A 56541-nucleotide genomic window follows, 5' to 3' on the forward strand; every position below is an offset into this window, starting at 1 on the left:
GCTCATTGATTAGCGGCTTTAGTCATATGGTGTAGATTTATTTATTTCCCATTTACCCAATCATAAAGAAAACGAGCTGCATGTGTCATGCCATCAGACAACACCTTTCCTGCCTTGGAGAAGGCATTAAAGCTCTCTATTTCCTCAAGCTGCTTTTGTTTTTCGGCAAGATCCTTTTCTGTAACAGCCGTTCCTAAGATAGAGGCTTCTCGTTCTTCTTCGTCGTTCATTTGGATGGAGAAAGCGCCTTTTAATTGCGGGTCATGGTAACCCTTCATTTGCAGCATGCCATTATTTGCCTGCTGCATCCCTAAAAAGACGCCAAATAGCAAGACCAGTCCTAAAATAATGGTTTTTCCCATAAATGATCCCATGCACCGTCACCACCTTAAGAGCGTTTTTTCTCATCCTTTGCTTTGCCGTTTACTTTTTCCGCATCCCAGAAAATGTCGCTGAAGACATCAGCTGCTGCATTGGATGCATTTTTCAATTCTTCCATATTATTATCCACTCCGCCAAATTCTAAAAGAAGGGCTTTGTCGGATAAATCTTGATTATAAATTCCATTATCACCAATTTCGCCTTTGGCAAACACACCGACACTGAGTCCTTTATATTTTTTCTCCATCAAATGGTGGAACTCCGTCGCAAGCTTGAGGTTTTTCTCATAGCTTTGATTCTTCTTTCCCACAACAAACGCAATTCTCGCATATTTTTTCCCCTTGATCTCGGCAGTAGTGTCTTTCTTTCTTCTTGAGTCACGGTGGATATCGATTAAATATTCGAGATCATCATTTTTCGCTAAGGCTTCTTTTACGACCAGTCTTGATTCATTATAAGACTGGGGATACTTTAGTCCTTTTTGCAGAAGACGTTTTTCAACTTCTGTTTTGTCGACCGTATTCCCGATTCCTTGCTGATCAAGCGCCTTTCCGAACATGTCACCGACAAGGGTGACATTCACTTTTGAGTGCCGTGCATTGTTTGGATTCGTTTCTCCTTTTAAAAATGGTAAATATGATTCCGTATTATGTGTATGGTAAATGTACACAGCTTTTCGTTTTCCTGTCGACCGGTCCGGCTCTTTCGCAGGCTTTTTCGGCACATCTTTGTCGAGCTTGTCCAGCTCTGCTAAATTTGCTTCTTTTTCATCTTGAATGACTTCACTTGGCGGCGGCGATTCCATTGGCATGTTGGTATAGTCTGTTCCTTCACCTGCTAAGATGATTTTTGTATCAAAATGTTCAAAGCCTGGAAGTTCTCTACCTAGAAAACTACGCGGGTCTTCTAAATTGATACTGGTCGCAAGCTTGAGCGACAGTCCAGAGAAATGAAACCCTTTTTGATCTTTCGGGACGGCTGAGGCGAAATATTGGTTTTCCATGCCCATTAATGTGGCGAAAAACGCCCCGGAAAGCTCATCTGCTACACCATATAGCGAGGCTTGTGGCCTCAGCTCAGGTTTTAAAGATGTCAACGCCCCTGACATCACAAACACTACAACAAGCGAGGCTATAAATAAGAAAATGCTTTTGACTACTTTTGTTCCATTAATCGCAACGACCAACTGTCGAGGACGGCGGGGTCTTTTTTTCATGATTTACTCCCTCCAGCACGCTTTCTAGTAATTACACTATGAGCGAGCTAGAGAAAGTAGAACCGATTAATGATTATAAGAACCCATGTTATCTTGAGAGATTTTTTGATGAAGTGCTGTGTTTAATCCATTGGCGAGCACGTTTGCCATATCATCAATGAATGTATCCACTTCCTTAGGCGTGACCATGAGATTTTGCCCTAGCGGCGCAAGCACTTCATGGATCAGCTGCCGTTTCTCTTCTTCTGGAAGAGTTCCTACGATACCTAAGAATGATTGACGCGTTTCTTCATCTGGTAAGTCTTCTTCGTTTAGTACTTTTTTCTTCCCAAACGTCAAACCAGCCGGCACAAGAGAGCGGGACGGCCTGTCATCTTTCAGTTCTCTACCAAAATGCTTTAAGACATAATCAATTGTGTCACTTGCAATGGTGACTGCATCTACCACTGTCGGAACGCCAATCGCAATCACTGGAATTCCCAACGTTTCTTTGCTTAATTCTTTTCGCTTATTCCCTACACCTGAACCGGGATGGATACCTGTATCAGAGATTTGAATCGTCGTATTCACCCGTTCCACTGCACGAGCAGCAAGGGCATCGATTGCAATGACAAAATCGGGTTTGGACCTCTCGATCACGCCTTGTATAATGTCGCTTGTTTCAATACCAGTCAGTCCCATCACTCCCGGTGATAAAGAGGACACTGGGCGGTAGCCTTCCTGTACATTTTCCGGCTGCAATTCAAAAAGATGCCGGGTCACAAGCAGACTTTCAACCGTGAGCGGACCTAGCGCATCTGGCGTGACATTCCAGTTTCCTAGTCCTACTACAAGACAGCTCGCATCAGTCTGAATGCCTCGATCTTTTAAAAACTGAGCAAAATGATGGGCAAAGACTTCGACAACTTTTTCCTGCATCTCAGAATCTTTCTCCCGAATGCCCTGCGCCTCAAGTGTCAAGTATGTTCCTGCCTTTTTGCTGGTCAGCGCCTCCCCTTCTTTCGTAATCTCCACCGTGCGTATACGGATGCCATGCTCCTCTTTTTCCTTTTCGACAATCCCTTGAATTCCATCCTTTTTGACAACATTCGGATCGTTCTCTTGTTCTAGTATCTCTTTTGTTTCAACAGCCAAGTCTGTCCGAATTTGATAAGCACTTAAATCAAGTTTCTGTTTCTCCATAAAAAGACTCCTTCCACCAAGTAATTAACAGTAGTCTTTCCATCTCTTGAAAGAAACATTCGAGCGCTTCATCAATGAAAAATACTTTACATTTATATTGCATTCTAAAGGTGTGTTTGATAGAATACAACTTGTTCTATTGTGAAGATTTAACCTTAAGACAATTGTGTTTAGGTTGTATCTTAGGAGGTGAAACACATGCCAAATATTAAATCAGCGATCAAACGTACAAAAACGAATAACGAACGCCGTGCACACAACGTGACAATCAAGTCTGCGATGCGTACTGCGATTAAACAAGTTGAAGTTTCTGTAGCTAACAACGATGCTGAGCAAGCAAAAGCTGCTCTTTCTTCTGCTGCAAAACGCATTGACAAAGCCGTTAAAACTGGTCTTGTACACAAAAACGCAGCTGCGCGTTACAAGTCAAGACTTGCTAAACAAGTAAACGGACTTTCTGCATAATGCTTGCAACGCCTCAGTAATGAGGCAACTGTTTAACTGTACGTCCGTCCTGACCGGCTCAGCCATTAGGACAGACTGACAATTATACATCTAAACAAAAACGACCCTCTTTTTAGAAGGTCGTTTTTTTATGTTCAAGCGCCTAATAGGCGAAGCAGAAACAATTCTAGCAATAGCTGCTTGTCCTTTTTACCGGTTTTCATTTCATAATCGATCGTTGATAGCTCTTTGACAATCTGCTTCAGCTCTTCTTCTGAAAACAGCCTTGCCTGATCCATAGCAAGTTTGACGCGGAATGGGTGGACTTTTAGATTTGAAGCAATTTGTTTTTGCCCATATCCTTGCTGAGCGAAATACTTCGTCTGTAAAATCAAACGAAATTGAGTGGATATAAGTGCTAATATTTTAATGGGTTCCTCATTTTGTTTCAGCAAATCATAAAACATCTGCATGGCCTGAGAGCGGCGTCTGTTGACAATTTGGTTAATTAATTCGAAAATATTCTGCTCTAAGCTCCTTGCAACGAGCTGATTGACATCCGCTAATTCAATTTCTTCTCGCTCTCCAATATATGTACTCAGCTTCCTGACCTCTTGAAACAATGAGGATAGGCTTCCGGCGCACAGCATCACAAGCTGCTCAGCCGCTTCAGATGTCATCGCCTTTCCTTCTGTTTTCACCAGCGTAATGGTGAAATCCGTTGTTTCTTTTGGGTTTAACTCTTTTGCCTCAACCATAGCCGCTTTCTTTTTTAGCAATTTGGTGATTTTCTTCCGTTCATCCAGCTTTTCATATGGTGCCAATAAGACGAGAATGGTATAAGGCGCCGGCTTTTCTAAATAAGCTTCTAACAGAGAAAGCTCATGCTCAATCTTCTCTTTTTTCTTTTCCGCTGTAAGAAAATAAGGGTTCTTGATCACAACGAGACGCCTTTCTCCCATGAACGGAAAGGTTTCTGCATCTGTCACAGCCTGTTCAAGCGGCACCTCTTCCATATCAAAGACAGAGAAATTAAAATCCTTTGTCTCTTCGTCTACTACAGCTTGTCTTAATTTAGCTGCTGTTTCTTGCAGTAAATACGTTTCTTTTCCATATAAGCAATAAACGGGATGGATATCCCCTCTTTTTAAATTGTTCCAAACCTCAAAGACCATAAATTGAATCCCTCTCTTTCACTTCCTCCTCTATCCTAAAGTGTGCGAAGACATTAGTAAAGAGGAAGCTGAAAGTACCGCCTCCTCATTTATAGTAAACGTCTGGTGCAAGCTCCCGGGTCAGCTTGCTTCAGACGATATTCATAAAATGATCATGAAAATGGAAAACGGTTACTTTACCTTCTAGCAATTCCAAATGAGTTCAAGTATACTAAAATTAGCCAGGAGGGATGAAAATGAATGAATTTGAAAAAAATGTTCAAAGCAAGCGAAATGATGCGATCGACTCAGCTGTTGGTTTTATCGTCACATTCGGATTTTTCGCCTCAATGTTTATTTTGGCAACCATTATACACCTCGTTGGATCTTAACTTCATGATTGCTACATGACTGCCGTTTTGGCAGTTTTTTTATTGTTTTTGTAAGATATCATATGGAGGATGCGTGTAAAACGTTCCTTCCTTCTCAAGAAATCCATAGGTCACACTTCCGTCTTGATCTGTGCGGTACACCTTCGTTTGATGATCCTTTAGTTTTTTCAAGACTTCCTGATGAGGATGCTGATAACGATTGCGTTCACCAGCCGAAATGAGTGCGTGCGACGGCTCCAGATGCCGAAGCCACTCATCACTTGTTGACCCTTTGCTCCCATGATGCCCAACCTTTAAGACATCTGCTTGCAGGTGAGGATAGGCTTCTATAATATCTCGTTCCCCTTCATGTTCAAGATCTCCAGTGAACAGAAACCGTTTCCCGCCAAGATTAAAAGTTAGAACAAGTGAATCATTGTTCTTACTTGTCACCCGGTCTTGCGAAGGGTGAAGAACCTCAAATATGTGCTCTCCAACTTGGAGCTGATCTCCTCTTTCTAATTCATCAATCATAATCCCTTTTTCAGCTGCTTCTTTTAGCAGCTTTGCATCTTCTGGACTTCGGGCAAAACCTTTTGGTATGGCTAGCCGCTTTACTTTATTTCGCTTGATTAAACGAACTGCTTCTCCCATGTGGTCTTGATCTGCATGCGTGAGAATCAGCACATCAAGTTTTGCTATACCTTTAGAATGCAAAAACGGGATTAGTGTTTGTTCACCGATCGTAGACACTTTACGTCTTTTTTTCCATGGTTCATCATCAAAAGAAAGTCTGCCACCTGTGTCCACAAGTAGATGTCCCTTTCGGTAAGGGAGCTGAATAAACAAACTATCCCCTTGTCCGACATCCAGCATCGTGACCTCCCCTTTTTGGAGAAAATTCGGGGTGAAATAGTGTGCACTCAAGACACCGATGAGTAATATAATCGGCACGGCATAGGATTTCACGGACATTTTGCACTCCATCACAAACAGCAAAAAAACAATGGCGCTCACTTCAAGCAGAATATGCCACCAAGTCGATTTCATAAAAATCAGGTTGAACCCATCAAAAACTGCCATATGTGCTGACAACTGATGACTTAGCTGGATGACCGAATCAAGCAACTGGAACAACACTTGTCCAAGCGGAAGATAAATGATAGACAAAAGAAAAAAGAGTAAGGATAGAGGCAGGACAACTGTTGTATAAAAAGGGACAAATATCATATTCAATGGGATGCTCAGCAAAGAAAATTGCTGAAAATGATATAAAAGAACAGGAAGCGAGGCAAGCTGTGCAACAAATGAGATAAGGAACAACTGCATCACGGCGCTATTCGCTTGCGATAAGATTCTGGTCGATAACAAAATAAAAAACGTAACCACGAATGAAAGCTGAAATCCGATCTCGAATAGATATAGAGGATGAATCGCTAATAAGAATAAAAACGTTGCGCTTAATACGACAGCAGAAGGCTGTTTCATTTCTTTTGGCAGGCTTGTCATCACTAAATAGATTCCTGCCATAAGGCAAGCTCTTAAAACTGATGGTGCAGCACCTGTCAAACAAGCATAAACAGGAAGAAAGCATAATAGAAGAAGACGCGCTGTCTCTCTTGTCACACCGGCACGAAGCAGACACCAAAATAAACAGGCAAGAAGCGTTTGCACATGCAGTCCTGAGATCGCTAACAGATGAATAATACCGAGCATTTGATAGTCTCTTAGCGTGTCAGGATCAATCAAATCACGGTCTCCAAAAATAAGAGCCTGTACAATACCTACAGAGTTTTTCGGCACATGATCTTCTAAGAATTTTAAGCCCTTTTGCCTCATCTTTTGAAGATAATAGGAAGGACGATCATTTGTTGTACAGCCTTTGATTGACTGCGGTAAGAAAATAGCGCGAATGCCTTTTGATTGTAGAAATTGATCGTATTGAAACCCGTTAGGAATGGTTGCGTGTTTAGGCGGTCGAACATCACCTGTCATATGACAGCTCATACCTGGCTCTACGTCTTTTAACGTCTCTTTTTCACGCTCTGTTTGAATGGTATAGAAAGCGGCTAGCCGGTCATCTTCTGTTGACACAGTTGCCGAAAAACGATTGCCATCTATTTTCGGAATCGTTTCAATCACAACAGAGCCGGAAAAGAATTTTTCTTGAACAGGTTGATCCGTTTCAAAAAACTCATGAACCATAAAAATAAGAGTATAGACGGCTCCACATAGGCTGATCATGAGAAAGAGTTTGGGGATTTTTTTCAGTAGGCTGAGAAGGAAGATGATGAGAAGAAAGAGAAGGAAGTACAAATGAAGATGATATGCAGCCAGAGCAATTCCAACAGCTGCTGAAATTGCCCCAAACGGCAAATAATTAAACATAGGAAGTAAATAATTGATTCGCCTTCTCATGCATATTGCGAATTTCTGATTCACTAAGTCCTGATTCACTTAGTTTGCCAATTAGATCTGCAACAAAGGCTAATTTTTCTTGATTTTTTAAGTCGATGATCATTTCATCGAGTTCAACTTGTTCCGTTTGAACACCTGCCTGCTCAAATAAATCAATGGCATATGGGTGATTTTTATAATCCTTTGCATAGTAAACGGTTCGAATACCTGCTTGAATAATGGCTTTACAGCACTGCAAACAAGGAAAATGTGTGACATATATTTCAGCATCGGCTGTAGGTGCACCAAATTTGGCACATTGTAAAATAGCGTTCATTTCCGCATGGATGGTGCGAACGCAGTGATGATCAATGACATAGCATCCCACATCTGCACAATGGACATCACCAGCAATTGAGCCATTATATCCCCCTGCAATGATACGCTTGTCTCTGACGATGGTCGCCCCAACAGCTAACCGCTCACAGGTGCTTCGCAGAGCAAGCAAATGGCTTTGCGCCATAAAATATTGATTCCATGAAATTCTTTCCACGAGCTGATCCCTCCAGAATGATGGTTGGTATTAAGTGTACATGCCTTCCTTCTATATCGTCAATTCTACTTAACGGTCAATTCATTTTTCAGCCGTTCGATGGTCTTCTCCCCAAAACCTGAAATGTTCCGCAAATCTTCAATTTGTTGAAATTCTCCGTGCTCCTCTCTGTACGTAATGATAGCTTCTGCTTTAGCTGGCCCTATTCCATTAATGGTTTGCAATTCCGCTGCATCAGCCTGATTCACATTGACACCTTGACTCTTTTCATTACCCGATGGAGCGTCTGCACCTGCTGTTTGTGCCTCTCTCTCTGCTTCTCCCTGCTTCCGGACATAAATCATCATACTGTCTTCTAATTTTGCTGCTTGATTAATTTCAATCGTGTCTGCTTTACTAGTAAAACCTCCTGCTCTTCGAATGGCTTCTTCTACCCGTGCATCAGATTGAAACGTATAAACACCTGGCTTTTTTACAGCCCCTTTGACCTCCACAAAAATGGAGGATGATTCATTATCGGTCTTTTCTTGTTTGTCTTCTAATGTGACTTGTATGTCTTGATCGCCCTTCAATACACTTGGCTCTCTAGAGCTCTCCTTATTTCCTGCCAAAAGGAAGAAAGTGATGATGATCGTGCCCATGAGCCCAGCTCCGATATAAAGACTGTATTTTTTCAATGGAATGAGTCGCTTCACGTGCTCACGCTTCTTTCAATCATATTTTTCTATTGCTCAACATACTGTTTAGAAGATAACAGATCCTATGCGCCTAAGGAGGGAGAACGTTTGAATATCGGGATAATCGGTACAGGAAACATGGGTACCATACTTACTGAGGCATTTATTGAATCAAAGGCAGTCAATCCCTCATCCATCACCATTACAAACCGGACCATAGAAAAAGCGTTCAATATAAAAAAGAACCACCCAGAGCTTGAAGTAACAAAACAGCTTACAGGAGCTGTCATGGATAAAGATTTCATCTTTGTTTGTGTCAAGCCGCTTGATATTTATCCTCTTTTAAAAGAGCTGAGCCCTCTTTTAAAAGAGCACCAAACCATTGTCATCATTACAAGTCCGGTTCATCCTGAACAGCTTCAGGATATCGTTCCTTGTCAAACAGCCAGGCTGATTCCAAGCATTACGAACCGTGCTTTATCAGGTGCGTCACTTTTAACATTTGGATCGTCATGTAATGTCGCGACGAAAACAGCGTTAAGACAATTAGCTTCCTGCATTTCAACACCTATCGAAATTCATCATTCGATTACAAGAGCGGCGTCAGATATCGTCAGCTGCGGTCCTGCCTTTATCAGCTTCCTCGTTCAGAAAATGATTGAAGCAGCCGTTGAAGAAACAGATATTTCTAAAGAAGAAGCCACCACCTTATCAGAAGATATGCTTGTAGGGCTTGGCCGTTTGATTGAAAAAAGAGTCTATACCCTTCCGACACTACAAGACAAAGTGTGTGTAAAAGGCGGCGTTACGGGTGAAGGGATTAAAGCACTTGAAGCAGGTGTTCAAGATATGTTCCACCGCCTTTTTCAAAACACCCATGAAAAATTCGATGAAGATCTTGAAGCGGTTGCGCATCAATATCCGCCAAGTGTGTTTACTGATGATCGCAGAAATTAATCAACTCTGCAACAAGCGAAAAAAGGGTTTTAAAAAACCATCGTTCCATTAAACGATGGTTTTTGGCTTCTTAGCTGAAATGAAATATCTTTCGGCGAATTCCCTGGGCGCTTCATTTGTAAAATCAGCGGTCACTTCTATTTGTTCAAAGCCAGCGGACTCAAGGAACGCCGCATAGGTCTCAAATGGAAATGTACGCTGTTCATGTGTCTCATCATAACGCTGATACACGTCTCCGTCCTTTACAAAAAAGCTTAAATCGTGAATGACCGAATACATGTCATCCCCTTTATCACTCTGCCAAATATAGCTGATCTCTTCATCTTGATCGGCATAAGTCGAACCTGGGAATACCTCTTCCATTTTATAAGGAGTATGAACATCAAAGAGTAAAACCCCATCTGCCTCTAAAAGCTGAAACATGTTTTTAAAGGTTTTTTTGACGTCATTTTCGTTTTTTAAGTAATTCAAGGAATCACAGCATATAACCGCCGCTTGAAAGACTTGCTCAAAACCCGTCAGCTCTCTCATATCTTGATGTAAAAATTGAATGGACTGCTTTTTCGCCTGTGCTTTTTGCTGCGCGAAAGCCAGCATTTCTTCACTGAGGTCAATTCCTGTGACTGCGTGACCCTTTTCAGCTAACCGAAGAGAAATCTCTCCAGTTCCACAGCCAACATCAATAATGGCAGCATTCGGTTTGATATTCTGCTGGATCCACTGAACCCATTCATCATAAGGTGCATGTGTCATGAGCTCGTCATACACACCTGCAAACCCTTGATAAATCATGAGTTAATGCCAAGTGAAAGCGTTTCTCTCGGCGCATCTCCCCATAACTTCTCTAGGTTGTAGTATCCTCTTTCTTCTTTGTGGAACACATGAGCAATGACATCACCAAGATCAATCAATACCCATCTTGCTTCATCAAAGCCCTCCATCTTCTTCACTTCGATTCCACTTTCCTCTGCAAGATGTTTTACTTCTCTTGCAATGGCCTGCACTTGTTTATCAGAGTTCCCGTGACAAATGAGAAAATAATCGGCAACAAGTGAGATTCCTTGCATATTAAGGGCAATAATATCCTCAGCCCGTTTATCATCGCATGCTCCTGCCGCGACGTTTAAAATTGATGATGAATCCATCCAAATTCCTCCTTAATTGTTCTTATGCACAAGTGAGTTGTAAGTCGCAAGCGTATCTGGATAGACTGGCTGGTTCTTTTTCAATAAAAAGCTGATCGTGTTTTTTAGTGACTGAATCAGTGCGCTATCTAAATCTTGCTCTGCTAACTCTCTTACTTCTTCAACACCAGGGAAATGACGTCCTGGTTCGATATAATCAGCGACATAAATGACCTTTTCAAGTAATGTCATGTTTGGTCTGCCTGATGTATGAAATTCAATGGCCGTTAAAATATCTTGGTCGTTAATAGCTGCTTCCTTTTTAACCAAATAGGCACCAACCGGGGCATGCCAAAGCTCGGGCGAATATTCCAGCAATAGAGGGTTCATCTGTTCCTGCTGGATAATCCCCTTCATTTCATCCTTTGGTCTAAATTTCGCATAATCATGAAAAATAGCGGCGATCTCTGCTTTTTTCACATCTGCACCGAACCGTTCCGCTAAAGAAATAGCTGTCTCCATAACCCCGAGTGTATGTGTATATCTATGCTCTGTTAACTGCTCTTTGACACAGCTTAATGCTTCTTCACGATTCATATAAGTGATGCTCCTTTATATAACGCTCAACAGCTTTCGGTATCAAATAATCGACAGGTTTTTCCTGCATGATTCGCTGCCTAATCAATGTCGATGATACATCAAAAGCTGGAACATCTGCAAATAAAAGAGGATATGTCGTATTTCGGGTATAACCCGGTCTTTTCATCCCAATAAAAGTAATCATCTGAAGCAAATCATCTATCCGATGCCATTTTGGCAAATACTCGACCATGTCCGCTCCAATCATAAAAAAGAACTCATCTTCAGGATGATGCTTCTTTAAAAGCTCCACCGTATCTACTGTATAAGATGGACCCTCTCGCTCCATTTCAATGAGCTCCAATCGAAAATGTGGATTTGACTGGATCGCCGCATCCACCATTTTCACCCGGTGACGACTATCTGCTCGCTTCCGGTCTGTTTTATGAGGAGGCTTGTGATTTGGGATAAACCAAATTTCATCAAGCCCTACTTGAAAACGCACTTCATTTGCCATCAGCAAATGCCCATTATGAGGAGGATCAAACGTACCGCCAAACAACCCTATTTTTTTCATATCACATCCACCTTTACGGCAGCTTAATTTGTTTATTTTCCTTTGATTCTTTATAAAGGACAATCACATTTCCGATCGTTTGAACAAGTTCAGCTTTTGCACCTTTGACAAGTGCTTTCGCAACTTCCGTTTTGTCCTCGTCGCAGTTTTGTAATATGCTGACCTTTAACAATTCTCTTACTTCAAGCGCCTCGGAAATTTGCTTGATCATATTGTCATTTACCCCGCCTTTTCCTACTTGAAAAATAGGTGATAAATGATGTGCTTTTGCACGTAAAAAACGTTTTTGTTTCCCTTTTAACATGGTGTTCCTCCTAATTTCTGTATCACAATTGACTTCATTTTTCTTGCGTCAGGCGTGATGCCTGTCCACAGTTCAAAGGCTCTAGCTGCTTGTCCAACAAACATGCCGACACCATCTACTGTTTTCAAACCTAACCCGGCTGCTTCTCTGAGCAGTTTTGTTTCTATTGGATTATACACAATATCACAAACAACCGCTGTTTTTTTTTGCGTTTACTAAAGAAATCGGGGTTTCTTCAACATTCGGGTGCATACCAATTGAGGTTGTATGGATGATGACATCATATTCCCCAAGCTGCTCTTCCGCCGTCTTTAATGTAATGGCACTAGAAGTGAAGTTCCCATTTGCACTTTCAATTAAAGCCTCCGCTTTTTCAATGGTACGATTGGTGATATCAAAGCTTTTCGGTGCATAGTCAGCGATTGTCGTATAAATCGCATTTGCCGCTCCGCCAGCACCAATCATTAGAAATGACAGCTCTGATAAAGGCTGATCCAAGGCTTCAAGCAATGAATGAAGAAAGCCCTCCCCATCTGTGTTGTACCCGACGAGCTGACCTCCTTCGAGCCGCACCGTATTGACTGCACGCAGGCGTTCAGCTGTCACATCAATTTTGTCCAGGTACTGCATGATGTCTACCTTGTGCGGAACAGTGACGTTAAAGCCGCTGATTCCTAAGGCTTTCATACCGCTAATGGCATCTTTCAGGTCATCATTTTCTACTTGAAAGCCATGATAATGTCCATCAATTCCAGCATCCTTTAATGCTGCATTATGAATATCCGGAGACATTGAATGGCCAACAGGGTTACCGATTACTCCGTATAAAGGTTTCAAGGTCTCTCCCCCTCTGAACATTTAAATTAACGAACGTCTCATAAACACATGCACGCCTTTTGGCGCATAGACTTTGATTTGCTTACCTGCATCATTTGCCGTGATCCACCCTAAGCCTGAGAAGACGATATCCATTTTCGGCTGATCAATGGTAAAGGTATGTGGAACGAGTGGAGGAAAATCTTCCATCCCCTCTTTTGATGGCGGTGATAGCAGTTCACCGGCATGTTTTTCATATAAATCATCTGCGTTCTCTAACTTTGTTCTGTGTATGTTCAGCTCATTTGGCATATAGCAGACAAATGACGTTCTGCCGCCTTTTACATAATCAAATCGAGCAAGCCCGCCAAAATAAAGCGTTTGAGCTTCATTTAATTGGAACGTTCTCGGTTTCAATTCTTTTTTCGGCGTTAAGATCTTCAAGTCATTTTTACTGACATAGTGCGCCATTTGATGACGGTTGATAATGCCCGGCGTATCAAATAGAGCAGATCCGTCATCAAGCGGGATCTCAATGGCATCAAGTGTTGTACCTGGATATTGGGATGTGGTGATCACGTTCTCTTTACCAGATACTTCTTTGATGATTCGATTGATAAATGTGGATTTCCCAACATTCGTACAGCCGACGACATAGACATTTCTTCCTTCGCGGTAATGATCGATCGCTTCCATCACCTCAGGTACGCCCTGACCTCTGCTTGCACTGATTAAGAAAACATCGATCGGGTTCAATCCGTTTTCTTTCGCTTCCCGTTTCATCCAATGAATTAAACGATCTTTTTTCACGGATTTCGGTAAAATATCTACTTTGTTGCCGACGAGTAAAATCGGGTTACCACCGACAATACGACTCAGCCCATTAATCCAGCTTCCGTTAAAGTCAAAAATATCAACGACCTTGACAATCAGAGAATCTGTCTCTCCGATACTGTGCAATATATTTAAAAAGTCGTCTTCTGTTAAAGAAACATCTTGTATTTCATTGTAGTTCTTTAACCTAAAACAGCGCTGACAGATCACATCTTCTTTCAATAGAGATGCTGCCGGCGCATATCCTAATTGATCTTTATCTTCCGTCTGAATGGCTACACCGCAGCCAATACAAACAACCTTTTCCATTATTACTCTTCCTCCCACTGAATGTGGCCCTTACGCTTTAAGGCTCCTAAAATTCTGCGTTCAATCTGCCTGTTAAACTTAGTGATAAATCCGTCTGAGGCAGCAACAGGGACGACCAAAATCGTATGGAAGCCGTGACGATTCCCGCCTAGAACATCGGTCATGAGCTGATCCCCAATGACAACCACATCTTCTTTTTTCAATTGCATATCAGCGACGGCCTTATTAAAAGCTCTTCCCATCGGCTTTTTCGCTTTATAAATAAACGGAATATGAACTGGTTCAGAAAAAAGCTTGACCCTTTTTTCATTATTGTTCGATACAATCGTCACTTGTATCCCGTGATCCTTCATTTCTTGAAACCATTCAATTAAGCGGGGCGTCGCACTTGGACGATCCCATTCTACTAGTGTGTTATCTAAATCGGTAATAATTCCTTTTACATTTCGTTCTTTTAGTTTTTGCGGTGAAATGTGGAAAATGCTTTTCACAAATTCATCCGGTAAGAAATACTTCTTTAGCACAATTTGCACCCTTTCTTCCATTGGTTTTTCAGCGATAGTGTCGAATCAAATCACAATTTGTCTGTCTATCGAATACAATGAAAAAGTTTTCGACATATGACGAGGACCTTCAACAGTTGTGGATAATTTTACACACATTATCCACCTATATTTCATCACGCTTTCATTCAATTATAAACACTCTACCCACAAGTTATCCACTTCACCATGTGGATAACAGAACGATTGTTCTTGTTTCCCATTCATGGTAGATTAAAGGTACTTCAGAGACATTCGATCAACCTATGATGATATGTCTTTTCCTCAAGTTTTATGCCAACTTTTTCAGGGGAGGTGTTTTTCCCATCATATGGGTTTCTAGTATGAAAAAGCTGTCAGATGATTTACTTATAGAATCGTATTATAAAGCAAATGAAATGAACTTAAATCGCGACTTCATTGAATTAATTGAGACAGAAATGAAAAGACGTTCGCTCGGGCATATGCTCTCTGTTTCCTCTTAATTCCATATCACAGGAACCATGCCTCCCGAGCATTCTCTTTTTTAAACTCAGGTGACTGATATTATATCACTTGCGCTATAGGCTTACTACTATTTTCCGTAAAAAACACCCCTTCTCAAGTAAAGAAGAGGTGTCTTATTTGCAAGGCTGTTCATTCCAAAACCATAACCCTCCACCTACGACCAAAATAACCACAAGGAATACAACAAGAAAAGCGTAACCGATTCCTGCTCCTTGAGCTGGATAAGGCGAACACGCAGGGTAAGGATAAGGGCATCCCCACATATCAGTTACCTCCTTCTAGGAAGATATACTGTTAGACTATGCTAAATGGATGATCTTGTTTAGGCAGATGGCCATCATTTAAAAATGTTTGATGACATCACGCTCTTTGATTTCGTTATAAATGATTCTTGCCCCTTTTGGCGTCATATGATTGCCAGAAGGGTCGATCAAACCTGATTGAATCAACGCATTGTCACTATCTTCGCCTGCTTCTCGGATGAACGCTTTCCAGTTGTCGACAAGCGGTACTTGATGATCCTTGGCTATTTCTCTCGTGATATCATTATAGGAATTTTGCCAAGCTCTTGCCCCGCCTCTCTCAGCAAAATAAGATGACTTATACCTAGAGTAATAATACAAGCCCTTTTTTCCGCCTTCTACAACAGGTACACAGGTCATGAGAATCGGGGTAATGCCTGCTTTTCTACTCTCAGAAATGAAGTAGGTTACGTTTTCTTTAAACCTTTTTTTCGTCACTCGGGGATGTTTCCCGTCTAAAATCGCCGCATCATTCGTCCCAAACATGATGAGGACGTAAGTTGGTTTCTGCTTTAAAATATCCTGCTCAAAGCGCAGCTTCGCATCTTCAGTCGTCTGCCCGCCAATTCCTGCGTTCTTCACTTGAATTTGACCGCGCTCGACGTTTTTCATGAGATTCACCCATTTTTCAGATGTTGGATAATCTCGAAAGTCCCAGTTTGATCCCTTTGTATTGCTGTCGCCAAATGCAATGACACTTTCTTGTTCTGGCTTTGAGCACCCAGCAGCGACACAAAGTAGGATGAAAAGGACAACATATTTCTTCACAACATTCACCTCCAAAAGCCCTCTTCATATAGTAAACGACAAGACTTTTGGTTTCAATGAATGACTGTTTTTGACGAATCTCCTATTGCAGTTGAACTGGTACATACGCTTTGTCATGATGCAGTAGTTCGCTCACTTTAACAAATTCATATCCTCGATCCTTTAATTCAGGTATTACTTGTTTCAGTGCTTCAACCGTTTGCTTCCGGTTTCCCCCACCATCATGCAAAAGAATAATATCGCCGCCTTGAATGTGATCAATAATCCTGCTCGCAATTTTGTGTGAGCCTGGTCTTGACCAGTCCTTCGGATCTTGCGTAAAGGACCACATGACCACATCATATCCTTGTTTAGACAAAATCCGGAAAGATTTCATCGTCAAGCGGCCACCAGGAGGACGAAATAATAAGGGCCCACCAGGCTGAAGTGAAGCGATATGAGCCGCTGATTCTTTTAGCTCCTGCTTGATCTCCTTTGAAGATAACAGGTCAAAATACGTATGATTCATCGTGTGGTTGCCAAGCTCATTTCCCTCGCCTACGATTCGTTTCGCAATGTCTGGATATGTATGAATCCGGCTGCCTATAGCAAAAAAGCTGGCATTCACTTGATGCTCCTTCAGCACGTCTAAGACTTGATTCGTGTACACTGGATGAGGTCCATCATCAAAGGTCAGTGCAATCTTTTTTCGTTCCTGTCTCATGTCCCAAAAAGCTCGTCCTGTTTTTTCTAGGTCGATTCTTTTTAATGTTCGAGCTTCTATTTTATTAGGAACAAACGTGCATAGCAGTAATATACACAGCAAGACATGCAACCCTCTCATTTGACCGCCTCCACAGAACATTCTTACAGATTAAATTGCCCGCTTTTTAATGATTCATTCAGCATTCATGGTCACGAACTGCATCTCTGACTTCTTTTTTTACATAAAAAAAGCTGGCCATCAGGCCCGCTTTTTGTTTCACGTTTGGTTTCTCTCTTCAACTGTCGAACGTTGCTTAGAATTCATACAGACACTCTCCTTCTTGGATTTGATTTTGAGCCCATAATAATTTCTGATAATACTGGTTGGACTTCTGGTATTGTTGAGAGGCTTCTAAGGCTGTCGCAATTTCTAGTGAGATATCCTCTATATAAGAGTATAGGCTAAGTTTTTCCAAATAATCAATGGTTTTTTGCAGTTGTTCTTCATTCATTTCTTGAACATATAAAGCATCTAGATACTCAAACATATGACAGAACAGCTGGTCTTCATGCTTCTTTGCAGCTAATTTTCCATCTTCTAATATGCGGCATGCTGCTCCTTGTTCATTTTGTCTAAAAAGCAGTTTTGCCAGCGTATAGAGCGTATGTGGAAGCGTGGGAAGTTGCTCTTTACTGGCAATATCAGCCGATTCTGTTAAATAGCGTTCTGCTTCCTCAAGGTAGCCCAGTTCCCCATAACATTTCCCTAAATTATAAAGCGCTGAACTGTATATCCGCGGGTGATCGATTTGTGATGCGAGCTGTTTTGCCTTTTTTAAATGAGGCAGTGCCCGGTCTTTTCGTTTTAAATCTTGATAGTTTCCTGAAATCACAAACAGGCACTGAATGATGCGAATTGAATAAGCATCATGCTGATCGTATATTTCCAGCGCCTTTAAAATATGATGCATCGAGACATGCGTTTGCTTCATAATATAGTAGGCTTCTGCTACTTTAAAATGAAACTCAGCCTGCTCAATATCATCAAATACCATAGACAGCTGTTTTTCTGCCACTCGGTAATATTTGACGGCTTCTAAATATTCTTTTTGACTAAACTCATGCATGCCACGAAAAAATGCATGGTAATAATGCAGCATATCAGATAGCTCATGATTGGAGTTTTCGATTTTATCGACAAGATTAGATACTGAGAAAGGTTGATATTTTGAAGGGTGTATATAGTCAAGCATGATCTGGTGCCGAAAACACATGAGCTGATAATAAATCAGTAAATGCTGGTCCTCTTCCATCCGTTCAATTTCCGCTTCTACTTCTGCTTTCAGGATTTCCGCATCTGGAACACTGAACTGCCGTATCATTCGATACCATTCATTAATTTTCATACCTACATGTGAAGAAAGAACCTTCCCCATGTTCCGAAAAAACCCCTTCCTTTTCGGTCTAATATTACATATTTTAGCACGCTTCTTGACCGCCAAGCACCGCAAAGAAACCGCAAACATATGAGCAAGGCAGCAGAAACAGACGAACAGAAGCCCGTTTTTTTCGAAAAAGATGATTTTTTCATCGTACAGACACAGACAATCCCCCCTTCACATACATTTGAGGATATAGGCAGTGGCCTAAACATGGTGGAGGTGAAAATCGTGGCAGGAGTATTTACAGCGATGGGATTGATGGTCAAAGAATTGGTGTTCTTAGTGTCCTATGTCAAAAACAATGCCTTTCCACAGCCCCTTTCGGGAGATGATGAAAAAAAATACTTAGCCCTCATGGCACAGGGCGATGAACATGCAAGAAACATGCTGATTGAACATAACCTTCGGCTCGTCGCCCATATTGTCAAGAAATTTGAAAATACCGGGGAAGACGCTGAAGACCTCATCTCCATCGGGACGATCGGACTCATTAAAGCCATCGAAAGCTATTCCTCTGGAAAAGGAACAAAGCTGGCAACATATGCGGCGCGGTGTATTGAAAATGAAATTCTGATGCATTTACGCGCGCTCAAAAAAACAAAAAAGGATGTCTCCTTACATGACCCCATCGGTCAGGATAAAGAAGGCAACGAAATTTCTTTAATTGATGTCTTAAAATCAGAAAGTGAAGATGTGATCGATACCATTCAGCTCAACATGGAGCTTGAAAAAGTAAAGGAGTATATCGACATTCTCGACGGCCGAGAAAAAGAAGTCATCGTCGGCCGGTTCGGTCTTGATTTAAAGAAAGAAAAAACGCAGCGGGAAATAGCAAAGGAGCTCGGGATTTCGCGGAGCTATGTATCCCGTATTGAGAAGCGGGCGCTGATGAAGATGTTTCATGAATTTTACCGGGCGGAGAAGGAGAAACGGAAGCGGGAGAAGGGGAAATAATATCAAAGAAGCCGGTCTAAATTCCGGCTTCTTTTCATTCCACTAAGCACTCAACATAATAAAACCATATCATTGGTTATGGAACTTAATTCCATTACACTCCTTATATTCATTTGCCATCGTTTCTATACGTTTATGTGAATTATGGTTAAAATGGTAAGTCAAAACAAGGATCGTTCTTTATTTTTCATCTTATTGATTAAGAATTTTAATCTCTAGTCTAAATATAGTGTTTTTTATAAACAGACAGTAATTACCATGTCGTGGCATGTCTGTTAAAGTAACCACCTGTCTTAAATCCAACTTTTTTATAGGAAAAATTGGATGGCTAGTTCTCCATGTTTTATAATTACTGATACAGAACTCCGGCTTGCTGAAGTTTTCTATCCTTTCAAAATCCTTTACATAAATGATCTCAATTTTTTGACTGCTTTCTTCATATTCCCCTTAAAAATTAATAATCACTTTCCCTTTTGGTCGTCCATTTGCGACTAGTTCTAGCGCTTCATTTACGTTGTCTATAGTAAATAGTATTGGATGAATTGCTGGAACAATGTTGTTTTCTTCAATGATTTTGGTAATCTCTTTAAGTTGTGCGCCGTCAGAACGAACGAAAATAAAATGATATTCCACGTTTTGTTTCTTAGCTTTGCGGTCATAATTTGCGCCAGCAAGGGAAAATAATATTCGTTTCCACAATGGGGAATTTAGGTATTTCCCGAAACGTTTATTTGGTCCTGTACGGAGAGAGAGCAATCTTCCGCCCGGTTTGATGATACTCAATTCACTGTCAAATTCTTTAGGTCCCAGTGTATCAATCACGTAATCCACATTCGACAACAAGTCAACATAGTTTTCTATTGCATAATCCAAATATTGGTCTGCACCCATTTCCAAAGTGCGTTCGCGCGCTTCTGAGTTGCCACTAACAATGACATTTAGGCCCATTTCCTTTGCTATTGGTACAGCCATTTGACCAAAGCTGCCTGATCCACCTGGAATGAAGACAGATTTACCTGACTGTGCCTCAAGTTCTTCATGTAGACCTTGATACGCTGTGAGTCCAGCCAGTGGTACAGCAGCGGCTTCCACGTAAGACAAATTTTTTGGCATGGGTGCAATTGCGGCAGCATCAATTGCGGCATATTCCGCAAAAGCACCAATTTTTTTAAGGGGAAGACGTGTATAGATGGCATCTCCTACGTGAAATTCTGTCACATTTTTTCCGATTTTTTCGATAACTCCTGTCAATTCATTACCAAGCGTTAATGGGAATTCATAATCTTGAATCAGTTTCACGCTGCCTGTAATAATTAACATTTCGAGTGGATTGACTGCCGCAGCTTTGACCTTTACCAAGACTTCGTTTTCATCGATTTCTGGAATTGGAATGTCATTGACTTTGGCATGGATATTTTTTGAATACTTGGTGATCTGAGCTGCTTTCATGAGTGTTTTCATTTTTTCATTAGCATCCTTCCTTGAGATTATTACAGCTGGTGTTCCCACACTCAATCAGTAGAACAGATGTTAGAGTTCATCAGCCCATAGCGTTCGAATGCAGTACACGTCAGCCAGTGTAGCGCAATTCATGCGTCAAGCATTTTTCAGTTGTATGCCTTTTTTAAGCATTACTGTCCATTTTGCAGGTTCAATTTAAAAACTACTTTTCATTCCTTTTTTTTGTTACAAAAATAGAGAGTCACTTCCCAGTCCCAAACTGTTTGTGGAACCTTGATATTTGCCATAAGTTATACTTATCTCTTGCGCTCTGCTACGTGTCATTGGTGCCATCGCTAAACGATTATGTTACCATATATATGAAAATTAGATTTAAAGGCTTTCTAGTATTGGAAAGATCGGCTTTCTCAACTTAAATTCATAGTTTTCATCTACAACCCCAACCGCTTCATCTTTGTCATAAACCTCCATCATAAAACCTGCCATTTGCTTAGCTGTGTGGTACATAGGGAGATTTGCTTTGTAATCAAACTCTTTTATATCATTTGCATGTTTTGCGAATTCTGTTTCCGTCATTGCTGGTGCTAAAACTTTTGCCTTCATTTTCGCACCTTTCAGTTCAAGTTCTTTTGCAAGCCCTTCGGTGAAGGCACTAACATAATATTTAGAAGCAGAGTAAGCAACACTGCCAACAGCAATTACATATCCAAGTGCTGAGGATACGTTAATTAATTGAGTTCCCTCTACATCAGCATATTCTCTTACAAATAGTGTAGAAAGGATTGTCAAGGATTCTATGTTCACGCGTAACATGGTTTCTACTTTATCTAAATTCTGATCTATGACAGAAGAGGTTTCACCAAGACCAGCATTATTAATCCAAGTCTCAATTTGATACTCCTTTAAACTGTTATACAGTGTATATGCCTGATCTTTGACAGATAGGTCACTTGTCCGAATAATAACATCTAAACTAGGATTTAGATTCTGAATGGTTGATTTAAGTTCTTCTAATTTATCTAATCTTCTAGCTGCAATAATTAAGTTTTTGCCACGAGCAGCAAATGCTAATGCTGTCTCATATCCGATACCTGAGCTTGCTCCTGTAATAACTGTGTACTTCATATTATTCTCTCCTTAAAAATATTTCTCCTTGTTCTTGACCATGTTTCAGTAGATCAAATAAGAAGGTTTCCGTCTTTATAAAAATCTCTGTAACTTTTTTAGTGAACGATTTATTCCAATACGAGATCTTGGCTAGATGGCAGATCATAATCAACTGCCACTCCCCCCTGGTCACCCTCAATTAGGTCAATGCCCTGTTCTTTGCTGTGTGGATCTGACCATACGGGTCACCATTTTGCGCGGCATCAGTCGTGGAAGGAATGCCATGAACCGGTTTCGAGCCCCTGGCATTATGAACGTCTTGCCGCGTAAGAAGCCTCGGTACCCTTCCTCAGCCACCTGCCCGGCCTCCATGATAGCACCACTCTGGAACAACTTCGATTCCCCAATACCCGAACGTTCAACAAAGCCGGTTGACGTCAGTCCCGGACATAGTGCCGTCACAGTCACCCCTGTACCGCTCAGTTCGTTCTCCAAAGCCTCAGTGAACGACAGCACGTACGCCTTCGTTGCGTAGTAAACCGACATCATAGGTCCTGGGAAGAAAGCCACCAACGAAGCCACATTCATCACGCCTCCTTGGCCCCGTTTGACCATATCCGGCAAGAACAGTTTCGTCATAACAGTCAGAGCCTTGATATTGACGTCAATCATATTCGTCTCTTGTTCTAACTGCGTCTCCAAGAACGTCCCGTACAAACCGAAGCCGGCATTATTGACAAGATAGTCGACGACGATCCCCTTCTCCTTGAGCTCCGCAAAAATCTCTTTCGGCACACCGGGTGAAGCCACATCCTTTGCGATGACCGTCGCTTGACTGCCATATCTTTTCCTATATTCCTTTGCGAGCTCCAAAAGCTTACCCTCGCTACGCGCCACCAGCACCAAATTATATCCTCCCTTGGCGAAACGATCCGCCAACTCTTTGCCAATTCCACCCGATACCCCGGTGATAAGAACAGTTTTTTTCATTTTACAGCACACCTCCATTTTTAGTTTAATTAAACCTTTAAAACGTTTTACAGCGTTTCTTACTGCGAGTTGTTACTATGGATGTAGGTTATCGATAATTGTAATTTTTGTATAAGAGGATTTATACTTGCCGCATATATCTCAACTGAGACCTCGCCATTATTTATTTTGGGCTTAGGGAAGTCTAAAAAAATTTGGTTTTTCACCGTAGTTTTCAATCGCTAAAACTTTCATGACAATCCTTCACATTTTTAATTAACGCACATGTATCTATTTATAAAGAATCTAAGAAAAAAAGATATGAATATCCCTAGATGGGATATTCATAATTAATTAAATTATTTTAAGAAAGGATAATCTGTATAGCCTTCTTTTCCTCCTGCATAGAGCGTGTTTTTATCAGGTTCGTTTAGAGGAGCACCTGAATGAATCCGTTCTACAAAGTCTGGATTAGCTAGTACCCAAGTGCCTACTGTGACAACATCTGCAAGATTATTATCTACATCAGACGAAAGTTGATCTAGAGGACGACCTGGACGGTTAACAAGAAGTGCTTGGTCCCAAAGTTGACGCACATCTTTTAGGAATTGCTCGTTTCCAAAGTGCATTAAATGCAGATAAGCAAGGTTAAGCTTATTTAATTCACTTATTAAATAGCGATACATCTCAAGGCTATTCTCCCCCTCATCAATGCCTTGCAGTGTTCCTTGAGGAGAAAAACGGATGCCTGTTCTTTCTGCTCCTATTTCATCAACAACTGCTTTAGCTACTTCAATTGCGAATCGAGAACGCCCCTCAATCGTACCACCGTATGCATCTTGACGATGATTGGAGTTTTCACTAAGGAATTGTTGGATCAGATAACCATTCGCTCCGTGAATTTCAACTCCGTCTGCACCAGCTTCAATTGCTGAACGTGCTGCTAAACGAAACTCATTGATAACATCTTTTATCTCAAGCTCACTCAGTTCTCTTGGTGTTGGAATTTCTTTCATTCCTTCTGCCGTGAAAATTTCTACACCAGGTGCAATAGCTGACGGTGCAACTGCTTGGCGGTGGTGAGGTGTGTTATCAGGGTGTGATACACGTCCTACATGCATAAGCTGAATAAAAATATGACCGCCTTCACTATGAACTTTAGAAGTTACTTTTTTCCACCCTCTAATATGATTTTCTGTATAAATACCAGGTGTATTCGTGTAACCTTGCCCATCATCTGAAGGTTGGGTTCCTTCGCTTATAATTAAACCGACTGAAGCACGCTGACCATAGTACTCAGCTACTAAATCGCTCGGCGTACCATCTGGTAAAGCTCTATTTCTAGTCATCGGAGCCATACCTATACGATTTTTTAATTCAATGTTTCCGATACGAACTTTTTCAAATAATTTGCTCATATGAATACTCTCCTTTTTAATAAGAATTAGAATCAAGAAATAAATTTACGTGTTCTGCAAATAGTTCTGGATATTGAAACAGATGCCCGTGACCAGAATCAGGATATATAATCAGCTGTGCTTTGGGTAATTTCTCTGCTAAGATATAACTGTTTTTAGTCGGTACCATCACATCATTAACACCATTAGTAACAAGTACAGGGTGTTTGATGTTTTGTAACCATTCATAATCATGATTAGATTTTTGTTTAGCCCATTTTGCAATAGCTTGTAATTGTGCCTCTTTTACTTGTTCCGAACTATTTACTTTTTTCTGATTAAAAATTCTTTGTAGTGAAGCTATTCCTGCTGATTTACTTGTTTCGGTTTGTTCGTAGAAAAAGAACATAAAATCATTTATTCCATCTTCTTCCGTTCCGCCGTGACGATTCATTCTTTCAAAAATCTCTGGATTTGGATTAATACCAGATTCAGGTGAAGTACCTGCCAAAATCATTTTTCTTACTAAATCTCCTTCTTGTAAAGCTAGCTCTTGTGCAACCATGCCACCAATGGAAAAACCAAGAATGTCGACTTGTTCTAATCCAAGTGCTTTTATAAATGTTGCTGTATCTTTTGCCATATCAGCAATTGTAGTAGGCGTTAGTCCATCGGTCTCACCAACCCCTTTATTGTCAAATAAGATTACTGGGCGTTTATTTGCAATAGGTTCAAGCATGTCTGGATCCCAGTTTTCCAACGTTCCTCTAAAGTGAACAAGAAATACTACTGGTATACCATCTTTTGTACCAAATCTCCTATATGCGTAACGAGTTCCTTCTGCTTCAATAAATTCTGATTCTGTTGGTATTTTAAAATTTCTCATTTTTGTGTTCCTCCTTAGAAATTAAAAAACGATTTATAACTATGCATTATGATGGTTTGTTTCATGCTTATTTTAGAATGAACATTCTAAAAAGGGTAAAAAAAGAAAGCTAGTCCAACACTGAAAGTGCTAGAGAAATGATGCCTTCTAATTCTTTTTTACTGTAATCAGTTTTTATTAGTACTCTTATACCTACCAAATTGTTGTGTAAGAAACGAGATATGTTATCAGAATCGATTTCTTTTGATAGCTCTCCATTAGTTTGACCCTGTTTTATAAGGGAATTAAACATATCTTCAGTACGATTAAACATTTTTGTAACGATGCGCCCAATTTCTTTGTCCAACAAAGATAATTCAATGGCTGCATTTACTGATAGACATCCTTTTGGGTATTGTTTAATGGAATTCAGTACGAAAATAAAAACATCACGTATCGTCTGTTTAATGGATGAAGTGCTGCTGATTATGCTTTCCATCTCATTAACGATGAGCTCTTCATAATGATGAAGGGAAGCTAAAAACAATGAACGCTTGTCGCCAAATGTGTCATATATACTCCTACGGTGTATCCCCATATGATCCACCAAATCTTGCATGGATGTTTTTTCATAGCCCTGTTCCCAAAATAACTCCATTGCTTTTCTTAATACTTCTTTTTCGTCAAACTCTTTACTTCTAGCCATTTTAATTCTCCTTAAAAAAATCCATGAACCAATACTAACAAAAACAAAAGTCATCATCCATTATAGAATGAACATTCTAAAATAAACACATGAATTACAAACCATGATTACATAATACCCTTTTTAGAACGATAAGTAAAAAATTATACTTCTGCGATGAACACCCATATGTCACCAAGTCTTGCATGAATGTTTTTTCATAACCCTGTTCCCAGAAAAGCCCCATTGTTTTCTTAATGCTCTTTTTTATCAAATTTATTTCTAGACATAATCCCACCTTAGAACGTATTACCTCTTAATTCTGAGAAAGGACTAAGAATCATTGATGCATTCATCCCTCCCTCATTCTAAAATAATAAAGAATAATCACTCTCGTTTGAGTAGCAAAACAGTTAGATCTAACGTGTTTCAAGCATAGCAAATTCCAGAACGATCGGTAAAGAATTTAGAATTCATCATATGTTTTATATGGTTAGCTTTCAATTAAACGTTTTAACTTAAGCTCAGTTTCAGTTTTCTCAACTGGAGTATAGACGCTGCATCTTAAATCAGTATCTCCATGCACTTGTAACGAAGTAAGATTAAACAACATTTTACCTACCTTAGCATGACGAAACTCAATTAATACTTCAGGAGCAGAGCTTATCTCATTTTCATTCCAAATTTTATGAAACTCAGGATATGCCTGTTCCATTTCTTGTATAAATTGCTCATACCAGTCATCAGCCACATACTGTCCATAATACGTTCTAAATATTGCGATATATCCTCTAACAAAATGCTCCCAATTCACTGCTAAACTTTTAAATTCCTTTCTTGCGAATAGTAAGCGTATTATATTCCTTTCTGCTGGGGTGATTTGTTCAAAATCCAAAAATACATTAGCTGCTGCTTGATTCCACCCAACAATCTGACTTCTTCTATCTGATATAATTGTTGGACAATAACGAAGTTCCTGCAAAATTTTCACTAAAGCCGGACTGATTTCCTTCTCCTTCTCATTTATAAAGGGTTGTTTCACTCCTTCCTCTAACGCTAGAGCATACAAATATCTCCTTTCATCGTTATTTAATTGTAATGCTCGAGAAATAGCATCTAATACCGAAGTAGACACTTTTATATCTCTACCTTGTTCTAACCATGTATACCATGTAAGACTTACACCGGCTAGTTGAGCCACTTCCTCTCTTCTTAGTCCTGGTGTTCTTCTGCGGGTTCCTACAGGTAAACCAACCATTTGAGGAGTAATTTTCGAACGTTGATTCTTTAGAAATTCTGATAAAGCTTGAAGTCTTGTTTCAGGTTTCATTAAAATCTCCTTTTTAAATAGTGCTAATTATACTAGGATAAACAACAACTTGTAATAGGATAACACAAAAGTTAAAGTTAATAAAAAATAAGGAGGGAATTATTATGAAAAGAGTTGTCATTACTGGAATGGGAATTATTTCGCCTCTAGGAAATGATGTAAATAGCTTTTGGAATCAACTAGTTAAAGGTCAATCGGGAATATCTCTAATTGATTCTTTTGATACTATTGATTATAAAACAAAGATAGCTGGAATGGTTCGTGATTTCGATGTAGATGGAATATTTGGGAGGAAAGAAGCCAAACGTTTAGATCGATTTAGTCAGTTTGCTTTAGCAGCAGCCGAACAAGCATTAGAAAAATCACAATTACAGTTAGATAAGGTTGATCTTGAACGTTTAGGGGTATACGTTGGTTCAGGGATCGGAGGTATACAATCACTTGTTGATAATGTGAATGTATTAAATAAACGAGGTCCCGCAAGAGTAAGCCCTAGCCTTGTACCAATGATGATTTCAAATGCAGCTGCGGCTCAAATAAGTATTAGATTAGGGGCACAAGGCCCGTCATTATCACCAGTAACGGCCTGTTCAATCGGGAACACCTCTATTGGTGAGGCTTTCAATGCTATCCGAAATGATGAGGCAGATATTATATTTGCCGGTGGAGCAGAAGCTGCAATCACACAGTTATCTTTGGCTAGTTTTGGAAACGCCCATGCACTATCTACAAAAAACCAAGATCCAAGTCGAGCCAGCCGTCCGTTCGATACAGATAGAGATGGCTTTGTTATGAGTGAAGGCGCAGGTATTTTAGTATTAGAATCATTAGAAAACGCTATTCTTAGAGATGCGCCGATATTATGTGAAGTAGTGGGATACGGAGCTAGTTCAGATGCTCATCATATGGTAGCATCACACCCAGAAGGTAAGGGTGCCTACTTAGCAATGAAAAAAGCATTGAGAAGTGCAAATATATCAACAGGTGAAATTGATGTTATTAGTGCCCATGCAACAAGTACACAAATAGGTGATCGTTCAGAAATTCTAGCTATTAAGAAATTGTTTGGTGAACATTCCCGCAAAATTCCAACAACTGCAAACAAATCAATGACTGGTCACATGCTTGGTGCTGCTGGTGGAGTAGAAGCAATTGCTTTAGTGGAAAGTTTGAGACAAGGAATTATTCCTCCAACTATTAATGTAGAGAATTTAGATCCAGATTGCGACTTAGATGTTGTCTCAAAAACGCGAAATCTTCCAATGAAATATGGACTATCAAATTCTTTTGGCTTTGGCGGACATAATTCAGCAATCGTGTTAAAGAATTATGATTGAAGATCCACCTTTATAATTCAGAGGTGAAATAAATACATCTACCAAGGGTTGATCACCCTTGGTTTCAAATTTAGAATATCATGATCCGGATCTAGAATGTTCATCTGCCCGCCGATGATTTCCGCAAAGAAGGTCACGATGAGTGCATGATGCATTTTATCGTGAAAGAATACTTATCGAACCGAATGAAGTTCATTTACTTTGCAAACATACCCTGTCTCTTCTTTCACCTCACGGACCACGGCCTGCTGCAGGTGTTCACCTTTTTCTACAGTACCGCCTGGAAGTTCCCAATATCCCTTTACATTTTTGACCATTAACATATTTTCTTCCTCATCATAAATAATAGCTGATACTACGTCTACTCGTTTCAAAGAAATCTCCCCAATCATTCTCTGTTTACATCAATTGTCGAATAAATAGCACGAACTGTTCATTTCAATACATTCATTATACTGTATCCTTGACAAGGTAATGGATAAGGAAGCAAAACAGCATTCGTGAGCAGGTAGGAGGCCATAGCATGTGGATCATCATCATTTTACTTATTGTCCTCATTGGGTTTACTGGGAATATCGTTTCTTTATTAAGACAAATGAAAGAGTCAAACGAGAAAATCATACAACTGTTAGAACATCAAAAACCGAAAAAATAAAAACTTCTCTCATTTAGAGGGAAGTTTTTTAGAGAAAGCAATTAGACAATTCTTACCGTTTTTCATGAAGCAACATATATCTGATTCGACGAATATAATGCAGCGCAATATGAACGAGACATAAAATGAGCCCGATCATCGCAAGAATATAGATGGGCAGCATCAAACCAGGTACATAATTGACGATAAAACCCAAACAAAACGCTGTCAGCATATATAGGCTGATCAACCTCATCAATACCATCCGAAGCCCTCCCTTTCCACACTCATTTTAACATCATTTCCCTTTATTTTCATAATTGGCTTTAAAAAAAGATGCGAATCCACTAAGATTCGCATGATCATTACGTATTCAATTCACCTTTCTTCGCCCGCGCTTCCTTCCACTGCTCAAGCTCTGACACTGTCAACAATTGATATCCTTGTTTGGTTAATTCCTTGATAATCGTGACAGCTGCATTTGCCGAGGTGTCATAGATGTCGTGCATTAAGACGGTTTCTCCGCTAGACGCATGTGTGAGAATGTAGCTCGCGACGTACTGGCTGTTGCGATATTTCCAGTCTTCAGGATCTACGTCCCAAAGCGTGACTTTCATATTGACAGCCGCGTTGATTTGCCCGTTTGTTCCTCCATATGGCGGTCTAAAGTGAGTCGGTGTAAAACCGCTCGCTTTTTCAATGATTTGCTGGGTCTCTTCTACCTGTTTGACGGCTTGTTTTAATGGCAGTCTTGTGAGTAAAGGATGGCTATAGGAATGATTTCCGATTTCATTCCCACCCTTTCTGATTTTACTTAGCATATCGGGATAATATTGAACCCTGCTGCCTAATACAAAAAATGTCGCATGTCCTTTGTTTTCTTTTAAAGCTGTTAAAATTTTTGAGGTCGTTGATGGATTTGGTCCATCATCGAACGTAAGGGCAATGGCTTTTTGATTTGGATTAAACGCTGACTGTTTTGGCAGTTTTACGATCTTTCTTTTTGGGATCGGTTCTTTTTTCTCATTTTTGTTCTTTTCTTTATTAATATATTCAGGCTTTAGCATTCCTTTAAGCAGGGTTTTTTTAATCGCCAGCACTTGAGAGCCTTGTTTGTCTGATCCGATTTGCACTACTGGAAAGTAGAATTCAATAAAACGATCCTTGATGGCAAAATACTGATAATGCTCTGCCGCAGGAGACGTTCCTTGCTTGAGTAAATGCTCATTTTCAGCAAGAGAACGATCTTTCTTTAACTCCTCAAATGTCATTTGAGACAGTTTTTGCAGATCTTCTTTCTTTGATAAAAATAAATCATCTATTGATAAAAAATGCTGTTTCTTGAAATCAAAATTGAATATCTTCGTTTGATGTGCGCCTTTTACTCCGCCTTTCAATTCATATGTATTGAATTTAATCGCAGCAGTTTGCTTGGCATAATGAATAATCTCGTAATCTATATTTAATTCGTATCGATTCTCTTCATCGACATCGCTCGCTTCGCTAAATGATGTTTTGAATTTGTCTAGCGCTGTTTCTGCAAATCTTTTCATCTCTTGATCTAGCTTTTCTTGATGAAAGACCGGATAGTTGACAGCATATCTCATGTATCTCCCGTCATTCACGAGGGTGACTATCTCAACTTCTTTATAACTCGCATCTGGTTCTACCTTCTTCTTCTCCGTCCCACTTGCCTGCTGATTATGATAAAATGCAGCAATTCCGATGATGATTGCAAGTCCGCATAGGACGAGACTGATTTTCCATTTCATTGACACAATAATTCCCCTCTCGTGATGGCGTCATGCCTTGATGACGTGTGTTTGTAGGATAGACTTTGTGCGAACCTAATTTAGTTTTCAAAAAACATAATCGTCACACTTTAGACACATTTTAAAAGAGGAATAGAAAAAGGGCTTGATTTCTCAGCCCTATCATTATTTTTGCATATATAGTTGAAATAATCTCGTTTCTTCATCAATCGAACTCGCTCGATCAAAAGCCGCTCTGACCGTCTTTGTATTGTTTAAGCGCTCATAAAGCAAGGTCAATACAAAGATAAATGCCGCATCTCCATCAATGTAATCATCCGGCGCTATATAGGACATGGCACCTGCTTCTAAGAAGGCATCTGCTAATTTTTTCTCACCTAGTGTGCAACCTGTAGAAATGACGTGAATCCCCTTTAATGAAGCATACTGCTTGATTTCATCCGCTCCAAAAGCAACGCCTCTAGGCTCCTCATCTTCGTATACATCTTCCCCTAATTCAGGCATGATCAATGCTCCTTCTTCACCGTGAAACGATAAAAGAAGGTAATCTATTTCTCTTCTATTTCTACCAGATAACACATGAATCAGGTCATTCGGTCTTCCAATCCAATGCATATCGACTTTCGCGCCGAAGTTTTCAAGTGCTGCACGCAGTGCAAAAGATTCCAGCTCACTATTGGGTCCTGCTACTAATGTGATGCACATGGCTTGTTGATCCACTTCTATCTCCTCCAGACTATGATAAAAATAAAACCATTTTTTCCTCATCTGCATATGTATGATCTGGCCATTTTAGTGCTTTTTCTTCAAGCGCGTATGACTCAAATCCAATAGAGCGATACAGGCGTTTGGCTGAGTGATTGGTCGTCACGACTGATAAATACATTTGCTCGATGTCGTGTCGTTCTCCGGCGAATGAAAGAACTTCTGTCATCAAGGTCTTGCCTACTCCTTTTCCGCGGGCACCCGCTGTAACATAATACATCGCTGCCACATTCGCTCGGTGCTTTAATTTCTGTAAGTTTTTTTGGATGAGGGTGACCATGCCCACTAGCTTCCCTTGATCAAAGGCGCCAAAGGTCCACATCAATTGTACCGAAGCAAAACGAGCTGCGTATTTTTCTATTGTACCGATTTGCTCTTCTTCATAACTCATCGCAAAGCCCTCTGGATGTCATCGTAGTGCTTCTAGTCTCAACGCGGCATATTCTTCAGCATCATCTGGAATTAACAATCGAATATTCAGAACATCGCCCCCAACAGAAAGATTCATACTTCCAATTTTATCTTGAAAGGAGATTTTGATCAAAATTTTTCTTCTGAAAATAAAAAGGCATCCCATAAAAGGATTCCCCCTTCATTACCACTTGCAGCGTTTCACTGGACGGCAGCAAGGGTTTTTGATATCACTGCCGCAATCGTATTCTTTCACGATATACTCGTTATGAGTCGACTCAGTGACAGGATAGTAGTTTTCAATTCTTTTGATGTTTTTATTGACGTTTGTGATATGCGTTGGATGAATTTTTCTGATGGTTTGTTCATTCGTTCTTGTGTTGACAATTTGACGTGTGGGGAAAACAACCGTTTCATCTTCTCCATGGTTTCCTCTGCGAGGTCCAAAGAAAAAATCATCTAATCGATTCCGGCTCATCTCAACACCCCTTCAATTTGTCTTTCACTTACACTCTATCGTATGTAAGAGACGTCATTCGTGATTAGATGCTTGTCTATTTTTAAAAAAATCCACTATTCATCTCGTTTTCTCTTTCTTTACAAAAGGTCATTTTTAACATATTATACAAATGATATCTTGCGCAGAAAGGACATCTATGAAAACAAAACATAAACTCTTTTTATTCATGACATTTATTGTCATCATCATTGCTCTTCCAATGCTATCACCTATGATCTTCACAAATTCAACCGAAAAAGGCGCTATCCGGAAATCAATTTACCAAGAAGGATACCCTTACCAAAGCTATTTTGCTATTTTGAAAAAAACGAAGTACAAAGATCCTGAGTATGGCCAGCTTTATGATGTTTACTGGCAGGCTTGGAAAAGTGAAACAGGGATGACACCTTCTGTCTGCTATTCGAAAAAGGTCGAGAAAAATGAATATAAGGTTAGCTGCGGTACCGCCTCATAACCTTCCCACTCATCATCAAACACGAGGTGAACGATATGATCAATACGACACAACCAATCGAACGAAACAAGCTGGACATTGCACTTGAACTGACTCAATTGCATTTGAATCGATATGAAACGAATCATCCTGATCAGCTGAGTGAGGTTTATGCAAAATATTATGCGCTGCTTGAAGTGCTGGATTTATCTTCTTATGATCAATTGATTGATTTATTGCCAGATGAGCTAAAACAGACGCTTGAGTAAAAAACCCTCTATCCACATGGGATAGAGGGTTTTCTTTATACTCGTGCTGCCATATCGGTTTCGATTTGCTCTAAGCTTCTTCCTTTTGTTTCAACTAGTACAAAGCGGGTGAACAATAGTCCGATTAAGCAGATGACACCAAATGAGGAGAAAATGACCCCAAAGCTGAATTTATCTGCCAGGATAGGGAACACGAGTCCAACGGCTAACGATCCCGTCCAGTTAAAGGCAGATGAAATACCTGCGCCGATACCTCTGACAGAAAGCGGGAAGATTTCGCCGATGATGATCCACGTGATCGGTGCCCATGAGAAGGCGTAGCACAAGATAAAGCAGCAAAGCGAAATCAATGTCACCCAGTTTAAAATCCCTTCACTCACGCCAAGTGCACCTAATGCGGCTGGTGCAAAGAAAGAAAGGGCCATGCCCGTTCCCCCTACGGTGAGAATCGTTCGGCGGTCGAACCGGTCGACAAATTGTAAAAAGATCACGGTGGTGACGACAAAAATGACACCGACAATGACTGTAAAACCTGCGGCAACCTGAGGTGCAAGGCCTACATTCCGAGCAATACTCGTTGCATAATACACTATGGAGTTCGCGCCTTGTATTTGCTGAAGGGTCGCCATCCCAACCCCTATGAAAAGAGCCATTCTAAATTTCTTTTGGAACAATTCACGAATACCAGAGCGTTCTTCTTTTGCGACTTCTAAAATTTCCTGCATCTCTTCTTCGATTTCTTCACGAGAAGAGCGTAGTGATCCTAATACCTCTCGTGCTTTATGAGGCATTCCGTGCTTAATTAAATATCTCGGAGATTCAGGAAGTTTCAGCATCCCAATATAAAGTACGATGGCAAATAAAGCGGCACTACCGAGCATCCAGCGCCAGCTGTCTGGAACAGGTTCAAACACAAATGCAACAATATAGCTCAGCAATAGTCCGCTCACGATCATGAGCTGATTGAGCCCAGACAATTTCCCGCGAATTTTAGCAGGAGCAATTTCAGACATGTATGCCGGCACCAAAGATGAAGCTGTTCCTACGGCTGTTCCTAAAAAGATACGTGCAATGGTTAATGAAATCTCTTCTGGTGCGATAGCTGATCCGATCGCTCCGACAAAAAAGATAACGGATGAGATCAAAATAAGCTTTCTGCGACCAAATTTATCCCCTAACAGACCGCTTAAAATGGAGCCGATAATCGCCCCGCCCATTAATGAAGAGACGACAATTCCAAGCCATAATGGGCTGAGCTGAAATTCTTGCTGAATATGTCCTTCTGCCCCTGCAATAATACCAATATCATATCCGAATAAGATGCCTGCAAAGGATCCGAAAAAGAAAATAAATTTGCTTGACACTTTTTTCTCCAAGTGGATGACCCCCTCACTTAATTAACCGCTTTCATTTCATCCCGTGCTTCTACTGCACTCAGTAGAAGACCTTTCACCCTTCTATAAAACCACATATTCTGCACTCACAAGCTTTGCAAAATGAACAATTTGATCAACCGTTAAATTGAGGGATACGACTGTATGATGACCCCCACCTTGCTTAATCCATGCTTTGACGCCGTCCTGAAAATTCGGCTTGATTTTCCAGAGCACACGTGCAACCGGTAAATGAGGTGCTGCTTCCTCCGGCTCAAAGGCTTCGACTTCTTGTATGAGCCATTTGAAATGAGTTCCAAAGTCAGCAATAGAAACAACAACACCTTCCCCTGCTTTTCCATCAAACACAAGGCGAGCTGGATCTTCCCTGTTTCCGATTCCAAGTGGAGATACGACAATGACAGGTTTCGTATGGGCGAGCGCCGGATCTACTTCTAACATATGAGATTGCAGCACTGCTTCCTGTCCAGAGGTCATTTCATACGTGTAGTCCTCCATAAAACCAGTGGATTGATGATGACTCATCACTTTTAATAACCGGTCCAGCGCAGCAGTTTTCCAATCGCCTTCCCCCGCAAAGCCATATCCCTTTGCCATTAGCCGCTGTACCGCAAGTCCTGGCAGCTGCTTCATTCCATGTAAATCTTCAAAGTTTGTCGTAAAGGCATTGTACCCGCCTTCATCTAAAAAGCGTTTGATAGCGATTTCATAGCGCGCTTGCACCTTAACACTTTTTTCCCAATCTTCAACTGAATACGTTCCATAATCCACATCATATTGCGTTAAATACTCCGCAAATAATGCATCTACCTCTGCTTCTTCTACTGCACTCACATATTCGACGAGATCGCCTATGCCAAAGTAATCAACGGTCCACCCTAGTTGAATCTGGGCTTCGATTTTATCACCTTCTGTTACAGCCACGTGGCGCATGTTGTCACCAAACCTAGCCACTTTGATCTGAAAGCTTTCATGATAGGCAGCTGCCACGTCCATCCATTCAGCGATTTGCTGCTGCACATCCGGCTTAGACCAATGACCGGTAACAATTTGATTTTGTTTATTTAAACGTGCATTGATATAGCCATATTCTCTGTCTCCATGGGCAGATTGATGAAGATTCATATAGTCCATGTCGATCGTGTCCCACGGAATCTTTTCATAATACTGTGTGACAAGATGCAAAAGAGGCTTCTGCAAAAGATTGGTCCCGCGTATCCACATTTTTGCCGGTGAAAATGTATGCATCCACGTCATGACGCCGACAACTTCATCACGATAATTGACCTCTTTCATCAGCTTTGTGATTTGATCCGCGCTGACAGCTAGCTCCTGCAAGATCACTGGATAAGGAAGTAAACCGCTCTCATTTAAGGCATCCGTCATTTTTTGTGCATCTGCTTTTACTTTCTGCAGTGCTTCATCTCCGTATAAATGCTGTGATCCGACAATAAACCAGCATTCTTTATGTTGACTTGTTAACATAGATATCCCTCTTTTCTTTATCTTGAAGGTTTTTGTCCGTAATACGCATGTTCGCCGTGTTTTCTTAAGTAATGTTTATCTAAAATTCGCTGCGGAAGAGGTTCTGCGTATTCATTTAATTGCTTTGCGAACAAATTCATTTTGGCAACTTCATCTAAAATCACACTGTTTGTGACCGCACTTTTTGCATCTTTCCCCCACGTAAATGGACCGTGGCCTTGCAGCAATACACCCGGCACCGCCATCACATCTAGGTTTCTTTTCTCAAACGTTTCGATGATTAGCCGGCCCGTTTCTACCTCATAACCACGATTCACTTCATCTTCTGTCAGAAATCGAGCACACGGAACAGCGCCGTAAAATGTATCGGCATGTGTTGTGCCCATTGCCTGTAAATCGAGACCTGCCTGCGCCCAAACGGTTGCCCACATGGAATGGCTATGTGAAATACCGCCAATTTCCTCAAAGTGTTTGTAAAGGACAGCATGTGTTGCTGTATCTGATGAAGGGCTGTATTCCCCTTCCACTACTTCACCGTCAAAGTCGACCACAACCATGTCTTTAGCTGATAATTGGTCATACGCTATACCGCTAGGCTTAATAACGAATAGACCGCTGTCACGATCACACGCACTGACATTGCCCCATGTGAATTTCACAAGTCCATATTTCGGTAAATCTAAATTGGCTTCGTATACTTCTTCTTTTAAGCGTTCTAGCATACGGTTGTCACTCCTTTCTTTGGCATCAGATGTGCTACTGCCGCCTCTTCAATCGGAAGGCCGTCTTGATAGCGCTTTAAAAATTCGCCAAAGCCTTTGACATCAAGCGGATCGGGTTCTATCAGTTCTTCTGATGTATGGGCAAACACTTGATGCGTGAGAAATTCAGCCAATGTTTGCTTTTGATGATGGACCATATAGGAAGCGAGGACAGCCATTCCAAACGCACCGCCTTCTCCCGCAGTGGAAACGACTGATACAGGTGTATCAAGCGCTGCCGCCACCATTTTTTGACCAACGAGCGGTGTTTTAAATAACCCTCCATGTGCTAATAAACGATCAATCACAACCTGTTCTTGTTCTTTTAAGCGATCCATCCCTATTTTCATTGCGCCAAAAGCAGAAAAAAGATGGGTACGCATGAAGTTAGCCAGATTAAAGCGGCTTTCAGCTGATCTGACAAAAAGAGGTCTTCCTTCTGGCAGTCTTGTAATATTTTCACCAGAATAATAGCCATAGCTTAAGAGTCCGCCGCCATCTCGATCTGCTTCTAACGCCTGCTGCAATAAGGCTTCGTATACCTTTCCTGACGACACTTGCACGCCTAGTGCGTCAAATGCCTCTCTAAAGATATTCATCCAAGCATTTAAGTCACTTGTACAGTTGTTCGCATGAACCATTGCGACTGGCAGTCCGTCCGGCGTTGTGACCATATCCACTTCTGGATACACACCCTTTAGCTCCTGCTCTAGCACAATCATGGCAAAAACAGATGTCCCAACTGAAATGTTCCCTGTCCGTTTTTCTACACTGTTTGTTGCCACCATGCCCGTTCCGGCGTCACCTTCCGGGGGGCAAAATGGAATGCCTGGCCGCAAATGTTTGCCTTGATCTAAAATGGCTGCTCCTGCTGCCGTTAACACGCCAGCCTCCTCGCCGGCTAAATAAACACGCGGCAGAAGGTGACGGAGCTTCCACGGATAGCCTTTTTCTGCGATCAAGTCTTCAAATTGATGGAGCATTTCTTCATTGTAATCTTTCGTTTGTTCATCAATTGGGAACATGCCAGATGCATCTCCAATGCCAATGGCCTGCTTTCCTGTTAAAAGCCAGTGAATGTATCCTGATAGAGTGGTCATATATTCTAAACGGGAAAGATGTTTTTCCTCTTCTAATATGGCTTGATACAAATGGGCAATGCTCCATCTTTCTGGAATATGAAATTGGAAGACATCCGTCAGTTTTTGACTCGCCTCAATGGTTGTTGCATTCCGCCATGTGCGAAACGGAACGAGGACCTCTCCTGTATGATCACATGCCACATAGCCATGCATCATAGCTGATACCCCAATTGAGCCAATGGTTTGAATGGTCACGCCATACCTTTGCTCGACTTGCTCTTTCATCTCTCGGTACGCTACTTGAAGACCTGTAATGATATCAATTAAGTTGTACGTCCAAATTCCTTCCTGGAGAGAACTTTCCCACTCAAATGCACCTTGGGCAATTGGCTGAAACGCTTCATCTATTAAAATGGCTTTAATTCGTGTTGAACCAAATTCAATCCCTAAAGATGTCCGTCCTTCTTTTAAGGCTTTGGTCGTCTCTTCATGATTCATTCTGCGTTCACCTCCATGAATGATAACGGTTTCAATTTTCGTTTTCTAGATTCATTGATTCTCTGTGCACATTCACAATATAATATTTGTACGTACATATGTCAATAATAAATATAGTTGTACATACACAATATGACAAAAACCTACACTTTTCTAAAGCTGGTACGACAGAAAGGGGAAGCGCCTGTTTTTGATTCGACAACCATGTTAAAATATGTCCATACAATTTCTTCTCAATCCGAGTAGATGATCAACTGAGAAAGAAGTGAAACGATGAAAAAGAAGTACCAGATCATTATCGATGATATAAAAAGCAAAATACTCACAGGGGATTACCGGATCGGGGAACGTATTCCAACTGAATCAAGCCTGCAGGAGATGTATCAAGTGAGCAGGCATACGGTTCGAAAGGCCATCTTAGAATTGTCGAGTGAAGGGTTTTTGCGAAGTGAAAAGGGTTCAGGCACATTTGTGACCAATCAATATCAAACAAAGCCTGCTGGACATACGCATATGAGAACGATTGGGGTTATCACGACATACATATCCGATTACATTTTCCCTTCCATCATTCGAGGCATTGAAAGCCGATTAAACGAAGAGAACTATTCTTTGTTACTGGCGAGTACGAATAATGATGTAGAACAGGAGAAAAAAGCGCTCGAAATGATGCTGTCCTTTGGTGTGGACGGACTCATTGTCGAGCCGACGAAAAGCAATTTATACAACCCGAACATCTCGTACTACCTATCTTTTAAAGAACAGGATGTACCGCTCATTATGATCAATGCCTATTATGAGCAGTTAGAGGTCCCTTTTCTCTGTTTGGATGATGTGAAGTCCAGCTATTTAGCCACAAAAGAGCTGATCACCTCGGGACATCAGCAAATCGGCCTGATCTCAAAAACAGATGATTTACAGGGAAAGTACCGAATGAAGGGCTATATTCAAGCGCTCGGTGAAGCCAAGCTTAATTTCCTGCCTGAGCACGTACTCTTTTTCGATACAGAATCGAAGCAGCATTTGGGGGATGATATTAAAACTTTCTTATTAAAGCATCAGCATGAGCTGACTGCCCTTGTTTGCTATAACGATGAGGTTGGATTAGAAGTTGCCAATGTATGCAGTGACATCGGTCTGTCCATTCCAGAGGATCTTTCCATTATTGGACAGGATAATTCGTATATTGCCCAGAAAAATGCCCATGTGAAGCTGACAACACTGACGCACCCTCAGGAGCAAATGGGCCGGGATGCAGCAGACTGGATGATTAAAAAGGTGCAAGGGAAGAAGAATCTCCCTCATCAAACCTTTTACGAACCTGAATTGGTTCCAGGTGAAACGATCAAACAAATGAATGCAAGAAAAAAATGAGCCCTTTTTGGAGAAGGCTCATTTTTTATATGGTTAGATCTCTTCTTTAGGGGCAGGCACTGCGCATACGCCATCTGCACATGCTGCTTCAAATGAATTGGCAGCCTCTTTCTCAGCTTGAGCTGCTTCTTCTGTCCAAGCCGTTTCAAGTGCACGCAGGAAGGTATCGGCTGGCTGTGCACCTGCCACTGAATATTTGCCATTGATCAAGAAAAACGGAACAGCATTGATACCAAGCTGTCTCGCTTCTTGTTCGTCTTTTCGGACATGATCTGCAAACTCTTCGCCGCCTAGAACTTGCTGTACTTCCTGCAAATCAAGACCTGCTTTTTCTGCAATATCTAAAAGGGTTTGACGATCACCAACATGCTTTCCATCTGTGAAATAAGCTTGAAACAGCTCTCCCATGACGAAATCGCCTTTTCCCATTTGACCAGCATATTGCGCCAGCTGGTGGGCATCAAAGGTGTTTGTCAACACGAGTGGATCAAATTGAAAATCGATTCCTTTCTCTTTGCCGGCCTGCTTCACCTGCTCATTCATCGCCATGGCCTGGCTGCGGCTCATCCCATATTTTTTGACGAGCATATCATGGACATCAAAATCGACCTGAGCAGGTGCATGTGGATCAAGCTCAAAGCTTTTAAACTCGATTTCTACCTGTTCCTTTTGAGGGAATTGTTCAAGCGCTGTTTCTAGTTGTTTTTTTCCTATATAACAAAAAGGACAGGCGATATCTGACCAGATTTGTACTTTCATCTTCATCTTCCTTCCGTGTTTACGCTTTTTCTTTAACGATGTAACAATTATAGTTACAACAAATGATTGATGTCAAGATTCTGAGCTTGATGAAAATGAAAAAGCCCCTCCTTCTAAGAAAGGAAAGGCGTTAAAAATGACTATTCTAAATTTGCATGATGCCCGTACATTGTCTGTGTGTCGAGCTTTTTCATTTCCATTAACCGCAAAATGACCGCATCGTATGTCAGAAGAAGGGACTGCTCAAATAGCGAGCCCATTGGCTGAATGGTATGATGGCTTCCTTCCTGTTGATCCTTCGGCGCACCTGACAGTAAGATGACTTGATCCGATTGATCAGCTAGAGGTGACTCAGCAGAAAGCGTGAAAGATGCCACTTTTCCGCCAATTGCTTTTGCTTTTTTTGCAAGGACAAGCAAGGTCTCTGTACGGCCAGATCCGCTCCCAACAATCAAGAGATCTTCTTCTGTAAAGGAAGGTGTATTGGTCTCACCGACCACATAAGCCTTGACTCCAATATGCGAGAGTCTCATGGCAAATGATTTTCCCATCAAACCAGACCTGCCAGCACCTGCCACAAAGACCTTTCTTACAGTTAAAAGGCTTGAGACAAGCCGCTCTGCTTGATCGTCTTGAATAGCGGGCGAGTGCTCAGAAAGCTCATTCAAAATGGCTTTCACATAGTCACTGGTCTTCATGATTGTGCGATCAGCTGCTTCATTTGTGCGGCCACTTCTGCTTTATTGTCCTGGCTTGCGATCCCGCCGCCGACAATGATCAAATCAGGGTTTAATTTCACGACTTCAGGTAACGTATCAAGCTTAATTCCGCCTGCAATGGCTGTTTTCGCTTGTTTGACGACTTGTTTAATGGTCATAAGGTCAGCAAATGAGTTTTGTCCAACCGCTTGCAGGTCATAGCCTGTGTGCACACAAATGTAATCGACTCCAAGCTCATCCAGCTCTTTTGCCCGGCCAGCGATATCTTTGATACCAATCATATCAACTAAAATCTGTTTCCCTCTTGCTTTCGCTTCTTTCACCGCTCCTTGAATGGACATATCTTCTGCCGCTGCAAGAATGGTCACGATATCTGCTCCAGCTTCGGATGCCTGCTGCACTTCATAGCCGGCCGCATCCATAATTTTCAGATCAGCGAGTACACGTAAGTTTGGAAATGCCTGTTTGACTTCTTTGACGGCACGCAAGCCTTCGTTGATCACAACAGGTGTTCCAATTTCGACTACATCGATCGATCCTTCTACTTCTTTGATGAGCTCAATCGCTTCTGGTATATTCACTAAATCTAATGCTAATTGTAATTTCATGAACGTTCACTCCCGTTTTTTCATCTCATCTTCAAGAGCTACGTGAATAGGGCTTCTTGAACGATGAAATGAGTATAACAACAGGATGGAAGCAATCCAAGTACGCACTTTTTTTTACATACTATACTTTTTCGCATATGGTTACAAAAAAGATACTGTCTTTCGACCAGTATCTTTTGCATGTATTACTATTTATCATCTTTTAAAAAATTGCTGTCGAGATACTGTCTTCCCCAATCATACATCGACTCTAAAATCGGCATTAAGCTTTCTCCTAGTTCTGTCAGGGAATACTCAACCTTTGGCGGAACGACAGGATAAACCTCCCGATGCACAATGTGATCTTCCTCTAATTCTCTTAGCTGATTGACAAGCATTCTTTGCGTGATCCCAGGCATTAACGACTTTAGCTCACCAAACCGTTTTGTCCCTTCTCTGCCCAGGTGCCATAAAATCAGCATTTTCCACTTACCGCCGATAATATTTAGCGTCAGCTCTTTTTCGCAATTGAACACTTTATTTTCCATACGTGATGACAACAACATACACTCCTTTGGTACAAACCATTTACGCTTTATCATATACTGCGGCAAAATGGATTGTCGAGCATACAGTCTTTGTTATTGATTTTGTTTGTTCACAAATGTCATAACAGACTCTGTCATTTTTTGTGCTTCTTTTGGCGCTCTGTCTGATCCAAACCATTTATTTAAATCACTGTGGCTCAGCGAATGGACCCGAAAGACAAACTTAGAACCTTTATCATGATTCAGTTTTTCTGCAAATCGATACACCTCAGGATTTTCCCACCCCGTGACCAAATAAACAGGCGGTACATTCGCTTGATTCATATAAGTGACAGGTGATGCCTTTGTCCAGCTCTTCTCCTGTTTACCAAATACTTTTTTATACGATGGAATGGCTTGGATAAATTGATTGATGTTTAACGGCCCATCTAAAATCACGATAGAATTGATCGTTTTTGGCGACAGCCCCACACGTTTTAAGTAAGTCGAATCTGTGGCCACCAGTGCCGTTAAATGACCGCCCGCTGAGTGACCCATGACATTGATTTTTGATGAATCAATTAGATACTCATCTGCATGATCCTTGACCCATTTAATGGCGTTTGCCGTATCATCTGCCATCTGCTCATAGTTGGCATCAGGGTGAAGCCTATAATTCATCGAAACAAACACATACCCTTGACCGGTAAAATAATCAGCCTTTGAAGCGACTCTATTCTTATCGCCGCCTGTCCAGCCGCCGCCATGGAGATAGATCATGACTGGATGCTTCTTCTTTTTGCCTTCATCTTTTCCCTTTGGCATGTACATATCGAGTGTTTGCTGTTTGTTTTGTGTGTCTGCATAATGGATGTTCGTCGTCGGCTTAGGCTGGTTTAAACGGAACACAAAGAATGCGCATACCAATAAGCCAGCGATGACTGCCGCAAATAAAAGCCATTTCATCATTCGATTCAATGTCATTGCACCTTTCTATGTTGGGATGGGGAAGTATCATTCGCACATATGTAGAGAGACTAGCCCGATTCATTTGATACGACTTGAATCATCGTTTGTTAACTCCAAATTTTTGATTTGAACAGAAGCGACATTGGTGAATTTTAGATGAATGTCTGCTTGTAGATTCGGGGATTCATATGGGATGTGTAGAAAGAACAATACAGTTGATCAAGTCGTAATGTTCATTATACTCTTTAAAGTAGTGAAATTCATTGATTTGCTTTAGAAGACTGATATCGAAATCAGGGATTTGCTTCTGGACTTTTTCATTTAAAAACCATGTCATCATTTGTCCTCCAAGAGGTTATTGTATAAGTGCAATCATTCGTTTTCTTGTTTCTTCATGGTATTGAACATAGGAATGCAATAAAGGGTACGATTCAAGGATCTGTTGATACGATTTGATTTGGGGATATTGCTCTTCAAATGACTGACGTAGCACGTTTAACTGTTTTTTCGGTATTCGTTTATGATCGATCACATAACTTAAGCTGCCTGCAACAAGTGAAAAAAACATATAAAAATCATCTGAACATATACCAGTTTCTTCTTCAAAAGAGACGATCTCATCTGGATAAGCTGAATCTAATAAGTATTGATAACGTTGTTTTAAATCATCGAATAAATCTTGTTTATCACGGCTGATTTTCATGGACCTTTCCCCAATCTCTCATTGTTTCTAAAATCTCATCTAGACTTTTATGTTAAATAGACAATTTGCATTTGTATCAAATTCTTCAAGTAGTTCATTGTACAGGTTCCATATTCTATGAGGACGGTAGCTGCATTCGATCCATCTTTCTAAACTACTAAACATCTCATTTCTCCTAACGAATCATGTCACGGAGTTTGTAAATATTCTTCAAATGAAATAAAGTCCGCTTTTTTTCGAAATTCGCTTAAGATTTTCTGATCTCTTGTAAAAATAACATCTGTCGAATCAAAAAAACCGATTTCAAACACAGCTTGGGGGATAACGGGTGTATAATTCACGTTCCAATATCGTTCATTATCTTCAATTTGAGGTATTGAACTGATATTCAAATGATCTACATGACGAGGCAATGCGGTCAAAACAGCGAAAATAAAAGAATAAGAATAGTCATGTAAGAATTTTTTGAAATGTTCACCCTTCAGAAATAAAAAATACGTATAATCCGGCCTGACTTCTGAATGAAATTGATTATTCCGACCATGAACCATTGTGAGTGTCACATCACTTATGACCCAATGATACTCTTCTACGTTTAAATTGATTTTCTTTATTAATTCATTTACTTTGAATAAATTTTCCTCTTTTGCTAATACGATTCTCATGACTTGCTCCACCTCATCGATTTAAAACATCAAACAAAACTAAAAATATTCTACAGTATCAAAATCAGAACATGTAGATATATGTAACATTTATTATTTATTTTTATAATTTCGAATCAGTTCTTTTCTAAAATCATCAGGAAGTTTTTGATTCGGATATACAACTGAAATCCAACCTAATACAATCTCATCTAAAGTTCTCCACGTTTTTAACAATTGTTTATTCATTTGTACTAATTGATGAATCGCTAATACTCCTATCTCATAACCTCTTTCGCCATAAATGATCCATTTAGCAGAAGGGGAAACCCATATCACACGTGAAGCAATATCCATTATGCTATCATTTACACTTTCTATCGGATAATCCGTTAAGAGAGCAAGGTAATCACTTGGCGTGAGGTTTAACGGGATTTTCACCCAAGGATAATAACCAAAATTACGATAATAATCATCCATGCTCTTCTGCTCATCTAATACAGCCATGAGTATATAGTCATCATGATGATTCAAAGCTAAACCTTTTAACATTTCCCAGCTATCATCTGATAACAACCAATGGAATTCTTCGAATAAATAATGAGGTGTTTTCGTTTTCAACACTTGATTAGGGAATGTCTTTGTACTGTGAACAAGCGAATGAACAAACGATAGAACATGTTCAAATTCTTTTCGATCGGATATAAACAAATGTTTCACCTTATGCTCCTTTCATATCTTCGGATGAGTTTATCATCAGTCATTGATACTCCATTTCACCGCTTGTAACATGACGCATAATGAGATAGCATTTGAGTGAAATAGTCATCGAATGTTTTTTGATCCTTCAATAATCCTTCAAGCCAATTTGCTAAAACAGGGTGATTCAGTGGTTTCCAGCCTTCTTTTAATAACCTATTTTGCACAGAATCTTTTGTTGATACCATCCCAATGATACAAATTTCCATATCTCTATCTGCCCAAATCGCCCACTGCAAAGAATACGATAACCAGACCACTATGTACGAATTCGTTATGATATCATCTGCTATAGACTCTTTTGGGTGCATCCATAGTGCATTTACATAATTCTCACCTGTAATGTTTACACTGGCTTTCAGCCAATTATAATACCCAAATTCCTTCAAATAGTATTCGGTTGGATCTGGTTGAAGGACTGCAGTCAAAAATTCTCTATCTTGTGTAACAGTTGATAACTCTTTAATGGTTGGTAAAATATCATCACTCAATGCCCAATCAAACTCTTGAAACAAAAAACAATCAAATGTCTTCCGGAAGACTTGTTGTGGCAGCATCTTATTTGTGTCAAACACATGGTCTACTAAATTCTGATAGGATTTGAATTCTTTTTCTGAACGAATAAATAAGTCTTCAAGCTGTTTCAAACAAATACCTCCACTCTTGTCGAACTAGTAGTTTTTTAATTCTTCCTCTATCTCTTCTTTTAATGTTTGAATTTTAATTGAAACCGAGTCATTTCGATTATAGAAAATGGAAGGATTGATTCCATTTGCTATCATTCCCAGCAGCCACTCTTCTATCAAATCGTCTAAATCAATCATTTCTGGTAATGATTTTCTCCCTGGTTCAGATGCTTCTTCAAAATTATCTAATCTTCATCACCAATAATGATGTTCTTTTTCTTATGTCCTTCTTCCCAAAAACCCATTAAAAACATACACTCCTTTGTAAGTTGCGTTCTTGATTTCCACAAGTGTTATGCTATTCTCATTTTGCTTTATCACGATAACCGTACACTTGTATAAACAGGTTTATTTGTATGTTTGAATAGTGCCACTTCATGATCATTTAGCCACTTAAGCTCTCGCATGTGATAAGAAATTTCTTCTAAATAAGTATCGGTTTTAGCAATTAATTTTTTAGATAAGATATTTCTTTTATTGTCTTCAATGACAAGATAGAGAGTAAACTGCTTTAGATCTAACTCGATCAGAGGATATGCTTTCTTTTTTTTATCGGGACTAAGTTTGGTTTGTTTTCCTTTTATCTCCGCTTTGTATTCCTTTTCTTTCATTTTTTGAAATGCCGCTTTGACTAGCTGACTGTCCCAATTTTTCAGTTCACATAGATAGAGCATCGCTTTTTCTAAAGTATCAGCTAAGATCTCTTTCTTATTTACTGCATTTTCAAATTCACTATAACTGAGGGGTACTTCTAGCTCATAGGTATTTTTTAAAAATAACATGTTAGGTTCTTCTTTTGAGGTACTCATTAATTTGTAGTCTTTAAATGAGCCACATATCAAAACAATGGCCTCACAATCTTTCGTTTGAATTCTTTTCCCTAATTCCCATAAAAACATTTCTGTCACACAAAGGGATTGGCTTGCTAAGTTCCCATCATCATCATCTGACATTAATTGTATATTTTTCAAATACACTTCTTATAAGCCTCCTAATGAGATTTTAATCAACTTATTTGTTGTATCTTTTTCGATATCTGCGATAGATTCTTTGGTCAAAACACTCAATTTAATTTTGTTAAAAATTCTACCTCTTGTATCTCCTAAATAATTGCTTAAGAAGAGATATTTTATTTCTAGTCAATTTCAATATTTTTCTATAAATATACCATACTTTCAAACTAAACCATATATCATCAACTTATCAATATATCCCCTTTTTCAATTGTAAAAAAGCACCCTAAACGGATGCTTCCATCAAATGATATTTTTTCAAAATGCGATAGGTGATGTCTTTTGCTTCTATGCCGGTGCCTTCGATATTTGTGGCGAAAATGTAGGTTTTATTTTCATGTTTGATAAAGCCTACGTACCAGCCGATACCTGATCCCGAGCCTGTTTTTCCGTATAGGGTGGCGTGTTTCTCTTCTTCTTGTACCATCATTCGTTTGACTGTTCTTATGACAGTTAGGTCAAATGGAAGAGTCTCTTCATATAGCTGTTTGAGGAAACGAACTTGTTCGATTGGAGAAATTCGCAGGGTACTGCTTAACCAAAATTGATCGATTCCGCCAGATATGTCTTTGTTCCCATAATGAATGGCTTTCACCCAATGATTCATGCGTTCTTCTCCAATGTCACGCGCCATGGCTTGATAGTACCAGACGACTGAATCTCTCATCCCAGATCCTAATGTATGATCCCTGTTCCAGCTCTCAATCTCTCTTTTTACTCCATCCCAATATTTGATGTCATATTCATCTCTCACTGCGCCCGTTTGGAGTCCGATTAAGGCATTTGTTACCTTAAATGTCGATTGAGGTGCAAAGCGCTCTTTCGCTCTTTTTTTGTTATACACTCAAGGTGACTTTTCTTTTACTTCTTGAATCACAAACGTGCCTTCCCGATTTTTAAAGAATTCATCTACTGACCACGCTGGTGATCTTGCTTCAGTTGATGAAGGCTGGCTGATACAAAGTGCCATCAGCATGATGCTAGAAAACAGCCATTTTATATACTTTTTCTTCAAAACAATCGCTCCTTTTCTCATGATTTCCATGATTGTAGCATGCTTAAGCGATGGGATATAAGGTACGCTTGTCCTCTTTTCTTTCAAATAAAAAAAGCCGGTTTATATCCGGCTTTTTGCTCTATATATTAGCTCTCTTTTTTCTCTTGAATGGCCTGTTTCGCCATTTTTGATATCGTCATATCGTCCATTGGCGGGTTATGGAGCCCGGCACGAATATCTCGATAGTAGCGCTGCAGTGGACAGTCTAGGCTTAAGCTTTTCGCACCCACTAAACGCATAGCTTTATCGACAACTTGCAAACTGTGATTAACGACGGTATGCTTTACAGCACCAAATTCATTGATTAACAGCTCTCTTTTCTCTGGCTTTTCATACAAAGTGGTCGTTGAGTAGATGACGTGGCGTGCTTGCTTTAATAGTAAGTCGATTTCGCCAATCAGTGTTTGGACATTTGGCAGATCACTAATCGTTCCACTGATGCTGTTCGGTGAGTGGGTGATGGCATACTGAACAGCATAGTCTCTTGCCGCTTGCGCAATCCCTAAATAGCAGGAAGGAATATGTGCAATCCAAGGATTTAGCGTAACACCCCGCGGCCCTTTTTGCACCTCCACAAGCATGTCATCTGAAACCTTCACCTGATCTAAGATTAAATCATGACTTTCAGTTCCTCTCATGCCCACAACATTCCACGTTTCTTCTATTGAAACACCTTCTGTCTCACGATGAATTAAGAAGAAGCCCATGGCCTCTTTTTCCTCGATCCATACGCCGACTAAAAAGTATGTAAGTGCTGGTGACATCGTTGTGAAAATTTTACGTCCATTGATGATCCACTCATTACCTGATCTAGTGGCTGTTGTCCCAGGCTTCCCGCCTCTTGTTGGACTGCCTGTCTGCGCCTCGCTCACGGCACGGTTGACAAGGGCGCCCTTCTTCACTTCTTCCGCAAAGAATTGTAGCTGCTGCTCATTCCATTGTTTCTTTTCGTAAATTTCGCCTACAACCCCTTGGTGCCAGCCGATTGATAAAGTAGTTGCTCCGTCCATACTGCCGAGCGTCTCTTGAAACAGAACCATATCCGTGACAGATTGACCTCCGCCTCCGTATTCAGCAGGAAGAGACAACGTCGTATAGCCCATCTCTACTAATGATTCAATATTTTTTTCAGGAAAATAAGCGCCTTCATCATGTTCTTTTGCCGTTTGTTCGATCGTTTCACGAAGAGATTCCAGTTGATTGAGCCATGTTTTTTGAAAATCGGTATCGACAAATAATGCTTTAGACAAAACGTATCCAACTCCTCTATATCTCACAATCTATGATATCTGATTTTTCCAATCGGAATAAATAAAACACACTTTACTTATAGGATTTAATGTGTTAAATTTTATCAATATTAAGTACATATGTCAAAGGAACGTGATGCTTTTATGATTTCAGCTACTAATCTACATAAATCTTATGGGCAGACCCATGTGTTAAAAGGCATTGATTTCACCGTACAAGAAGGTGAAGTGGTCGCCATTATTGGACCGAGCGGGTCAGGAAAAACAACACTTCTTCGCAGCTTAAACAGCCTCGATATTCCAGACAAAGGTGAGCTGACGGTTGGTGAAGCCACGATTCAATTTGAACGATATCATAAAAAAGATCTGCTAAAACTCAGGCAGCAATCCTCCATGGTGTTTCAGCATTATCACTTGTTTCAGAATAAACGAGCACTTGAAAATATTACAGAAGGATTGATCGTGTCTCAAAACATGTCTAAAAAAGAAGCTGAAAAGGTCGGGGAGCAATTTTTAACGCGGATTGGACTGCTTCATAAAAAAGATGCATTTCCGAGTGAATTATCCGGCGGTCAGCAGCAGCGAATTGGTATAGCCCGCGCACTTGCGATGAACCCTTCAGTGCTTTTGTTTGATGAACCTACGTCGGCACTGGACCCAGAGATGGTAGGAGAAATTCTAGAAATGATCAAAGATATTGCAAGTCAAGGCATGACAATGGTCATTGTGACGCATGAAATTTCTTTTGCAAAGGACGTGGCGGATACGGTGATCTTTATGGCAGATGGCGAAATCGTTGAAAAAGGCTCACCAGAAGACGTCCTATTGAAGCCACAGCATGAACGAACGAAACAATTTTTATCAAGAATTCATCGCGGCATGTGGCAAGAATCGGAGAAAGACAAATGAAACAAAAGACAGCATTCATGATGTCCGGTGTCCTTCTGCTTTTTCTTTCTCTGATGGGCTGCAGCAGTGTGAAAACCACGACCGACGATGGCAGAAAAATTGTAAAAGTCGCACTGAGTGCAGAGGTCAATCCACCCTTTTTAGCAACAAATGACCGAAACGAACCGATTGGCTATAACATTGATTATTTAAATGAAGTGGAAAATAGACTTCCTCACGTACATTTTGATTACATTTTTGGCGAGGAAGAATCGAATTTAATTGGTGTAGGCGCAGGGAAGTTTGAAATGGCGGCTAATTGGTTTTTTAGTAATCCTGAACGTGAAAAGCGTTTCCTTTACCCTAAGGTTCCGTATGGTTATTCGATGACAGGTTTAATTGTGAATGAATCAGACAAAGAGATTCGATCGCTTGATGATATGACATCTAAAAAGCTGGCTCCTGTCAGCCCTAGCGGAGGCTTGCGTTCGATTTTAAATCAATATAATAAAGAACATGATCCGGATATTCCGCTGACGACTATTGAGAGCCCTTCAAATGAACTTAACTTAAAGCGCGTTGAAAGCGGACGATCAGATGCAGCATTTATGAACATTTCAACCTTTGATACCATTCAAAAGCATTTAAACCTGAAGGTCAGAGTTGGCGGCATTGTGTCAAAGGAGCCTATCTATCTTGTCTTACAGCCAAGCGAGAAGCAGCTTGCAGAAGATTTGGACCGAATCACCCAAGAGATGATTGATGATGGAACACTGCCTAAGCTGGCGAAAAAGTGGTTTGGGGTTGATTTCTTTCAAGATATTGATGACATCTCAGAGCAAGGCGATCAAAATGAAGAAAGGAAGGAAGCGTCATGACGTTTACAGCTGGAGATTGGCTGCGCATTTTTTTACAGGTGCTTGAACGCCTGCCACTCACTTTTTTCATTATTATCGTGTCATTGTTTTTTGCCATCATCATCGGCTTGCTATTTGCATGTATTCGTATCAAACAAATCCCAGTACTGAAGCAATTGGCTGTTATTTATTTATCTTTTACACGGAGTACGCCTTTAATTGTTCAGCTTTTCTTGATTTATTTTGGCCTGCCTCAGCTTTTGCTTGTGGCAGGGATTCAAATCAATCATTGGGATCGTGTGCTATTTGTAATGATGACGTTTTCTTTACATACGGGCGCTTATTTATCTGAAGTCTTTCGCAGTGCGTATTCATCTGTCGGGAAGGATCAGCTCGAGGCCGCCTACATTGTTGGGATGACAGATACACAGGCGTTGATTAGGATCATTATCCCGCAGGCCTTCCTCATTGCACTGCCGAACCTCGGAAATTACACCATTGATCTCGTGAAAGACACAGCGATTGCCTTTACAATCGGGCTCATTGATATCATGGGACAGGTGAAGATCATCTTAGGAAATAACTACGGAATCGGTATGTTTGAGGTGTATGTGATCATTGCGATTGTGTATTGGCTCATTTGTATGAGTATTGAACTGATCACCATGCTGCTTGAAAGGAAATTTGTAAAAGGCCGCACCAGCCTGTCACGTTAAGGAGGCAATTTTGATGCAAACCATTGATATTCCATTTGCGATTGACCAAGTACCTCTTATTCTAAAAGGCGTTCCTTTTACTTTATTGATTGCACTCGTTTCCATGGCTGTAAGCCTAATGATTGGATCTGTTTTTGCTTTCATTCGTCTCTTTCGCATTCCTGTACTCAGGCAGCTTGTGACGCTTTATGTCTCCTTTTTTAGAGGAACACCTCTTATTGTTCAGTTGTTCGCTTTCTTTTATGGACTTCCTTTTGTTCTAACCAAAGTGAACGATACATTCGGGCTGACCTTTCATCCAGATATGGTCTCCCCATTAGCTGTTGCCCTTATTACATTCAGCCTCCATTCAGCCGCCCATTTAACAGAGGTTGTTCGGAGTGCACTTCTTGCGGTAGACAAAGGGCAGCTTGAAGCAGCAAAAATTGTGGGGATGACGACACGCCAAGCAATGATGCGCATTATTTTGCCACAGGCATTTGTGGTAGCCCTGCCGAACTTAGGCAATCAGCTCATTCAGCTATTAAAAGCCACCTCTCTTTCGTTTACAATTGGAGTACTTGAAATCATGGGGATTTCCCGGATTATTGCAAATGATGGCTATCAGTTTTTAGAAACATACCTCGTATCTGCGTTGATCTATTGGCTGCTGAGCATTTTCTTTGAACTAGCTTTTGCTTTATTAGAGAAACGAGTCAGCGTGTACGGAAGATCTCTTGGACGATAAAAAAGAGAATGGCTTTTGCCATTCCCCTTCGTTGTCTTACTATTCAGCACTAACTAAAATTTTCACTTGATCTTTTTCATTGATTAATGCATGGAAACCATCTTCGATCACATCATCCAACTTGATTTTCTTTGTGACGAGCGTATCAGCAGAGAAATAGCCTTTTCTCATTAAGTTTAATACAGATGGGAATACGTCTCTGTAGCCGATAATTCCTTTGACTGTACGTTCTTTAATGACAATGTCATTTGGCATAATTTCTGCGCCTTTTTCCCAAATACTCACAATGACTGTTTCACCTGAAATTCTAGTTGATTGGATTGCTTGCTTCAATACAACAGGTACACCTGTCACTTCAAAAGAAACATCGACGCCACCGTTTGTACGGCGTGCAATTTCTTGAACAACATCTTCATATTGAGAAGGATCAACAATGATCGCTCCAAGCTCTTTCGCTTTTTCTTGGCGTTCTTTAGATAATTCTACTGCGTAAATATCAGTAGCACCAGCTGCTTTTAATGCTTCAATAACAAGCAAGCCAATTGGTCCGCAACCAAACACAGCCGCTGTATCGCCAGCTTGTACTTTACTAGAACGAACCGCATATAAAGCAACTGCTGAAGGCTCTACAAGTGCCCCTTGCTCATATGAAATTTCGTCTGGTAATAAATGAAGTAATTCTTCATCGACAGATACATATTCAGAGAATCCACCGCCGCCTCCGGCAAGTCCTAAAAAGCCCATGTTTTCATCTAAGTTGTAAGCACCTTGATGTCCGTGAGTTGCAAAAATAGGCTCAACAACCACTCGATCGCCTACTTTGTAATTGCTGACGTCTTCTCCTACTTCAACAACCTCACCAGAAAATTCATGTCCCAGTGTAATAGGGGCTTTTTCTTTTGTCAGTGGATGAGGTTCATTCACTGGAATGAAGATAGGTCCTCCTAGATATTCATGTAAATCACTACCACAAATGCCGCACCATTTTACTTTCAGTTTCACTTTTCCTGGAGCAACTTTTGGTTCATCAATTTCCTCTAGTCGAATGTCCTTTTGATCGTGCCAGCGTAGTGCTTTCATGTGTAAGACTCCTTTTCTCATCAATTTCATTAACTTACTTAAATAATCATAACATAATTTTTTTAATTTTCTAAGTAGGATGCACTATCTTTTTGCCAGTCAATGAACGAAAGATGACAAAACATAGCAATAAACAGACAAGAAGCATACATACACACCCGGTGACAACGGAGGTTCGGATTGATAAAACATGTGCAAGTCCACCAGAGACACCTGTCAGCATGATCGTCAGAATAGCTTCAATCAAAGCATAAAAACTGGCTACCCTCCCCATCACCTCTACCGGGATATTCGTTTGATAGAAAGTCATAAAACCTGTGTTCGCAAAAGCTAAAAAGAATGCTAATATAAAAAATCCAACAGCGGCTGCAAACAATGTGCTGGAAAAAGCATAAATGAGATAGCCACATGCCACAAACAAACTGCCAATCCCTAGCATGATCGAAACAGGCAGCCTTTCCACAATCACCGAATTGAGACCTGCCCCTGCGATAATGCCTGCCCCAGCTATACTCACAAGAAGACCATATTGTGTATCAGTTAGGAGCAGCACTTCTTTTGCAAAGGCAGTTTCAAGAGAGTCAATGGCAGTAGGAAGTACCGTGATAGCGGCACTAAATAACAAATACACCGCCATAACTTGGTGTGATGTCAAACTAAACCGAAGAACAAGCTTCGCATCCTCTTTTAACATTGAAAGGGTAAAGCCCTTTTGGTTAGCATCTTGTTTGAGCAAATTCGGTAAACACATCGTGAACAGAGCAGATACCAATAGACAAATCGCATTGATATAAATTGAAAAAACAGGTGTACCGATTAAAAAAAGCAGACCTGCTGCAGCGGGTCCAAGTAAAAATCCACCCGATTGTAATAATGAGCGAATGGCATTAAACCGTTTTCGGTTATTCGCTGGGATCAATCCTGTCATATAGACCATCGAAGCTGGATGAAACATCGCTTGTGCCATTTGAATAAGAAACACCATCACATACAGGGTAAGCAGATGTCCTGAAAGTAACGCAAAGGGTATACATGCGATCAAGATTGCCCGGCTGATATCTAAGCTGATCATCGCTTTCCGCTGATTCAACCTATCAATCAAACTGCCAGACCAGCTGTTTGTCAAAAGAGAAGCAACTGGTCTCATCATATAGACAGCCGTTACAGCAAGCACAGAGCCCGTTTCTTGAAAAATGAGTAGATGGAGCGCAATCATATAAATCCATTCTCCTATGTTCGCAATTCCGATGGCTCCAAGTAGCAAACTCATATTCCGCCAATGTTTTTTCATCACTTTTCCCCCTATTTGTCATAAAAAAATCCCGTCCCCAAGACATTTCTGTCTTGAGGACGGGATTTACTCCGCGTTGCCACCTCAGTTTATTCATCTGTTACCAAATGAACCTTAGCAGGTCATCATGAACCCATCTCTGTAACGGGAGAATGTCGCCGCACCACCATCCGAAGGAATCCGGTGCAGAGCTAAGAGGCTTGGTTCTATCATGCTGCCCGGCTCCTTCTCAGCTTCACGGAGTTCTCTGTGCGGGACGGTTCATGATGTACTCTTCTCTATTAGCGCTATGTCTTTATTTCATCACAATCTTCAGCTGAATTGTTACATATTGTACTGCGCCTTGATCACAGCGTCAACGTTTTTTTCAAGCTAATCAGCATAGATCATTTTTCTGGTCATGCCACCATCAACGACTAAATCTGTGCCAGTCACAAATTGATTATCCTCATCGGTTAAATAAAAGCAAGCCTTCACAATATCATTTGGCGTGCCGACTCGATTGGAAAGATGCTGCTGATGGTCGATCTCTCGAAGATTCTCCTCATCCTTCGTTTCAATCCATCCAGGTGAAATGCTATTCACCGTGATATGATCCGGACTAAAAGAAGTCGCTAAGGCATGGGTCAACGCAGATATTCCGCCTTTTGATGCAGCATATGCTTCTGTATTTGGCTCTGACATGGTCGCGCGGGTAGATGAAATGTTCACAATAGAACCGCCTTTTGGATTTTCTTTTATATAACGTGCTGCTTCTCTTGCACATAAAAAAGTCCCTCTTAGGTTCGTTTGTAACACACGATCCCACTCATCGATCGTTAATTCATAAGGCGACACGGTACACATGACACCAGCATTATTAATGAGAATATCAATCGTTTTACAGCGCTCCACCGCAAACGACATTAAGTGCTGAATATCCGTTTCTTGCGTCACATCTGTTTTCTTAAAATAAGCTTCTAACGATTCTTTTTTTAGCTCTTCCTCCAATCGCTTCCCCTTCTCTTCATCTATATCTGCAAGCACCACTCGCGCTCCTTCTTTTGCATAGCCCCAGGCGATCATTTCACCAATTCCATTGGACGCGCCTGTGATGATGACGGTTTTATTGTGAAAGTTCAAGTGTATCCAATCCTTTCTCCATCAGATGTTGTCGTCTATCATATCATTTTGAAGAGTACGCATGAATAAAAAACTAAAATGGAATGAAAAGTGATTAATAGGTGCGGATATTTTTCAAACCAATCACCATAAAGACAATTGTAAAAGCAGCTAAAATTGTTATGTCAAATAATAAGATAGTGTGATTGACAGTACCGCTCATAATCTCACCAAAACCAGACATCATCCATGTTTGCGGTATAGCCAACGAGATCTTCTTCATCATGTCTGGAACGATATCTAATGGCCAATAAATACCGCCTAGCATGCAAGTTCCTACAATGATAATGGCACTAAATACTTCAGCTTGCTTTTTTGTATGAGATAAGGTTGCAATCATAAAACCTAAACTCACAACAAGACCAATAACGAATGATCCAAACACTAAAATAAGCATAAAGTTTCCTAAGTATACATTGAAGAATAGTAATAAGACGGTCAGAAGAACACCCAATTGTATCCATCCAAGAAGAAAATAAGCTATGAAATAGCCCAATAGCACAGATATTTTCTGGATGGGACTTG

General features: G+C 40.6%; 65 protein-coding genes and 3 pseudogenes (1 of these 68 cut by a window edge). 14 read left to right on the top strand and 54 right to left on the bottom strand.

The genetic code is table 11. The features are described 5' to 3' along the window. Positions 1–41: 41 nt before the first annotated feature. The 3 genes from CKW02_RS11790 to gpr all read right to left on the bottom strand — a co-directional run bounded on the left by CKW02_RS11790 (position 42) and on the right by gpr (position 2779). Positions 42–374 (bottom strand): YqxA family protein, encoded by a 333-nt coding sequence (locus CKW02_RS11790; RefSeq protein ID WP_003217304.1) that lies wholly within the window; start codon positions 372–374, stop codon positions 42–44. A 14-nt stretch (positions 375–388) separates the two neighbouring features. Beyond that, positions 389–1597 (bottom strand): stage II sporulation protein P, encoded by a 1209-nt coding sequence (locus tag CKW02_RS11795; RefSeq protein WP_003217396.1) that lies wholly within the window; start codon positions 1595–1597, stop codon positions 389–391. A gap of 66 nt (positions 1598–1663) precedes the next feature. Then, entirely contained in the window at positions 1664–2779 is a 1116-nt protein-coding gene (gpr, locus tag CKW02_RS11800) for a GPR endopeptidase (RefSeq protein ID WP_003217353.1), read from the bottom strand. 198 nt (positions 2780–2977) lie between these two features. Here gpr and rpsT point away from each other — a divergent pair, with 198 nt between their 5' ends. Then, a complete protein-coding gene (gene rpsT, locus CKW02_RS11805) occupies positions 2978–3244 on the top strand; it encodes a 30S ribosomal protein S20 (RefSeq protein ID WP_003217506.1) in 267 nt (88 codons plus the stop codon). A gap of 134 nt (positions 3245–3378) precedes the next feature. Here rpsT and holA read toward each other — a convergent pair whose 3' ends face one another. Next, the gene (gene holA, locus CKW02_RS11810; protein ID WP_003217373.1) at positions 3379–4398 is read right to left on the bottom strand and encodes a DNA polymerase III subunit delta; all 1020 of its coding nucleotides are present in this window, start codon (positions 4396–4398) and stop codon (positions 3379–3381) included. A gap of 236 nt (positions 4399–4634) precedes the next feature. On the opposite strand from holA, the gene CKW02_RS11815 reads away from it, so the two are divergent. Next, on the top strand, positions 4635–4769 hold the full coding sequence (locus CKW02_RS11815; RefSeq protein WP_003217416.1) for a YqzM family protein: 135 nt from the start codon (positions 4635–4637) through the stop codon (positions 4767–4769). Positions 4770–4808: 39 nt separating this feature from the next. Here CKW02_RS11815 and CKW02_RS11820 read toward each other — a convergent pair whose 3' ends face one another. The 3 genes from CKW02_RS11820 to CKW02_RS11830 all read right to left on the bottom strand — a co-directional run bounded on the left by CKW02_RS11820 (position 4809) and on the right by CKW02_RS11830 (position 8393). Continuing rightward, positions 4809–7136: a DNA internalization-related competence protein ComEC/Rec2 gene (locus tag CKW02_RS11820; protein WP_003217359.1), complete on the bottom strand. Its 2328-nt coding sequence runs from the start codon at positions 7134–7136 to the stop codon at positions 4809–4811. Beyond that, positions 7129–7698, bottom strand: a complete 570-nt coding sequence (locus CKW02_RS11825) for a ComE operon protein 2 (protein WP_003217422.1) — start codon at positions 7696–7698, stop codon at positions 7129–7131. Before CKW02_RS11825 ends, CKW02_RS11820 begins: the two co-directional genes overlap by 8 nt. 65 nt (positions 7699–7763) lie before the next feature. Then, positions 7764–8393: a helix-hairpin-helix domain-containing protein gene (locus tag CKW02_RS11830; RefSeq protein ID WP_003217298.1), complete on the bottom strand. Its 630-nt coding sequence runs from the start codon at positions 8391–8393 to the stop codon at positions 7764–7766. A 90-nt stretch (positions 8394–8483) separates the two neighbouring features. On the opposite strand from CKW02_RS11830, the gene comER reads away from it, so the two are divergent. Then, entirely contained in the window at positions 8484–9332 is an 849-nt protein-coding gene (gene comER / locus CKW02_RS11835) for a late competence protein ComER (RefSeq protein WP_003217379.1), read from the top strand. A 48-nt stretch (positions 9333–9380) separates the two neighbouring features. Here comER and CKW02_RS11840 read toward each other — a convergent pair whose 3' ends face one another. The 8 genes and pseudogenes from CKW02_RS11840 to CKW02_RS11875 all read right to left on the bottom strand — a co-directional run bounded on the left by CKW02_RS11840 (position 9381) and on the right by CKW02_RS11875 (position 14399). Further along, positions 9381–10124, bottom strand: coding sequence for a class I SAM-dependent DNA methyltransferase (locus CKW02_RS11840; RefSeq protein WP_003217490.1), 744 nt, complete (start codon positions 10122–10124; stop codon positions 9381–9383). Continuing rightward, positions 10121–10477 carry a ribosome silencing factor gene (rsfS, locus tag CKW02_RS11845; RefSeq protein WP_003217467.1) on the bottom strand — a complete coding sequence of 119 codons (357 nt, stop codon included), beginning with the start codon at positions 10475–10477 and terminating at the stop codon, positions 10121–10123. Before rsfS ends, CKW02_RS11840 begins: the two co-directional genes overlap by 4 nt. A gap of 12 nt (positions 10478–10489) precedes the next feature. Then, positions 10490–11053: a bis(5'-nucleosyl)-tetraphosphatase (symmetrical) YqeK gene (yqeK, locus tag CKW02_RS11850; protein ID WP_003217386.1), complete on the bottom strand. Its 564-nt coding sequence runs from the start codon at positions 11051–11053 to the stop codon at positions 10490–10492. Further along, positions 11043–11612 carry a nicotinate-nucleotide adenylyltransferase gene (locus tag CKW02_RS11855; RefSeq protein WP_003217492.1) on the bottom strand — a complete coding sequence of 190 codons (570 nt, stop codon included), beginning with the start codon at positions 11610–11612 and terminating at the stop codon, positions 11043–11045. The genes yqeK and CKW02_RS11855 overlap by 11 nt, the downstream gene beginning before the upstream one ends. Positions 11613–11625: 13 nt before the next feature. After that, on the bottom strand, positions 11626–11916 hold the full coding sequence (gene yhbY, locus CKW02_RS11860) for a ribosome assembly RNA-binding protein YhbY (protein ID WP_003217501.1): 291 nt from the start codon (positions 11914–11916) through the stop codon (positions 11626–11628). Beyond that, positions 11910–12753, bottom strand: a pseudogene (gene aroE / locus CKW02_RS11865) (shikimate dehydrogenase). Before aroE ends, yhbY begins: the two are co-directional and overlap by 7 nt. A 21-nt stretch (positions 12754–12774) precedes the next feature. Then, a complete protein-coding gene (yqeH, locus tag CKW02_RS11870; RefSeq protein ID WP_003217494.1) occupies positions 12775–13875 on the bottom strand; it encodes a ribosome biogenesis GTPase YqeH in 1101 nt (366 codons plus the stop codon). A gap of 2 nt (positions 13876–13877) precedes the next feature. After that, positions 13878–14399, bottom strand: a complete 522-nt coding sequence (locus CKW02_RS11875) for a YqeG family HAD IIIA-type phosphatase (RefSeq protein WP_034620856.1) — start codon at positions 14397–14399, stop codon at positions 13878–13880. Positions 14400–14761: 362 nt separating this feature from the next. Here CKW02_RS11875 and CKW02_RS11880 point away from each other — a divergent pair, with 362 nt between their 5' ends. Next, positions 14762–14902 carry a sporulation histidine kinase inhibitor Sda gene (locus tag CKW02_RS11880; RefSeq protein ID WP_003217327.1) on the top strand — a complete coding sequence of 47 codons (141 nt, stop codon included), beginning with the start codon at positions 14762–14764 and terminating at the stop codon, positions 14900–14902. Positions 14903–15265: 363 nt separating this feature from the next. Here CKW02_RS11880 and CKW02_RS11885 read toward each other — a convergent pair whose 3' ends face one another. The 3 genes from CKW02_RS11885 to CKW02_RS11895 all read right to left on the bottom strand — a co-directional run bounded on the left by CKW02_RS11885 (position 15266) and on the right by CKW02_RS11895 (position 18114). Beyond that, entirely contained in the window at positions 15266–15994 is a 729-nt protein-coding gene (locus CKW02_RS11885) for an SGNH/GDSL hydrolase family protein (RefSeq protein ID WP_223251261.1), read from the bottom strand. A gap of 82 nt (positions 15995–16076) precedes the next feature. Next, positions 16077–16817 (bottom strand): polysaccharide deacetylase family protein, encoded by a 741-nt coding sequence (locus tag CKW02_RS11890; protein ID WP_003217495.1) that lies wholly within the window; start codon positions 16815–16817, stop codon positions 16077–16079. A 175-nt stretch (positions 16818–16992) separates the two neighbouring features. Further along, complete coding sequence (locus CKW02_RS11895) at positions 16993–18114, bottom strand: Rap family tetratricopeptide repeat protein (protein WP_003217469.1); 1122 nt, start codon at positions 18112–18114, stop codon at positions 16993–16995. Positions 18115–18348: 234 nt separating this feature from the next. On the opposite strand from CKW02_RS11895, the gene sigK reads away from it, so the two are divergent. Further along, positions 18349–19074 carry an RNA polymerase sporulation sigma factor SigK gene (sigK, locus tag CKW02_RS11900; protein WP_034620857.1) on the top strand — a complete coding sequence of 242 codons (726 nt, stop codon included), beginning with the start codon at positions 18349–18351 and terminating at the stop codon, positions 19072–19074. 447 nt (positions 19075–19521) lie between these two features. Here sigK and CKW02_RS11905 read toward each other — a convergent pair whose 3' ends face one another. The 8 genes and pseudogenes from CKW02_RS11905 to CKW02_RS11935 all read right to left on the bottom strand — a co-directional run bounded on the left by CKW02_RS11905 (position 19522) and on the right by CKW02_RS11935 (position 26888). Beyond that, positions 19522–20535 (bottom strand): NADP-dependent oxidoreductase, encoded by a 1014-nt coding sequence (locus CKW02_RS11905; RefSeq protein ID WP_003217281.1) that lies wholly within the window; start codon positions 20533–20535, stop codon positions 19522–19524. A 372-nt stretch (positions 20536–20907) separates the two neighbouring features. Next, positions 20908–21660 carry an SDR family NAD(P)-dependent oxidoreductase gene (locus CKW02_RS11910; protein WP_003217405.1) on the bottom strand — a complete coding sequence of 251 codons (753 nt, stop codon included), beginning with the start codon at positions 21658–21660 and terminating at the stop codon, positions 20908–20910. A 186-nt stretch (positions 21661–21846) separates the two neighbouring features. Then, entirely contained in the window at positions 21847–22632 is a 786-nt protein-coding gene (locus CKW02_RS11915; protein ID WP_003217300.1) for an SDR family NAD(P)-dependent oxidoreductase, read from the bottom strand. Positions 22633–22970: 338 nt separating this feature from the next. Continuing rightward, positions 22971–24029 carry an alkene reductase gene (locus tag CKW02_RS11920; RefSeq protein WP_003217428.1) on the bottom strand — a complete coding sequence of 353 codons (1059 nt, stop codon included), beginning with the start codon at positions 24027–24029 and terminating at the stop codon, positions 22971–22973. Positions 24030–24045: 16 nt separating this feature from the next. Then, positions 24046–24894, bottom strand: a complete 849-nt coding sequence (locus CKW02_RS11925) for an alpha/beta fold hydrolase (protein WP_003217483.1) — start codon at positions 24892–24894, stop codon at positions 24046–24048. A 109-nt stretch (positions 24895–25003) separates the two neighbouring features. Further along, positions 25004–25579 (bottom strand): TetR/AcrR family transcriptional regulator, encoded by a 576-nt coding sequence (locus CKW02_RS11930; protein WP_003217451.1) that lies wholly within the window; start codon positions 25577–25579, stop codon positions 25004–25006. Between the two features lie 144 nt (positions 25580–25723). Next, positions 25724–25848: pseudogene (locus tag CKW02_RS20470) on the bottom strand (TetR/AcrR family transcriptional regulator); the annotation flags it as partial. 203 nt (positions 25849–26051) lie between these two features. After that, on the bottom strand, positions 26052–26888 hold the full coding sequence (locus CKW02_RS11935) for a helix-turn-helix transcriptional regulator (protein WP_003217523.1): 837 nt from the start codon (positions 26886–26888) through the stop codon (positions 26052–26054). 104 nt (positions 26889–26992) lie between these two features. On the opposite strand from CKW02_RS11935, the gene fabF reads away from it, so the two are divergent. Continuing rightward, on the top strand, positions 26993–28225 hold the full coding sequence (gene fabF, locus CKW02_RS11940) for a beta-ketoacyl-ACP synthase II (RefSeq protein WP_003217365.1): 1233 nt from the start codon (positions 26993–26995) through the stop codon (positions 28223–28225). 173 nt (positions 28226–28398) lie between these two features. Here the strand turns inward: fabF and CKW02_RS20475 are convergent, their stop codons facing one another. Further along, a complete protein-coding gene (locus tag CKW02_RS20475) occupies positions 28399–28599 on the bottom strand; it encodes an NUDIX hydrolase (protein WP_003217377.1) in 201 nt (66 codons plus the stop codon). 149 nt (positions 28600–28748) lie between these two features. Between CKW02_RS20475 and CKW02_RS20610 the strand changes: the two genes are divergently transcribed. Then, positions 28749–28880 (top strand): hypothetical protein, encoded by a 132-nt coding sequence (locus CKW02_RS20610; RefSeq protein ID WP_003217310.1) that lies wholly within the window; start codon positions 28749–28751, stop codon positions 28878–28880. Between the two features lie 52 nt (positions 28881–28932). Here the strand turns inward: CKW02_RS20610 and CKW02_RS11950 are convergent, their stop codons facing one another. The 6 genes from CKW02_RS11950 to CKW02_RS11970 form a co-directional block, all read right to left on the bottom strand. Next, a complete protein-coding gene (locus tag CKW02_RS11950; protein ID WP_003217441.1) occupies positions 28933–29124 on the bottom strand; it encodes a hypothetical protein in 192 nt (63 codons plus the stop codon). 100 nt (positions 29125–29224) lie between these two features. Then, positions 29225–30637, bottom strand: a complete 1413-nt coding sequence (locus tag CKW02_RS11955) for a polysaccharide deacetylase family protein (protein WP_034620852.1) — start codon at positions 30635–30637, stop codon at positions 29225–29227. 159 nt (positions 30638–30796) lie between these two features. Further along, the gene (locus CKW02_RS11960) at positions 30797–31336 is read right to left on the bottom strand and encodes a delta-aminolevulinic acid dehydratase (RefSeq protein ID WP_095117944.1); all 540 of its coding nucleotides are present in this window, start codon (positions 31334–31336) and stop codon (positions 30797–30799) included. Positions 31337–31367: 31 nt separating this feature from the next. After that, complete coding sequence (locus CKW02_RS11965) at positions 31368–31787, bottom strand: GNAT family N-acetyltransferase (RefSeq protein WP_003216343.1); 420 nt, start codon at positions 31785–31787, stop codon at positions 31368–31370. An 18-nt stretch (positions 31788–31805) separates the two neighbouring features. Then, on the bottom strand, positions 31806–31973 hold the full coding sequence (locus CKW02_RS20480; RefSeq protein WP_003216715.1) for a hypothetical protein: 168 nt from the start codon (positions 31971–31973) through the stop codon (positions 31806–31808). A gap of 18 nt (positions 31974–31991) precedes the next feature. After that, a complete protein-coding gene (locus CKW02_RS11970; RefSeq protein WP_003216648.1) occupies positions 31992–32285 on the bottom strand; it encodes a CotD family spore coat protein in 294 nt (97 codons plus the stop codon). Positions 32286–32463: 178 nt separating this feature from the next. On the opposite strand from CKW02_RS11970, the gene CKW02_RS11975 reads away from it, so the two are divergent. Next, a complete protein-coding gene (locus CKW02_RS11975; protein WP_003216459.1) occupies positions 32464–32781 on the top strand; it encodes a hypothetical protein in 318 nt (105 codons plus the stop codon). 35 nt (positions 32782–32816) lie between these two features. Further along, the gene (locus CKW02_RS11980) at positions 32817–33029 is read left to right on the top strand and encodes a hypothetical protein (protein WP_003216677.1); all 213 of its coding nucleotides are present in this window, start codon (positions 32817–32819) and stop codon (positions 33027–33029) included. Between the two features lie 35 nt (positions 33030–33064). Here the strand turns inward: CKW02_RS11980 and CKW02_RS11985 are convergent, their stop codons facing one another. From CKW02_RS11985 to CKW02_RS12000, 4 genes are all read right to left on the bottom strand, one after another. Next, positions 33065–34405, bottom strand: a complete 1341-nt coding sequence (locus tag CKW02_RS11985) for a sugar porter family MFS transporter (protein ID WP_003216253.1) — start codon at positions 34403–34405, stop codon at positions 33065–33067. Between the two features lie 81 nt (positions 34406–34486). Further along, positions 34487–35908, bottom strand: coding sequence for an L-arabinose isomerase (gene araA / locus CKW02_RS11990; protein WP_003216310.1), 1422 nt, complete (start codon positions 35906–35908; stop codon positions 34487–34489). 17 nt (positions 35909–35925) lie between these two features. Continuing rightward, the gene (locus CKW02_RS11995) at positions 35926–36630 is read right to left on the bottom strand and encodes an L-ribulose-5-phosphate 4-epimerase (protein ID WP_003216476.1); all 705 of its coding nucleotides are present in this window, start codon (positions 36628–36630) and stop codon (positions 35926–35928) included. Next, positions 36624–38249, bottom strand: coding sequence for a xylulokinase (locus tag CKW02_RS12000; protein WP_003216438.1), 1626 nt, complete (start codon positions 38247–38249; stop codon positions 36624–36626). The genes CKW02_RS11995 and CKW02_RS12000 overlap by 7 nt, the downstream gene beginning before the upstream one ends. A gap of 273 nt (positions 38250–38522) precedes the next feature. Here CKW02_RS12000 and CKW02_RS12005 point away from each other — a divergent pair, with 273 nt between their 5' ends. Then, a complete protein-coding gene (locus CKW02_RS12005; RefSeq protein ID WP_003216759.1) occupies positions 38523–39623 on the top strand; it encodes a GntR family transcriptional regulator in 1101 nt (366 codons plus the stop codon). Between the two features lie 33 nt (positions 39624–39656). Here the strand turns inward: CKW02_RS12005 and CKW02_RS12010 are convergent, their stop codons facing one another. The 13 genes and pseudogenes from CKW02_RS12010 to CKW02_RS12070 all read right to left on the bottom strand — a co-directional run bounded on the left by CKW02_RS12010 (position 39657) and on the right by CKW02_RS12070 (position 49296). Continuing rightward, positions 39657–40382 carry a DsbA family oxidoreductase gene (locus CKW02_RS12010; protein WP_003216513.1) on the bottom strand — a complete coding sequence of 242 codons (726 nt, stop codon included), beginning with the start codon at positions 40380–40382 and terminating at the stop codon, positions 39657–39659. A gap of 140 nt (positions 40383–40522) precedes the next feature. Next, positions 40523–41080 carry a 6-phospho-3-hexuloisomerase gene (gene hxlB, locus CKW02_RS12015; protein WP_003216741.1) on the bottom strand — a complete coding sequence of 186 codons (558 nt, stop codon included), beginning with the start codon at positions 41078–41080 and terminating at the stop codon, positions 40523–40525. Further along, complete coding sequence (gene hxlA / locus CKW02_RS12020; protein ID WP_003216301.1) at positions 41077–41709, bottom strand: 3-hexulose-6-phosphate synthase; 633 nt, start codon at positions 41707–41709, stop codon at positions 41077–41079. The genes hxlB and hxlA overlap by 4 nt, the downstream gene beginning before the upstream one ends. Before the next feature lie 188 nt (positions 41710–41897). Beyond that, positions 41898–42254: a transcriptional activator HxlR gene (locus CKW02_RS12025; RefSeq protein ID WP_034620552.1), complete on the bottom strand. Its 357-nt coding sequence runs from the start codon at positions 42252–42254 to the stop codon at positions 41898–41900. Positions 42255–42329: 75 nt separating this feature from the next. Next, positions 42330–43199 (bottom strand): alpha/beta hydrolase, encoded by an 870-nt coding sequence (locus tag CKW02_RS12030; protein ID WP_003216335.1) that lies wholly within the window; start codon positions 43197–43199, stop codon positions 42330–42332. Positions 43200–43368: 169 nt separating this feature from the next. Continuing rightward, the gene (locus tag CKW02_RS20485) at positions 43369–43521 is read right to left on the bottom strand and encodes a hypothetical protein (protein ID WP_223251147.1); all 153 of its coding nucleotides are present in this window, start codon (positions 43519–43521) and stop codon (positions 43369–43371) included. A gap of 18 nt (positions 43522–43539) precedes the next feature. Next, complete coding sequence (locus tag CKW02_RS12040; RefSeq protein ID WP_003216235.1) at positions 43540–43887, bottom strand: YxiJ family protein; 348 nt, start codon at positions 43885–43887, stop codon at positions 43540–43542. 188 nt (positions 43888–44075) lie between these two features. Continuing rightward, complete coding sequence (locus CKW02_RS12045) at positions 44076–44552, bottom strand: hypothetical protein (RefSeq protein ID WP_003216582.1); 477 nt, start codon at positions 44550–44552, stop codon at positions 44076–44078. 93 nt (positions 44553–44645) lie between these two features. Next, positions 44646–45251: a hypothetical protein gene (locus CKW02_RS12050; protein WP_034620556.1), complete on the bottom strand. Its 606-nt coding sequence runs from the start codon at positions 45249–45251 to the stop codon at positions 44646–44648. A gap of 56 nt (positions 45252–45307) precedes the next feature. Then, entirely contained in the window at positions 45308–45937 is a 630-nt protein-coding gene (locus CKW02_RS12055; RefSeq protein WP_003216192.1) for a hypothetical protein, read from the bottom strand. A 356-nt stretch (positions 45938–46293) separates the two neighbouring features. Next, positions 46294–46953, bottom strand: coding sequence for a hypothetical protein (locus CKW02_RS12060; RefSeq protein ID WP_003216579.1), 660 nt, complete (start codon positions 46951–46953; stop codon positions 46294–46296). 262 nt (positions 46954–47215) lie between these two features. Further along, positions 47216–47959, bottom strand: a pseudogene (gene blaBPU, locus CKW02_RS12065) (BPU family class D beta-lactamase). Between the two features lie 173 nt (positions 47960–48132). Further along, entirely contained in the window at positions 48133–49296 is a 1164-nt protein-coding gene (locus CKW02_RS12070) for an acyl-CoA dehydrogenase family protein (protein WP_003216433.1), read from the bottom strand. Positions 49297–49440: 144 nt separating this feature from the next. Here CKW02_RS12070 and CKW02_RS12075 point away from each other — a divergent pair, with 144 nt between their 5' ends. From CKW02_RS12075 to CKW02_RS12090, 4 genes are read left to right on the top strand one after another with little or no spacing between them, the layout of a single operon-like run. After that, the gene (locus CKW02_RS12075; RefSeq protein WP_034620634.1) at positions 49441–50205 is read left to right on the top strand and encodes an amino acid ABC transporter ATP-binding protein; all 765 of its coding nucleotides are present in this window, start codon (positions 49441–49443) and stop codon (positions 50203–50205) included. Beyond that, positions 50202–51062 (top strand): amino acid ABC transporter substrate-binding protein, encoded by an 861-nt coding sequence (locus CKW02_RS12080; RefSeq protein WP_003216702.1) that lies wholly within the window; start codon positions 50202–50204, stop codon positions 51060–51062. The genes CKW02_RS12075 and CKW02_RS12080 overlap by 4 nt, the downstream gene beginning before the upstream one ends. Beyond that, complete coding sequence (locus tag CKW02_RS12085; RefSeq protein WP_003216763.1) at positions 51059–51757, top strand: amino acid ABC transporter permease; 699 nt, start codon at positions 51059–51061, stop codon at positions 51755–51757. Before CKW02_RS12080 ends, CKW02_RS12085 begins: the two co-directional genes overlap by 4 nt. 13 nt (positions 51758–51770) lie before the next feature. After that, a complete protein-coding gene (locus CKW02_RS12090) occupies positions 51771–52484 on the top strand; it encodes an amino acid ABC transporter permease (protein ID WP_003216312.1) in 714 nt (237 codons plus the stop codon). A gap of 39 nt (positions 52485–52523) precedes the next feature. Here CKW02_RS12090 and CKW02_RS12095 read toward each other — a convergent pair whose 3' ends face one another. The 4 genes from CKW02_RS12095 to CKW02_RS12110 form a co-directional block, all read right to left on the bottom strand. Then, entirely contained in the window at positions 52524–53564 is a 1041-nt protein-coding gene (locus CKW02_RS12095) for a 2,3-butanediol dehydrogenase (RefSeq protein WP_003216411.1), read from the bottom strand. 70 nt (positions 53565–53634) lie between these two features. Beyond that, positions 53635–54855, bottom strand: coding sequence for an MFS transporter (locus tag CKW02_RS12100; RefSeq protein ID WP_003216560.1), 1221 nt, complete (start codon positions 54853–54855; stop codon positions 53635–53637). A gap of 372 nt (positions 54856–55227) precedes the next feature. After that, on the bottom strand, positions 55228–55977 hold the full coding sequence (locus CKW02_RS12105; RefSeq protein ID WP_003216289.1) for a glucose 1-dehydrogenase: 750 nt from the start codon (positions 55975–55977) through the stop codon (positions 55228–55230). A gap of 94 nt (positions 55978–56071) precedes the next feature. Beyond that, positions 56072–56541 carry the final stretch of an ABC transporter permease gene (locus CKW02_RS12110; protein ID WP_003216482.1) on the bottom strand. The gene runs 631 nt beyond the window's last position, so 470 of the gene's 1101 nt are visible here — the last part of the coding sequence; its start codon lies off the right edge, out of view — the gene reads right to left on this strand; the stop codon is at positions 56072–56074.

Source organism: Bacillus pumilus (assembly GCF_900186955.1).
Lineage (GTDB): Bacteria > Bacillota > Bacilli > Bacillales > Bacillaceae > Bacillus > Bacillus pumilus.

Bases quoted from the DNA above. Each gene is read 5' to 3' on its own strand.
- CKW02_RS12095 (WP_003216411.1), bottom strand. From the start codon at position 53,564: ATGAAAGCACTACGCTGGCACGATCAAAAGGACATTCGACTAGAGGAA.
- CKW02_RS12025 (WP_034620552.1), bottom strand. From the start codon at position 42,254: ATGTTGTTGTCATCACGTATGGAAAATAAAGTGTTCAATTGCGAAAAA.
- CKW02_RS11815 (WP_003217416.1), top strand. From the start codon at position 4,635: ATGAATGAATTTGAAAAAAATGTTCAAAGCAAGCGAAATGATGCGATC.
- hxlB (WP_003216741.1), bottom strand. From the start codon at position 41,080: ATGAAGACCAGTGACTATGTGAAAGCCATTTTGAATGAGCTTTCTGAG.
- CKW02_RS11910 (WP_003217405.1), bottom strand. From the start codon at position 21,660: ATGAAGTACACAGTTATTACAGGAGCAAGCTCAGGTATCGGATATGAG.
- CKW02_RS11980 (WP_003216677.1), top strand. From the start codon at position 32,817: ATGATCAATACGACACAACCAATCGAACGAAACAAGCTGGACATTGCA.
- CKW02_RS11905 (WP_003217281.1), bottom strand. From the start codon at position 20,535: ATGAAAACACTCATGAAAGCAGCTCAGATCACCAAGTATTCAAAAAAT.
- yhbY (WP_003217501.1), bottom strand. From the start codon at position 11,916: ATGTTAAAAGGGAAACAAAAACGTTTTTTACGTGCAAAAGCACATCAT.
- araA (WP_003216310.1), bottom strand. From the start codon at position 35,908: ATGTTAACAAGTCAACATAAAGAATGCTGGTTTATTGTCGGATCACAG.
- CKW02_RS20610 (WP_003217310.1), top strand. From the start codon at position 28,749: ATGTGGATCATCATCATTTTACTTATTGTCCTCATTGGGTTTACTGGG.
- CKW02_RS11855 (WP_003217492.1), bottom strand. From the start codon at position 11,612: ATGAAAAAAATAGGGTTGTTTGGCGGTACGTTTGATCCTCCTCATAAT.
- CKW02_RS11820 (WP_003217359.1), bottom strand. From the start codon at position 7,136: ATGTTTAATTATTTGCCGTTTGGGGCAATTTCAGCAGCTGTTGGAATT.
- CKW02_RS11970 (WP_003216648.1), bottom strand. From the start codon at position 32,285: ATGAGCCGGAATCGATTAGATGATTTTTTCTTTGGACCTCGCAGAGGA.
- CKW02_RS11950 (WP_003217441.1), bottom strand. From the start codon at position 29,124: ATGGTATTGATGAGGTTGATCAGCCTATATATGCTGACAGCGTTTTGT.
- CKW02_RS12085 (WP_003216763.1), top strand. From the start codon at position 51,059: ATGACGTTTACAGCTGGAGATTGGCTGCGCATTTTTTTACAGGTGCTT.
- CKW02_RS12045 (WP_003216582.1), bottom strand. From the start codon at position 44,552: ATGAGAATCGTATTAGCAAAAGAGGAAAATTTATTCAAAGTAAATGAA.
- rsfS (WP_003217467.1), bottom strand. From the start codon at position 10,477: ATGGATTCATCATCAATTTTAAACGTCGCGGCAGGAGCATGCGATGAT.
- rpsT (WP_003217506.1), top strand. From the start codon at position 2,978: ATGCCAAATATTAAATCAGCGATCAAACGTACAAAAACGAATAACGAA.
- CKW02_RS11920 (WP_003217428.1), bottom strand. From the start codon at position 24,029: ATGAGCAAATTATTTGAAAAAGTTCGTATCGGAAACATTGAATTAAAA.
- CKW02_RS11895 (WP_003217469.1), bottom strand. From the start codon at position 18,114: ATGGGGAAGGTTCTTTCTTCACATGTAGGTATGAAAATTAATGAATGG.
- hxlA (WP_003216301.1), bottom strand. From the start codon at position 41,709: ATGAAATTACAATTAGCATTAGATTTAGTGAATATACCAGAAGCGATT.
- yqeH (WP_003217494.1), bottom strand. From the start codon at position 13,875: ATGGAAAAGGTTGTTTGTATTGGCTGCGGTGTAGCCATTCAGACGGAA.
- CKW02_RS11890 (WP_003217495.1), bottom strand. From the start codon at position 16,817: ATGAGAGGGTTGCATGTCTTGCTGTGTATATTACTGCTATGCACGTTT.
- fabF (WP_003217365.1), top strand. From the start codon at position 26,993: ATGAAAAGAGTTGTCATTACTGGAATGGGAATTATTTCGCCTCTAGGA.
- CKW02_RS11880 (WP_003217327.1), top strand. From the start codon at position 14,762: ATGAAAAAGCTGTCAGATGATTTACTTATAGAATCGTATTATAAAGCA.
- CKW02_RS11840 (WP_003217490.1), bottom strand. From the start codon at position 10,124: ATGATTTATCAAGGGTTTGCAGGTGTGTATGACGAGCTCATGACACAT.
- holA (WP_003217373.1), bottom strand. From the start codon at position 4,398: ATGGTCTTTGAGGTTTGGAACAATTTAAAAAGAGGGGATATCCATCCC.
- CKW02_RS12030 (WP_003216335.1), bottom strand. From the start codon at position 43,199: ATGACATTGAATCGAATGATGAAATGGCTTTTATTTGCGGCAGTCATC.
- CKW02_RS11790 (WP_003217304.1), bottom strand. From the start codon at position 374: ATGGGATCATTTATGGGAAAAACCATTATTTTAGGACTGGTCTTGCTA.
- yqeK (WP_003217386.1), bottom strand. From the start codon at position 11,053: ATGAATCGTGAAGAAGCATTAAGCTGTGTCAAAGAGCAGTTAACAGAG.
- CKW02_RS20480 (WP_003216715.1), bottom strand. From the start codon at position 31,973: ATGGGATGCCTTTTTATTTTCAGAAGAAAAATTTTGATCAAAATCTCC.
- CKW02_RS11960 (WP_095117944.1), bottom strand. From the start codon at position 31,336: ATGTGCATCACATTAGTAGCAGGACCCAATAGTGAGCTGGAATCTTTT.
- gpr (WP_003217353.1), bottom strand. From the start codon at position 2,779: ATGGAGAAACAGAAACTTGATTTAAGTGCTTATCAAATTCGGACAGAC.
- CKW02_RS11995 (WP_003216476.1), bottom strand. From the start codon at position 36,630: ATGCTAGAACGCTTAAAAGAAGAAGTATACGAAGCCAATTTAGATTTA.
- CKW02_RS12100 (WP_003216560.1), bottom strand. From the start codon at position 54,855: ATGAAAAAACATTGGCGGAATATGAGTTTGCTACTTGGAGCCATCGGA.
- CKW02_RS12010 (WP_003216513.1), bottom strand. From the start codon at position 40,382: ATGAAAGTACAAATCTGGTCAGATATCGCCTGTCCTTTTTGTTATATA.
- CKW02_RS12075 (WP_034620634.1), top strand. From the start codon at position 49,441: ATGATTTCAGCTACTAATCTACATAAATCTTATGGGCAGACCCATGTG.
- CKW02_RS11915 (WP_003217300.1), bottom strand. From the start codon at position 22,632: ATGAAAAAAACTGTTCTTATCACCGGGGTATCGGGTGGAATTGGCAAA.
- CKW02_RS11975 (WP_003216459.1), top strand. From the start codon at position 32,464: ATGAAAACAAAACATAAACTCTTTTTATTCATGACATTTATTGTCATC.
- CKW02_RS12040 (WP_003216235.1), bottom strand. From the start codon at position 43,887: ATGAAAATCAGCCGTGATAAACAAGATTTATTCGATGATTTAAAACAA.
- CKW02_RS12005 (WP_003216759.1), top strand. From the start codon at position 38,523: ATGAAAAAGAAGTACCAGATCATTATCGATGATATAAAAAGCAAAATA.
- CKW02_RS12090 (WP_003216312.1), top strand. From the start codon at position 51,771: ATGCAAACCATTGATATTCCATTTGCGATTGACCAAGTACCTCTTATT.
- CKW02_RS12000 (WP_003216438.1), bottom strand. From the start codon at position 38,249: ATGAATCATGAAGAGACGACCAAAGCCTTAAAAGAAGGACGGACATCT.
- CKW02_RS12080 (WP_003216702.1), top strand. From the start codon at position 50,202: ATGAAACAAAAGACAGCATTCATGATGTCCGGTGTCCTTCTGCTTTTT.
- CKW02_RS20485 (WP_223251147.1), bottom strand. From the start codon at position 43,521: ATGACATGGTTTTTAAATGAAAAAGTCCAGAAGCAAATCCCTGATTTC.
- CKW02_RS11935 (WP_003217523.1), bottom strand. From the start codon at position 26,888: ATGAAACCTGAAACAAGACTTCAAGCTTTATCAGAATTTCTAAAGAAT.
- CKW02_RS11925 (WP_003217483.1), bottom strand. From the start codon at position 24,894: ATGAGAAATTTTAAAATACCAACAGAATCAGAATTTATTGAAGCAGAA.
- CKW02_RS11965 (WP_003216343.1), bottom strand. From the start codon at position 31,787: ATGAGTTATGAAGAAGAGCAAATCGGTACAATAGAAAAATACGCAGCT.
- CKW02_RS11795 (WP_003217396.1), bottom strand. From the start codon at position 1,597: ATGAAAAAAAGACCCCGCCGTCCTCGACAGTTGGTCGTTGCGATTAAT.
- CKW02_RS11930 (WP_003217451.1), bottom strand. From the start codon at position 25,579: ATGGCTAGAAGTAAAGAGTTTGACGAAAAAGAAGTATTAAGAAAAGCA.